This is a genomic window from Marinitoga lauensis (assembly GCF_004135675.1).
Classification (GTDB): Bacteria; Thermotogota; Thermotogae; order Petrotogales; family Petrotogaceae; genus Marinitoga; species Marinitoga lauensis.
In genome coordinates, this window is sequence record NZ_QHLX01000004.1 from 173014 (window position 1) to 230684 (window position 57671).

59 protein-coding genes and 10 pseudogenes (2 of these 69 only partly in view) are annotated in these 57671 nt (G+C 27.0%); 39 read left to right on the top strand and 30 right to left on the bottom strand.

The features are described 5' to 3' along the window. Window positions 1-626, top strand: the 3' portion of a protein-coding gene (locus tag DJ007_RS08155; RefSeq protein WP_206076236.1) for a Na+/H+ antiporter NhaC family protein. It extends 967 nt beyond the left edge of the window; only the last 626 of its 1593 coding nucleotides appear in the window; its start codon lies off the left edge, out of view; it ends in the stop codon at window positions 624-626. Here the strand turns inward: DJ007_RS08155 and DJ007_RS08160 are convergent. From DJ007_RS08160 to DJ007_RS08250, 17 genes and pseudogenes are all read right to left on the bottom strand, one after another. Next, entirely contained in the window at window positions 615-1331 is a 717-nt protein-coding gene (locus DJ007_RS08160) for an ABC-2 family transporter protein (RefSeq protein WP_129409160.1), read from the bottom strand. The two genes, DJ007_RS08155 and DJ007_RS08160, sit on opposite strands and share 12 nt — an antisense overlap. Before the next feature lie 76 nt (window positions 1332-1407). Further along, a complete protein-coding gene (locus DJ007_RS08165) occupies window positions 1408-2148 on the bottom strand; it encodes an ABC-2 family transporter protein (protein ID WP_129409161.1) in 741 nt (246 codons plus the stop codon). Next, the gene (locus tag DJ007_RS08170; protein ID WP_165974081.1) at window positions 2148-2972 is read right to left on the bottom strand and encodes an ATP-binding cassette domain-containing protein; all 825 of its coding nucleotides are present in this window, start codon (window positions 2970-2972) and stop codon (window positions 2148-2150) included. The genes DJ007_RS08165 and DJ007_RS08170 overlap by 1 nt, the downstream gene beginning before the upstream one ends. A 312-nt stretch (window positions 2973-3284) precedes the next feature. Next, window positions 3285-3407: a hypothetical protein gene (locus DJ007_RS19160; RefSeq protein WP_276318714.1), complete on the bottom strand. Its 123-nt coding sequence runs from the start codon at window positions 3405-3407 to the stop codon at window positions 3285-3287. Between the two features lie 16 nt (window positions 3408-3423). Continuing rightward, window positions 3424-4164 carry an ABC transporter permease gene (locus DJ007_RS08175; protein ID WP_129409163.1) on the bottom strand — a complete coding sequence of 247 codons (741 nt, stop codon included), beginning with the start codon at window positions 4162-4164 and terminating at the stop codon, window positions 3424-3426. Continuing rightward, a complete protein-coding gene (locus DJ007_RS08180; protein ID WP_129409164.1) occupies window positions 4145-5035 on the bottom strand; it encodes an ABC transporter ATP-binding protein in 891 nt (296 codons plus the stop codon). The genes DJ007_RS08175 and DJ007_RS08180 overlap by 20 nt, the downstream gene beginning before the upstream one ends. A gap of 745 nt (window positions 5036-5780) precedes the next feature. After that, a pseudogene (locus tag DJ007_RS20190) lies at window positions 5781-7338 on the bottom strand (ATP-binding protein). Window positions 7339-7403: 65 nt separating this feature from the next. After that, window positions 7404-7784, bottom strand: coding sequence for a hypothetical protein (locus DJ007_RS08200; protein ID WP_129409166.1), 381 nt, complete (start codon window positions 7782-7784; stop codon window positions 7404-7406). Window positions 7785-7968: 184 nt separating this feature from the next. Beyond that, a pseudogene (locus tag DJ007_RS21040) lies at window positions 7969-10479 on the bottom strand (adenosylcobalamin-dependent ribonucleoside-diphosphate reductase). Between the two features lie 163 nt (window positions 10480-10642). Beyond that, window positions 10643-11596 carry a thioredoxin-disulfide reductase gene (trxB, locus tag DJ007_RS08210; protein ID WP_129409167.1) on the bottom strand — a complete coding sequence of 318 codons (954 nt, stop codon included), beginning with the start codon at window positions 11594-11596 and terminating at the stop codon, window positions 10643-10645. 2 nt (window positions 11597-11598) lie between these two features. Then, window positions 11599-12276 carry a protein disulfide oxidoreductase gene (pdo, locus tag DJ007_RS08215; protein WP_129409168.1) on the bottom strand — a complete coding sequence of 226 codons (678 nt, stop codon included), beginning with the start codon at window positions 12274-12276 and terminating at the stop codon, window positions 11599-11601. 79 nt (window positions 12277-12355) lie between these two features. Continuing rightward, the gene (locus DJ007_RS08220; protein ID WP_129409169.1) at window positions 12356-12652 is read right to left on the bottom strand and encodes a helix-turn-helix transcriptional regulator; all 297 of its coding nucleotides are present in this window, start codon (window positions 12650-12652) and stop codon (window positions 12356-12358) included. A 157-nt stretch (window positions 12653-12809) separates the two neighbouring features. After that, window positions 12810-15239 (bottom strand): HD domain-containing phosphohydrolase, encoded by a 2430-nt coding sequence (locus DJ007_RS08225; RefSeq protein ID WP_129409170.1) that lies wholly within the window; start codon window positions 15237-15239, stop codon window positions 12810-12812. Between the two features lie 11 nt (window positions 15240-15250). After that, a pseudogene (locus DJ007_RS08235) lies at window positions 15251-15885 on the bottom strand (GGDEF domain-containing protein). Window positions 15886-15914: 29 nt separating this feature from the next. Next, on the bottom strand, window positions 15915-16892 hold the full coding sequence (locus tag DJ007_RS08240; RefSeq protein ID WP_129409172.1) for a hypothetical protein: 978 nt from the start codon (window positions 16890-16892) through the stop codon (window positions 15915-15917). Between the two features lie 25 nt (window positions 16893-16917). After that, window positions 16918-17940, bottom strand: coding sequence for an alpha/beta hydrolase (locus DJ007_RS08245; protein ID WP_129409173.1), 1023 nt, complete (start codon window positions 17938-17940; stop codon window positions 16918-16920). After that, a pseudogene (locus DJ007_RS08250) lies at window positions 17930-18627 on the bottom strand (alpha/beta hydrolase family protein); the annotation flags it as partial. The gene DJ007_RS08245 and the pseudogene DJ007_RS08250, both read right to left, overlap by 11 nt. A 330-nt stretch (window positions 18628-18957) precedes the next feature. Between DJ007_RS08250 and DJ007_RS17625 the strand changes: the two are divergent. The 3 genes and pseudogenes from DJ007_RS17625 (at window position 18958) to pepT (ending at window position 21218) form a co-directional block, all read left to right on the top strand. Then, window positions 18958-19236: a hypothetical protein gene (locus DJ007_RS17625; protein ID WP_240739401.1), complete on the top strand. Its 279-nt coding sequence runs from the start codon at window positions 18958-18960 to the stop codon at window positions 19234-19236. Between the two features lie 8 nt (window positions 19237-19244). Next, on the top strand, window positions 19245-19730 hold the full coding sequence (locus DJ007_RS17630) for a hypothetical protein (protein WP_240739402.1): 486 nt from the start codon (window positions 19245-19247) through the stop codon (window positions 19728-19730). Window positions 19731-19980: 250 nt separating this feature from the next. Then, a pseudogene (pepT, locus tag DJ007_RS20195) lies at window positions 19981-21218 on the top strand (peptidase T). Between the two features lie 16 nt (window positions 21219-21234). On the opposite strand, the gene DJ007_RS08270 reads toward pepT, so the two are convergent. Beyond that, the gene (locus DJ007_RS08270) at window positions 21235-21891 is read right to left on the bottom strand and encodes an HAD family hydrolase (protein ID WP_129409176.1); all 657 of its coding nucleotides are present in this window, start codon (window positions 21889-21891) and stop codon (window positions 21235-21237) included. Window positions 21892-22103: 212 nt separating this feature from the next. On the opposite strand from DJ007_RS08270, the gene DJ007_RS08275 reads away from it, so the two are divergent. The 8 genes from DJ007_RS08275 (at window position 22104) to DJ007_RS08310 (ending at window position 28464) form a co-directional block, all read left to right on the top strand. Next, window positions 22104-23156, top strand: a complete 1053-nt coding sequence (locus DJ007_RS08275) for a hypothetical protein (protein ID WP_129409177.1) — start codon at window positions 22104-22106, stop codon at window positions 23154-23156. A 51-nt stretch (window positions 23157-23207) separates the two neighbouring features. Then, complete coding sequence (locus tag DJ007_RS08280; protein WP_129409178.1) at window positions 23208-24854, top strand: C45 family autoproteolytic acyltransferase/hydrolase; 1647 nt, start codon at window positions 23208-23210, stop codon at window positions 24852-24854. Window positions 24855-24890: 36 nt separating this feature from the next. Continuing rightward, on the top strand, window positions 24891-25154 hold the full coding sequence (locus tag DJ007_RS08285) for a hypothetical protein (RefSeq protein WP_129409179.1): 264 nt from the start codon (window positions 24891-24893) through the stop codon (window positions 25152-25154). 29 nt (window positions 25155-25183) lie between these two features. Beyond that, the gene (locus DJ007_RS08290; protein ID WP_129409180.1) at window positions 25184-25438 is read left to right on the top strand and encodes a hypothetical protein; all 255 of its coding nucleotides are present in this window, start codon (window positions 25184-25186) and stop codon (window positions 25436-25438) included. Window positions 25439-25520: 82 nt separating this feature from the next. Continuing rightward, a complete protein-coding gene (locus DJ007_RS08295; protein ID WP_129409181.1) occupies window positions 25521-26435 on the top strand; it encodes a hypothetical protein in 915 nt (304 codons plus the stop codon). Beyond that, window positions 26435-27436, top strand: a complete 1002-nt coding sequence (locus tag DJ007_RS08300) for a hypothetical protein (RefSeq protein ID WP_129409182.1) — start codon at window positions 26435-26437, stop codon at window positions 27434-27436. The genes DJ007_RS08295 and DJ007_RS08300 overlap by 1 nt, the downstream gene beginning before the upstream one ends. 336 nt (window positions 27437-27772) lie before the next feature. Continuing rightward, on the top strand, window positions 27773-28162 hold the full coding sequence (locus tag DJ007_RS08305) for a nucleotidyltransferase substrate binding protein (RefSeq protein WP_129409183.1): 390 nt from the start codon (window positions 27773-27775) through the stop codon (window positions 28160-28162). Further along, window positions 28159-28464, top strand: coding sequence for a nucleotidyltransferase family protein (locus tag DJ007_RS08310; RefSeq protein ID WP_129409184.1), 306 nt, complete (start codon window positions 28159-28161; stop codon window positions 28462-28464). Before DJ007_RS08305 ends, DJ007_RS08310 begins: the two co-directional genes overlap by 4 nt. A gap of 15 nt (window positions 28465-28479) precedes the next feature. On the opposite strand, the pseudogene DJ007_RS08315 reads toward DJ007_RS08310, so the two are convergent. The 3 genes and pseudogenes from DJ007_RS08315 to DJ007_RS17655 all read right to left on the bottom strand — a co-directional run bounded on the left by DJ007_RS08315 (window position 28480) and on the right by DJ007_RS17655 (window position 30292). After that, a pseudogene (locus tag DJ007_RS08315) lies at window positions 28480-29615 on the bottom strand (DegT/DnrJ/EryC1/StrS family aminotransferase). 3 nt (window positions 29616-29618) lie between these two features. Continuing rightward, window positions 29619-29891 (bottom strand): nucleoside-diphosphate sugar epimerase/dehydratase, encoded by a 273-nt coding sequence (locus tag DJ007_RS17650; protein ID WP_240739406.1) that lies wholly within the window; start codon window positions 29889-29891, stop codon window positions 29619-29621. Beyond that, window positions 29891-30292 carry a winged helix-turn-helix transcriptional regulator gene (locus tag DJ007_RS17655; RefSeq protein WP_240739407.1) on the bottom strand — a complete coding sequence of 134 codons (402 nt, stop codon included), beginning with the start codon at window positions 30290-30292 and terminating at the stop codon, window positions 29891-29893. The genes DJ007_RS17650 and DJ007_RS17655 overlap by 1 nt, the downstream gene beginning before the upstream one ends. A gap of 180 nt (window positions 30293-30472) precedes the next feature. Here DJ007_RS17655 and DJ007_RS08325 point away from each other — a divergent pair, with 180 nt between their 5' ends. From DJ007_RS08325 to DJ007_RS08390, 17 genes and pseudogenes are all read left to right on the top strand, one after another. Then, window positions 30473-30754: a DUF5320 domain-containing protein gene (locus tag DJ007_RS08325; RefSeq protein ID WP_129409185.1), complete on the top strand. Its 282-nt coding sequence runs from the start codon at window positions 30473-30475 to the stop codon at window positions 30752-30754. Next, window positions 30751-31011 carry a DUF5320 domain-containing protein gene (locus tag DJ007_RS08330; RefSeq protein ID WP_206076237.1) on the top strand — a complete coding sequence of 87 codons (261 nt, stop codon included), beginning with the start codon at window positions 30751-30753 and terminating at the stop codon, window positions 31009-31011. Before DJ007_RS08325 ends, DJ007_RS08330 begins: the two co-directional genes overlap by 4 nt. Before the next feature lie 111 nt (window positions 31012-31122). Next, window positions 31123-31236 carry a nucleotide-binding protein gene (locus DJ007_RS15880; protein WP_206076238.1) on the top strand — a complete coding sequence of 38 codons (114 nt, stop codon included), beginning with the start codon at window positions 31123-31125 and terminating at the stop codon, window positions 31234-31236. After that, window positions 31221-31538, top strand: a complete 318-nt coding sequence (locus DJ007_RS15885) for a 4Fe-4S binding protein (RefSeq protein WP_206076239.1) — start codon at window positions 31221-31223, stop codon at window positions 31536-31538. The genes DJ007_RS15880 and DJ007_RS15885 overlap by 16 nt, the downstream gene beginning before the upstream one ends. A gap of 209 nt (window positions 31539-31747) precedes the next feature. After that, window positions 31748-31933, top strand: a complete 186-nt coding sequence (locus DJ007_RS15890) for a hypothetical protein (RefSeq protein WP_206076240.1) — start codon at window positions 31748-31750, stop codon at window positions 31931-31933. Window positions 31934-31964: 31 nt separating this feature from the next. After that, window positions 31965-32834, top strand: a complete 870-nt coding sequence (locus tag DJ007_RS08340; RefSeq protein ID WP_129409186.1) for an ATP-binding protein — start codon at window positions 31965-31967, stop codon at window positions 32832-32834. Window positions 32835-32859: 25 nt separating this feature from the next. After that, on the top strand, window positions 32860-33204 hold the full coding sequence (locus DJ007_RS08345) for a NifB/NifX family molybdenum-iron cluster-binding protein (protein WP_129409187.1): 345 nt from the start codon (window positions 32860-32862) through the stop codon (window positions 33202-33204). A 12-nt stretch (window positions 33205-33216) separates the two neighbouring features. Continuing rightward, the gene (locus tag DJ007_RS08350; RefSeq protein WP_129409188.1) at window positions 33217-33549 is read left to right on the top strand and encodes a NifB/NifX family molybdenum-iron cluster-binding protein; all 333 of its coding nucleotides are present in this window, start codon (window positions 33217-33219) and stop codon (window positions 33547-33549) included. Window positions 33550-33570: 21 nt separating this feature from the next. Next, window positions 33571-33843: a 4Fe-4S binding protein gene (locus tag DJ007_RS08355; protein WP_129409189.1), complete on the top strand. Its 273-nt coding sequence runs from the start codon at window positions 33571-33573 to the stop codon at window positions 33841-33843. Between the two features lie 23 nt (window positions 33844-33866). Continuing rightward, window positions 33867-35732 (top strand): NAD(P)/FAD-dependent oxidoreductase, encoded by a 1866-nt coding sequence (locus DJ007_RS08360; RefSeq protein ID WP_129409190.1) that lies wholly within the window; start codon window positions 33867-33869, stop codon window positions 35730-35732. Window positions 35733-36279: 547 nt separating this feature from the next. Further along, window positions 36280-37479, top strand: coding sequence for an MFS transporter (locus DJ007_RS08365; protein WP_129409191.1), 1200 nt, complete (start codon window positions 36280-36282; stop codon window positions 37477-37479). A 5-nt stretch (window positions 37480-37484) separates the two neighbouring features. Continuing rightward, complete coding sequence (locus DJ007_RS08370) at window positions 37485-38648, top strand: radical SAM/SPASM domain-containing protein (protein WP_206076241.1); 1164 nt, start codon at window positions 37485-37487, stop codon at window positions 38646-38648. After that, window positions 38641-39372, top strand: coding sequence for a radical SAM protein (locus DJ007_RS08375; RefSeq protein ID WP_129409193.1), 732 nt, complete (start codon window positions 38641-38643; stop codon window positions 39370-39372). The genes DJ007_RS08370 and DJ007_RS08375 overlap by 8 nt, the downstream gene beginning before the upstream one ends. A 160-nt stretch (window positions 39373-39532) precedes the next feature. Beyond that, window positions 39533-39790, top strand: a pseudogene (locus DJ007_RS08380) (SPASM domain-containing protein); the annotation flags it as partial. A gap of 25 nt (window positions 39791-39815) precedes the next feature. Continuing rightward, on the top strand, window positions 39816-40091 hold the full coding sequence (locus tag DJ007_RS08385) for a PqqD family peptide modification chaperone (protein ID WP_165974082.1): 276 nt from the start codon (window positions 39816-39818) through the stop codon (window positions 40089-40091). A 355-nt stretch (window positions 40092-40446) separates the two neighbouring features. After that, window positions 40447-40569: a hypothetical protein gene (locus DJ007_RS19185; protein WP_276318716.1), complete on the top strand. Its 123-nt coding sequence runs from the start codon at window positions 40447-40449 to the stop codon at window positions 40567-40569. Further along, complete coding sequence (locus DJ007_RS08390; RefSeq protein WP_129409196.1) at window positions 40566-40889, top strand: hypothetical protein; 324 nt, start codon at window positions 40566-40568, stop codon at window positions 40887-40889. Before DJ007_RS19185 ends, DJ007_RS08390 begins: the two co-directional genes overlap by 4 nt. Before the next feature lie 454 nt (window positions 40890-41343). On the opposite strand, the pseudogene DJ007_RS08395 reads toward DJ007_RS08390, so the two are convergent. The 9 genes and pseudogenes from DJ007_RS08395 to nth form a co-directional block, all read right to left on the bottom strand. After that, window positions 41344-42434 (bottom strand): annotated as a pseudogene (locus DJ007_RS08395) (4Fe-4S binding protein). Window positions 42435-42444: 10 nt separating this feature from the next. After that, complete coding sequence (locus DJ007_RS15895) at window positions 42445-43071, bottom strand: amidohydrolase family protein (protein WP_206076268.1); 627 nt, start codon at window positions 43069-43071, stop codon at window positions 42445-42447. Next, complete coding sequence (locus DJ007_RS15900; RefSeq protein ID WP_206076243.1) at window positions 43044-43190, bottom strand: hypothetical protein; 147 nt, start codon at window positions 43188-43190, stop codon at window positions 43044-43046. The genes DJ007_RS15895 and DJ007_RS15900 overlap by 28 nt, the downstream gene beginning before the upstream one ends. 47 nt (window positions 43191-43237) lie before the next feature. Continuing rightward, the gene (locus DJ007_RS15905) at window positions 43238-43519 is read right to left on the bottom strand and encodes a hypothetical protein (protein WP_206076244.1); all 282 of its coding nucleotides are present in this window, start codon (window positions 43517-43519) and stop codon (window positions 43238-43240) included. Then, complete coding sequence (locus DJ007_RS15910; protein WP_206076245.1) at window positions 43516-43731, bottom strand: hypothetical protein; 216 nt, start codon at window positions 43729-43731, stop codon at window positions 43516-43518. Before DJ007_RS15910 ends, DJ007_RS15905 begins: the two co-directional genes overlap by 4 nt. Then, window positions 43725-45044 (bottom strand): dihydroorotase, encoded by a 1320-nt coding sequence (locus tag DJ007_RS08405; protein ID WP_129409197.1) that lies wholly within the window; start codon window positions 45042-45044, stop codon window positions 43725-43727. The genes DJ007_RS15910 and DJ007_RS08405 overlap by 7 nt, the downstream gene beginning before the upstream one ends. A gap of 14 nt (window positions 45045-45058) precedes the next feature. Beyond that, a pseudogene (locus DJ007_RS08410) lies at window positions 45059-46052 on the bottom strand (ornithine carbamoyltransferase). A gap of 24 nt (window positions 46053-46076) precedes the next feature. Further along, window positions 46077-47218, bottom strand: a pseudogene (locus DJ007_RS08415) (YgeY family selenium metabolism-linked hydrolase). A gap of 261 nt (window positions 47219-47479) precedes the next feature. Continuing rightward, window positions 47480-48127, bottom strand: coding sequence for an endonuclease III (nth, locus tag DJ007_RS08420; protein WP_129409198.1), 648 nt, complete (start codon window positions 48125-48127; stop codon window positions 47480-47482). 76 nt (window positions 48128-48203) lie between these two features. Here nth and DJ007_RS08425 point away from each other — a divergent pair, with 76 nt between their 5' ends. The 10 genes from DJ007_RS08425 to DJ007_RS08465 form a co-directional block, all read left to right on the top strand. Then, window positions 48204-48935, top strand: a complete 732-nt coding sequence (locus DJ007_RS08425) for a tetratricopeptide repeat protein (protein ID WP_129409199.1) — start codon at window positions 48204-48206, stop codon at window positions 48933-48935. Continuing rightward, window positions 48905-50665 carry a glycosyltransferase gene (locus DJ007_RS08430; protein ID WP_129409200.1) on the top strand — a complete coding sequence of 587 codons (1761 nt, stop codon included), beginning with the start codon at window positions 48905-48907 and terminating at the stop codon, window positions 50663-50665. Before DJ007_RS08425 ends, DJ007_RS08430 begins: the two co-directional genes overlap by 31 nt. Beyond that, the gene (locus tag DJ007_RS14750) at window positions 50611-50823 is read left to right on the top strand and encodes a hypothetical protein (RefSeq protein WP_165974083.1); all 213 of its coding nucleotides are present in this window, start codon (window positions 50611-50613) and stop codon (window positions 50821-50823) included. Before DJ007_RS08430 ends, DJ007_RS14750 begins: the two co-directional genes overlap by 55 nt. Continuing rightward, on the top strand, window positions 50820-51590 hold the full coding sequence (rfbF, locus tag DJ007_RS08435) for a glucose-1-phosphate cytidylyltransferase (protein WP_129409201.1): 771 nt from the start codon (window positions 50820-50822) through the stop codon (window positions 51588-51590). Before DJ007_RS14750 ends, rfbF begins: the two co-directional genes overlap by 4 nt. 12 nt (window positions 51591-51602) lie before the next feature. After that, window positions 51603-53120, top strand: a complete 1518-nt coding sequence (locus DJ007_RS08440) for an N-acetylneuraminate synthase family protein (RefSeq protein ID WP_129409202.1) — start codon at window positions 51603-51605, stop codon at window positions 53118-53120. A 608-nt stretch (window positions 53121-53728) separates the two neighbouring features. Then, entirely contained in the window at window positions 53729-54262 is a 534-nt protein-coding gene (locus tag DJ007_RS08445) for an FkbM family methyltransferase (protein WP_165974084.1), read from the top strand. Window positions 54263-54266: 4 nt separating this feature from the next. Next, complete coding sequence (locus tag DJ007_RS08450) at window positions 54267-54521, top strand: nucleoside-diphosphate sugar epimerase/dehydratase (protein WP_129409204.1); 255 nt, start codon at window positions 54267-54269, stop codon at window positions 54519-54521. Beyond that, window positions 54521-55537 (top strand): radical SAM protein, encoded by a 1017-nt coding sequence (locus DJ007_RS08455; protein WP_129409205.1) that lies wholly within the window; start codon window positions 54521-54523, stop codon window positions 55535-55537. The genes DJ007_RS08450 and DJ007_RS08455 overlap by 1 nt, the downstream gene beginning before the upstream one ends. Then, the gene (locus DJ007_RS08460; RefSeq protein ID WP_129409206.1) at window positions 55530-56693 is read left to right on the top strand and encodes an iron-containing alcohol dehydrogenase; all 1164 of its coding nucleotides are present in this window, start codon (window positions 55530-55532) and stop codon (window positions 56691-56693) included. The genes DJ007_RS08455 and DJ007_RS08460 overlap by 8 nt, the downstream gene beginning before the upstream one ends. A gap of 14 nt (window positions 56694-56707) precedes the next feature. Further along, on the top strand, window positions 56708-57671 hold the 5' portion of the coding sequence (locus DJ007_RS08465) for a radical SAM protein (RefSeq protein WP_129409207.1). Its footprint extends 359 nt past the window's final position; only the first 964 of its 1323 coding nucleotides appear in the window; the start codon lies at window positions 56708-56710; its stop codon lies beyond the right edge, outside the window.

The following is a 57671-nucleotide window of genomic DNA, read 5'->3' on the forward strand; positions in this document are numbered from 1 at the left end:
TTGCTGTTGTTATGGCGGTATCTCAAGGAATAATGACATTGAGAAAAGCTCTTGAAGCATGGGTTGAAGGTGCAAAATCATTGGTTATCACTACAATTATTTTGATTTTGGCATGGTCTATAGGTTCAATAGCTTCTGATCTTGGAACTGCTGAATACTTGGTGCAGGTTGTATCCTCATCATTACCTGGTTGGTCAATTCCTGTATTAGTATTTGTTATGTCTTCTATTGTTGCTTTCGCAACAGGCACATCATGGGGTACAATGGCTATTATGTTACCTTTAGCTGTTCCTCTTGCAGCAGCATATACAAATAATGAACCTTCAACATTGGTATTTGCAACCTTGGGTGCTGTTTTAACAGGTTCAACATTTGGTGATCACTGTTCTCCAATTTCAGATACAACTATTATGTCATCAATGGCATCATCTGCAGACCACATTGATCACGTTAAAACACAATTACCATATGCACTTACTGCTGCATTAATTGCCGCAATTGTTGGTTATATTCCAGTTGGTTTAGGATTACCTGTATGGATTTCATTAATCTTAGGTTTTGCATCAATCTGGGCAGTTTTAAGATTCTACGGAAAATCAACAGATCCAAAAGACTTAAAAGCTTAATAACAATAAAAAAGGAATGGCTTCAGCCATTCCTTTTTTATTATCATCCCCAACACTAATATACCTTTCCAATGATTTTTTGAAAATTATATTTGCTAATAAAAATAATAAAATAGCAAATATAAAATATTTTATCATAAATACTTTTTTTATTAAGCTTTCTACTGGAACATTTGCGAAAAGACTTACCGGAATTACTATAAAAACATATTTCCAGAAAGACGTATAAATATTTTTAGGTAAATATGCATATGAAAAAAGGGTATTAATAGTATCTTCAAGTAATTTTACATTTACAAAAATAAAATTCAACGAAGTAATTATTAATTGAAAAGAATATCTTATCAGAACCATGATAATGATGTTTAAAATATATATTATAAAATCTGATATATGCCAATTATAAACATTTAATATAATATATAAATTAGGTATTAGGGTAATTAAATATAAAGAGTCCATATTTATTATAGATAAAATCCATCCAACATTCCTGGGCATTAAAATATAATTATCTAATTTTCCCTCTATGATTAAATTACTTAAATTGAGAAGCGATGAGCCAAAAAAAGTATAATATATTGTTTCTACAATAAAAGCAGTTCCGATTAATAATAACATTTTTTCATTTGATATATTAATATTGAAATTACTCTTTATTACTGAAAAGAACATTATTGTTATTAATAATTCATAAATCCCCATAAAATCATTAATATAGTATCTTTTAAAAATAACATTCTAATTTTTATCCCATTAATAAAACTTTGTACAAACATTATCAACCACCTGCTGTTTCATATTTTGAGATTGCATAATTGTAAACCATATTTGAGATAATAAATATTATTAATATCCAGAATAATAATTTTAAAAAATTGCCAATATCTATTACACCATTTGCAAATGCCTCACCAGGAAAATTCACTATATAATTAAATGGTAAAAATTCCAAAACCATTTTAATTTTATTCGGAAAAAATTTAATAGGAATTATACCGCCAGAAATTATTCTAAATAAACTATATGACCAGAACGAAAGAGAATCTCCTTTTTTTAACCAAAAAGCACTTAAACTAAATAAAATTGAAATTAAAGAAGATAGAATAAGAGAAAATGGAAAAATTACTAATAAAACCACTAAATTTTTAAGAGGTATATTGAAAATAATCGAAAATATAAAAATAAAAGGCAAAGTTAAAAATATGTTGTATAATGGGTATACAATTTCTACAATGGAAAAATAGAGAATTTTATTTATAGGCATTAGAATTAAATTATCAAATTCACCATTTCTAATCAAATTAAAAAAACCGGGCTTTATTACCGGAATTATATGAGATAAGAAAAATGAAAGAGAAAAATAATATCTGATTATCCTATCCTTCTCTCCTATTCCGGATTGTAAAAAGAGATATAAAAAGAAGAAATTAATGATATTTTGAAAAATATATAAATACCAATTAAGTTTGTATGCTTTTAATTTTTTCATCAATAATCTACTATATTCTAAATATTCCATTATACTAACTCCCTTAATATATCTTCAATTGTAATATCATTTATTTGAATTGATTTTATATTTTTTAAAGAAATATCTGGAACTTTGAATTTATTTATTATTTCTGATTTTGTTGTTCCATCAGAAAATACATAATCAACTTTTTTTAGTTCTTTAAAGTGTTCTATTTCACTTTCCTTGAACCTTCTCAAAATTTTACCTTTATCAAATATTATTAATTCATCTACAATCTCAGATAATATATTTATTTCATGGGTTACTATAAAAATAGTTTTTCTCTCTTTCTTCTGCATTTTTAGAAATTCTATTAATTTATTTTTTGAATCAACATCTATTCCAATAAAAGGTTCATCTAAAATAATTAATTTTGGAGAATGAATTAATTTAGCCAGAACTTCGCATTTTACCCTTTCACCAAAAGATAATAATCTAACAGGTTGATGAATTTTGTCTTTAATATCTAACATTTTTCCAAAATATTCGACTTTATTCATAAAATCCTTTTTATTTATTTTATAAACCTTCGCTAAAAATTTATAGAAATCAATAGCGGGTAAAGAATAATCAAGAATTCCTTTTTGAGGATTAACAAAAGAAATTTGTTTTAAGAATTCTTTGTTTTTTTTATGAGGAATATAGTTAAATACTTTTACTTTTCCATTTGTTGGTTTTATAATTCCAGCCATCACTTTTAGGAAAGAGCTTTTACCAGAACCATTTTTCCCAACAATACCTATTGTTTTGTTATCAGGTATAGATAGATTAATCTCTGACAAGATGGTTTTATCTTTTATCTTCAAAGTAACCTCAGAAAACTCAATCAATATTCATCACTCCTACAGATTTAACCTTTTTCATTTTTTAAGAGGCATAAATTTTTCTTTTTATAAATGTTGAATATTGAGATTTTAATATTTTTTCAAGACTATCATTAAAAATGATATCAAAATTTTCTCACTTTTTCAATTTTAATTTCAATTCTCAAAATAATTTAATTTATTTACATGAAAGATACAGTAACTGAAATCTCATTTTTTTAATATTTTTATATCGATTTTATACTATAAAGGCCATCTGCTTGGATTAGAGCAGATGGCCTTTAGTAATTATTACACATTGTTTATAAAAAATAAATTTTAAGGTACTAAATTAATTTTTCCACCAATTGGACTATAAAATTTACAGAATTTACAGAAATTAGGCTCTTCGATATCGTAGCAACCAATTTCTAATATTCTTATTTTTCTTTTCTTTTTCATAGTCTTGCCTCCTTATTCAAAGTATTTTTTCTAAAATATACATACTTTTTAATTTTTTATTTATATAAAATATCAATAAAAATGAAAGAACTATAATTAAACTATAAGATTGCCATAAAGGAAAAATCATATATCTTTTATTTAGTTCTGTTCTTATTATATTTAATATATGAACAATTGGATTTATGTATAATAAACTTTTTATTATTATATTGTTGCTTTTTATTTGATAATAAACAGGGGATATTATCATTAAAATATAACTAACAAGTGGCATCAACCCCATTAATGCATAATAATTTCTTACCTTTAAACCTATTGCAATTGATATTAAAATAACCAAAAAATTTCCTAGCAACAGAGGCACTAATGTTTTGAAAATTATTTCCATTATATTATCTGCTATAAATAAATATGATATAAAAAATATTGGCATTGTTAATAAAAAATAGGTTATTCCCAGTGAAAATATTATTATTGTTTTTGAAACTGAAAAAGTTGTATATAATTCAATAACTTCAGCTTGCATTAAATTTGAGACTCTTAAAGACAATATTCCAAAATATGCACCTATCATCATTGAGATCATAAATCCGCTAACCAAATAATCCATATTTGTGCTTTTATTCAATAAAACAATTATTAAATAGGAAAATGGAATTAAAAACATACTTACAAATATTTGAAATTTAAACATTCTCATTCCTTTAAATTCTAATTCTACTCCTGTTTTTATTTTATTCCATATTTTTAACAAGTTCATACACTCCTTTTTCAAAGGATGGATATTCAATATTTAAATATTGAATATCATTATATTCTTTTATTTTTTCAATAATACTCAAAGCTTCTGATAATTCGGAAAAAAACAATGAATAATTGTTCCCTTTGGACATGTGAATAATATTTTTATCTTTTATTATTTTTTCTAACTTTTTTGGATTTACTACTGATATATTTAATTCAACAGGAGTTTTGACTTTTCTATTTATTTCCTCAATTTTTCCATTATATATAATTTCACCATTTGTAATTATAATTACTTTATCAGCCAAAATTTTTATTTCATTCATATCATGGCTAGATAATAATATACCTTTATTCTTCTTATATTTCTTTATTAAATTCCAGATCCTTTCTTTATTTATTATATCAACCATTGATGTTGGCTCATCTAATATTACTATATCAGGATCTTGAGAAAATGCTAATGCTATCATTATTAATTTTTTTTGTCCTCCTGAAAGAGTATAATTATATTGTTTTCTTATACTTGTTAATCCTGTTTCTTGAAGGATGTTTTCTGTCTTATTATTAATATCTTTTGAATTTAATCCTTCAAATTTCAAAGGAATCTTTATACTTTCTTCAACAGTAAGAGAAGGAAAAAAAACAGGCATTTGCGGAACATAAGAAATTTTCTTCACTTTATCATTTATAATAATATTTCCAGACGTTGGTTTTAATAATTTTAAAATCTGTCTTATTAATGTTGTTTTTCCTGCACCATTTGGACCAACCAATCCAATAATTTCATTTACATTTAATTTAAAACTTATATTTTTATTTGCTTTCACTCCATTAGGATAAGTTTTACATATATTTTCTATTTTTAATAATTCTTTCATTTATTTTACCTCCATGGAGTAATTACTTATAACATACGCTTTTATTAATTTTTGTATATTCTTATTTAAATATTCTAAAAACTCTTTTGCTTCATTTATATTATTATCATTTATATTCATTCTAAGAGTTATTTCTCTTTTTTGATAATATTTTCTGGTACCAGAAAAAGTCTGCTAGCAGCCAAATAGAAAATTTTGATTTAAATAATAGAAAAAGTATGATTAATATTACGGTTTATAAAATGTGAATTTTATAACTTTTATATTCAAAAAATCTCAATAGATTAAATTTCATTTATTCACAACAAAATTCGTTTTAATTTTTAATTCACAAGAATTTTATCAAAAAAAACATTGATGTAAATTTAGAGTGAATTTTATTTTTCGTAAATTTAATAAATTTACTCTTTTATTATATCACTTGATATATTTTTTATTGTTAATTTTTTGTTATATAAATATTAGTTGTATGTTTAAACTACTGAAATCAGTTTATTTTATATAACAAAAAAGCTCATCACTGAGCTTTTTAAAAAAGAAAAAATTTTAAAGTAAAATTAAAAATTTTGCAATTAAATATGGTCTTGGTCAAAAACACGTTACTTTAGGATATTACTCTTTTGAAGATGATGAAAGAGCTTTTCTTGACTCTATTATTGAAAAATTTTGAGACCATAAAAATTATTTATGGTCTCTTTTTGCAAAGCAAAAATTATTTTTTCTATTTTTTATATAATAATTATTCCTAAAACCCTTCGCGTAGCGAAGTGGCTTTTTCAATAATATAATCCTCAATATTTCTTTTTTCTGAATTTATGTTTATTCCTATAAGATATATTTCTTTTCCTCTGTATTTTTCATAGTATTTCTTTTCTTTTATCTGATTTATCGCTTCTTCTGCGCTTTTGTCTAATTTCGCTTCGATTATATATACTCTTTCATTGAATTCTAATACTACATCACTTCTTCCAAGATTTGTCATTTCTTCTGCTCTTACGTTCAATCCTGCTATTGCCAGTATTGCAAATATCAATGAGTGATAATATCTTTCTTCTTTTTCATGTAGATTATACGGTATTGCACTTATTACTTTCTTCATTTCTTCTATTAATCCTTCTATATCATTGTCATATATCTTTTCATATATTATATTTTCTGCTTCATCTAATCCTTTTAATCCATAGTTTGCTTCTAATATTAATCTTGAGAAACTGCTTTTTACTTCTATGTTTGGATAGTCAAGTATATATTTCTTTTTTAATCCTAATTTTTTTATTCCTTTAAATGTTAGATATCCTGCCTGTGTGAAGAATATATTTGCATTTGCATCTTCTATTTCTCTTGTTGAGAAATCCATTGCACTTACTGTTTCTTTTACTAAGTCTTCATATGTTATCTTTCTGTTTTTTATGTATTCGTATAAGAATGATGGGGATCCACTTTCAAACCAGTAATTTTTAAATTCTTTTTCTTCAAAGAATTTTAATATTGAGAATGGATTATATACATAATGTTCTCCATCAAATGAAAAGCCATTATAATATTCTTTTAATCCTTTTAATAATTCTTCTTCACTTATTCCCATTTCTTCTGATGTTTCTTTTATATGGTCGCTAAAATACGTTTCCAATTCTTCCTGTGTATATCCTAACATCTGTGAGTATTTTTTGTTTAATGATATATCGTTTAAATTGTTTAATGCAGAGAATACTCCTGTTTTTGTGAATTTCGTTATTCCTGTTAAGAATACAAACTTTATATATTCGTCTTTTGTTTTTATTTTTTATAAAACTCCCTTAGAAATCTTCTTACTTTCTCTGCTTCTTCTTTATTGTTTAGAGGTTCTAATATTGGCGCTTCATATTCATCTATTAATATTACCACTCTTTCTTTATGTTTTTTGCTTAATCCAGTTATTAAGTTTCCAAACATCGTTGGTAAATCATCTGTTGTTGGTTCTATTTCCTGTTCTTTATATAATTCATTAATTTTATCATATAATGATTTAATAAATTCTTCATATGAGCTCAGATTATTATCAGACATATCCAGTTTTATTATAGGATACTCTTTAAATTCCCATCTATCATATATATATGTATCCTTAAATAATTCTTTTTCTCCTTTGAATATATAATATAATGTTGATACTGTTAAGCTCTTTCCAAATCTTCTTGGCGTGATAGAAAATAAAATTTTCCACTTGTCATTAAATCATACAGATATTTTGTTTTGTCTACATATATATAATTTTCGGTTATTAACTCTTTATAATCCTGTACCCCTATTGGCAATTTTTTCATCGTTTCCACCTCCTCCTGCCACAATTATATCATAACAAAAATGGAGTTCATTGAACTCCATTTTGTTAGAATATCTTTAATCTGAAACTTTGAATATCCTCATCTGTACTTTCATATTCTTCTTCATCAACTTTTTTATATTCCCAATCAAACAGGGTTAAGAATATTTTCCCTTCTCTGCATTCTGTAAATAATGATGGAACTGTATCTTCTTCATTATCAACACTCATTGCTTCAACTATAAACGAATATGCTTTTGCCTCTGTAATATCTGCTACTTCTTTTAATAAAACTTCAGCATCTTCAAATTCTTTTTCACTTCCAAAAGAAAATGGAAATGGAATTGGAATATCTTCCACATCATTATCATATTCTCCCAGCATTTCTTTTAAATCATCTGCGTAGTCTGCATCATATTCTGCCACTTTTTCTACTAACTTTTTCATTTTTTCATCATTTAATGATGCCATATCATTACAGTTGGATGGATGTGGTCACCATGAAAAATACCATCATTAGCTCCCTCAATAGCTGCTTCATGATAATTTCTACATTCTGCCATGTTTCTCACCTCAAATGTTATTTATATAATTGATTATATAATAAATTATTTAAATTTAATATATTTTATTATGAACATTTTGACCAGCCACATGTTTTACAGGAAATACATCCTTCTATCATTAATAGTGAGTTTTTACTTAAACAGGTGGGACAATATGTATTTCCTTCATTATCAATATAATATCCTTTTGTATATTCTAATTTATTGGCATGAACAAACTTTTCAACCTCTTCCTTACTTAAAGGTTTTCCTACGTGAAATACCTCTATATCTTTTTCTTCCATAAATCTTTAAAATCTTCAAGAGCACTTTTGATTTCTTTCGATATACCCTTACAATATGAACCTTTTACTTTGGATAATTGTTCCAAGATTTCATCTACTGAAACACCTGATCTTAATGCAATAGATGATAATCTACCAATTATTTCCGCCGTTTCTGTTCCATCTGATAAGAAGATTTCTATGGCTTCTCCATTATCATCAAATGATACTGTAATATAAACAGTTCCTTCAGGAATTTTAAATTTTCTGGTTACGCTTTTTAAAGTTTCTTTTCTTGGCCTTGCCCTTAATTTATGTTTTTCGTCTAATACAAAGAATGTAACCTTTTTATCTTCTTTTTTAGCTTTTGTTAGTACCTGAGTTTCTAACGATCCATCTCTGTAAATGGTGATACCTTTTAGATTTAATTCCATAGCTTTTTTATATATTCCTTTTATATCTTCAACTGTAGCTTCTTTAGGTAAATTTATTGTTTTAGAGCATGAAGCATCTAAATAACTCTGGATAACATTTTGAGCTAAAAGATGATCCATTCCAGATATATCCATTGCAGTTACAAAAACCTCTTTAATTTCTTCTGAAATACCTTCAATGGTTTGAATCGAGCCTTTTTCAATAATTTCTGCTTCTAATTCACTATTTAAAGAACCATCTAATTTTTCTTTTAAAATATTATTTATATATGTTAATGGTACTCTATTACCTTCTTTATCAGTCATATATCTAATGTATGCAAGCATAAAGTTTGGTTCAATACCACTTGACGTATCAGCAATATTTGAAATAGAACCAGTTGGAGCTACAGTATTTACCTGAACATTTCTTTTATATTCTTTTGCTTCACCAAAAAAATGTTCTTTTATTAATTGATTCCATTTTTTTATGTTTTCTGAATAATCGTCTTCTAACATTGGAAATGGGATAAATCCATCTTTATATCTGGATTTCGTAAATAATGGGAAATTACCTCTTTCTTTTGCAAACTCTGTGCTGGCAAGATGAGAATAATATGCAAATTGTGCCATTGTTTCTGCCATAAATCGTCTACCTTCTTCAGAGTTATATGGCAGGCCTTTTTTATACAATGCATCAGCTAACCCCATAACTCCAAGACCTATAAACCGTTGTTCTTTTGAAACTTTATCTATTTTTTCTAATGGATAAACGTTAATATCAATAACATCATCCAAAATCTTGCAGTCCAATATATTAATTCTTTAAATAATTCATTTGTTTCTGAATCTGGATTTCCCAATTCTATGAAATCATTTACTTTTGATAAGTCAATAGAGCCCAAATTACAACTTCCATACGGCGGCAAAGGTTCTTCCGCACAGGGATTAGTAGCACTGACTGGTGTTTCATCACCCAAGGCATAATATTTATTATGCCTTCCAAGAAAAAGCATTCCAGGATCTCCTGATTTCCATGCATTATTAGCCATTAAATCAAATAATTCTCTTGCCTTTATTGTTTTTTTTATATTTGAATTTGGATGAGATAATTCTATTTCCTCATCATTTTCTAATTTTTGCAAAAACTCCTCAGGATTATCAAAATTAACTGATATATTGAAATAATTTAAAACAGATTTCCCATCATTATCTTTTTTAGAATTAATAAAATCTATTATATCAGGATGATCATATCTCAAAACAGCCATTTGAGCTCCACGTCTTGCCCCACCCTGTTCTATTGTAGAAGCGGTAGTATTAAAAACATGCATAAAACTAATTGGCCCTGATGATTTTCCACCTGTTCCTGCAATAGAACTTTCTTTTGGCCTTAATACAGAAAAATCATATCCTACTCCCCACCATATTTTTGTATTAAGGCAGCATCTTTAACTGCATCAAAAATACCTTCCATTGAATCTTCAAGCGGAACAACAAAACAGGCGGAAAGCATATTATGTCTTGACCTTGAATTGTATATATTTTTATAATCTTCAAAAGTCATATCTTCAAGATTTTTTTTGAAGATTTCCTGGTCTAATGTTTTTCCAGCATTAAATAATGTGGGACTATTAGGGAGAAAGACACGACTTTTTAATAATTTAAAATAAATATTTTCCACTTTTCGGATTTTTTCTATATCTTCTGTATAAAGTGTTTCTGCACTTGCAATATATCTTGATACCCTTCTTGCAATATCTTCCCATGTGTGTTCTAAATAATTTCCTTCACCATCCTTTAATAAATATCTGTCTCTTAAAATTCTTTCGGCATTATCTGAAGGTTTAATATCAGAAAAAAAATCTAAAAAATCTTCAAGATTATACAATTTTTCCACAACCGTACCCCCTTAATTTCATTTCCCATGTACCATTATACCACAACATATAGTACCTTAACGAATTATTTACACTATAATTTGTGAAAATTTTTAATATTCATAAAATAAAGCAAGAGTCGGTAAAAATACCGACTCTTGTTTTATTTATTTAATTAATTAATTAATTAAAATATTCTCTCACTGCAAAGGATGCTGCGATTGCTCCATCAGCAGCTGCAGTTATAATCTGCCTTAATTCTTTTTGTATTACATCACCTGCAGCAAATACCCCTTTTACATTTGTTTCTCTATGTTCATCAGTAATTATATACCCATAATCATCTAAAGCGATTTTATCTTTAAATAATTGAGTTACTGGTAATAATCCAACAAAAACAAAAACTCCATCAACGTCAAAATTAGTAACTTCACCAGTTTCTCTATTTTCAAGCACTAATTGTTGAACTTTTTTATCTCCTTTTATTTCTTTAACTACAGAATTCCATATAAATTTAATATTTTCTGTATTGAATGCTTTATCCTGATAAATTTTATCTGCTCTGAGTTTATCTCTTCTGTGGATTATATACACTTCTTTTGCAATTTTAGAAAGATATAATGCTTCTTCTACTGCAGTATTTCCTCCACCTATTACAGCAACCTTTTGATTTTTAAAGAAATGCCCATCACAGGTTGCACAATAAGAAACACCCCTGCCAGCAAATTCTTTTTCGCCAGGTACACCTAATTTTCGTGGTGTTGCTCCTGTTGCTATAAGTACAGTTTTAGATTTTACAATGCTTCCATCATCCAATGATATTATTTTTTCATCTTTAGAAAAATCTACATTAATAACTTCTCCGTAATGAAATTCTACACCAAACTCTTTAGCATGTTCTCCCATTTTTTCTGCTAATTCTTCACCACTAATAGATTTAAAACCTGGATAATTTTCAACGTATTCAGTAAGGTTTATTTGACCACCATCTAAATCTTTTTCTATTATTAGAGGCTTAATTCCACCTTGTACTGCATATATACCTGCAGCAACACCAGCAGGGCCACCACCAATAATTACCATATCATAATATTCTTTCAATTGCTTTTTTTTAGATGATCCAAGATCAAAAAACATTATTATCCCTCCACAGCTTTTAATACTTCTTCAACAAAGTTTGGCTCTGGATAAGCACCAATGAATTCACCTTTTACTACCCATTCTCCATTTTCAAATACTTCAATTACTGTATGAGGAACAGAACTTACATTATGTTTCATTGAAATTTCATAAAATTCATTTGCTTCAACCATTTCACCATTGATATTTTCATTAATCATAGCTGCTTGATGTGCTGATAAAACAGCTCTTGGACAGTATGGGCATGTTGGTGTAACGAATACTCTTAATCTCATTTTTTTGTTTATAGTTTTTAATTTATTTACTGTATCTTCTGACAATTCAACTTCACCATTTTTAGATAATAAAATTAAATCCTGTAACAACGTGCTGAATTCATGTCCAGAAGGAATACCATAGAATCTAACTCCTAAGTCTGAGCCGTTTGAAGCTAAGATTACAGTTGCTGGAGCTAATGTCTTGTCTATATTATATTCTTCAGCTATTGGTGAGTCAATATGATGTACATCTAAATCTATATTTTCTACGCCTTCTTTTAATTCTGTGTATAATTGTTTTGTAACATCACAATATTCACAATTTTCTTTTTCAAATAATATGATTCTAACTCTACCTTTCATTTCTCCTAATAAATCTCTCACTTGTTCTAATGTTTTTTCATCTAATAATTTTTCCACAAAAAACACCTCCGGTTTTATATATTTTCTTTTGCCTTCATAATAAAGTTTTTTAATATTACAATTTGCTCTTCCATCTCTATAATAAAATTTTTAATTCTTTCATGCCCTTTCTTTGTAACTTTATAAATTTTTCTTGGGGACTGGAAGTTGTATCCCAATCAAATATTATCTCAGCTCTTTTTTCCAATTCAGATAAAGCTCTATATACCCTACCTTTTTGCCCAATTCCCTCAGGAATTGTTATCCCCATTTCACAAAGCCTGTTGGATAATTCATAACCATAACTGGGTTTTTCAGCAATCAAAATAAGCAGAAGGTCACATATTAATTTTCCGCTTTTATTAAATACCTTACATTTATTAGTCGACTCCATATTCAGACCTCCAAAATACAACAAAAAAAGTCAAGTTTTTTATCCACATTCATATTATATACAAAATGTATATATTTGTCAACTAATAAAGGTGAAGACTTTGTTTTTATTATATTAAAATTAAGTATAAAATTAAAAGCCTCCGATAACGGGGCTTTTAATCGGAAAAAGCATTGTAAATGTCTTTAATATCAGCGGAATATTTTTTTAAAATTTCCAGTAATTTCGGATTAAAGTTTTCTGGTGAAGTTCTATCGTCACCATTTAGAATTATTTTCAATGTTTTTTCGTGTGAAAAGGCATCTTTATAAGGTCTTTTTGAGCGTAATGCATCATATACATCAACAATTGATACAATCTGTGCTTCTATAGGAATTTCGTCTCCTTTTAAATTAAAAGGATAACCTCCTCCATTATATTTTTCATGATGGTATAAAGCAATTTTTAAAGCTGTTTCAAAGTACGGATCATTACCCAGAAGCCTTTTTGCATAAATTGTGTGTTTTTTCATAATTTCAAATTCTTCATCTGTTAAACGTGTTTTTTTATTTAAAATTTCTAATGGAATAAAAATTTTCCCTATATCATGTAAAGGAGCAAATTCTCGAATTTCTAATATTTTTTCATCTGATAAACCTAACTTTTTCGCAACAAATGAAGCTAATTCTCCAACTCTGTATATATGCTGTCCTGTGATGTCATCATGAGCTTCAGCTACTAAAGCTAATTTATTTGCAAAGTTTAAATAGGCATTTTTGATCTTATCAATATTTAATTTTTTTGAGAGAATAGATTTTGCCAGATTAATAAAAGATTGGAATATTTTTTTATCTTCATCGTCAAAACTTTCATTACTGTTTTCCGCTATATCCAGAGAAAAATTCAAAATTATATTTTTATCTATATATGCTGTTGCAAGCATAATTTCCTTAACATTTTTTACGGCTCGCGAAAATTTTTTTAGAGTGTTTTCGTCAAAAATAGATTCATTAAATTTTCTTAATTCATTACTTTTAAAAATTTGGATTTTTTCTTGTGTTTGTATCATATATTTTCTCTTTAATTCCAGGGATTTCAATATATTAATATCATATCCAGCTACTGAGAGAAATTGCCATCTTTCTCCTTTTCCGATAGAAATGCTTCCATAATTGGCTTTTTTTATAATTTTCAAAGCATTTTTAAGTAAATAATCAAAATACATTTCCAAGTTTATATTTTTTTCTTCTAGATTATATATAAGATTAATGACTTCCTCTAACTTTTTATTTGCATCAAGTAATTCTTTGTTTTTTTGTTCCAATTTTTTTTGAGATTTTATAATTTCAGTAATATCAACCCAGAGAACCAATAATCCTTTTTCATTATTATTTAATGGAATTGATGTTTTATAATCTTTAAAATACAAAATTTTATCTTTTATAACTAATTTAAAATTATCAACATATCCTTTTTTTTCATCAGATATTATTTCAATATCTTCAATAACAGAATCTTCTAATAGCTTTTTATTATTATTATCAAATATTTCTAACAAATTTTTTCCAATTAAATCACTCTTTTTCATTTCGAGAAGATTGGCTAAAGCATTATTAGCAAAAATGATTTTTTGCTCTATATTTTTTATATATATTGGATTTGGCGAAAGATTAACAATTTCTTCTATAAGTTTTTTTGAATTATTCAGTTCTGTTATTTTCGCTTCTAATTCCAAAAGTGCATTTTTAAGACTTTTTGTCCTTTTGTCAACTTTTCTTTTTAATAGTTTTGAATAAAAATAGAATAAAGCAATAATTATGGAAACAGTAATAATTCCGAATACTATACTAATTTTTAACCATACCGGAATTTTTTCTCGTATAACTGGTTCAAAATATTTATCAAATGTCTTATAATAAAAAGACGTATTGTTTTCTTTTAGTTTTACTATATTTTTATCAAAAATATCAAAAATTTTTTTAAGGTTATCATCTTTTTTATACATGATAAATCCGCCAACTGGTTTGAAAATAATAGATGTTTTATTTACTTTATAATTTTTTTCCTGATCAAGACCAAAAAATCTCGGCACAACTCCAGCATCAATCTTTTTTTGATTTAAATTTTCGAAAATATCTTTATATGAGTCAAATTCAATAAAATCTGCCTTAATTTTAAAACTATTCAAAATATCTTTTATTCCAGCATTGCCTTCATAAAAGATATCTGTTTTCATAACTCCAATTTTTAAGCCTTTTAAATCAAGTAACGAATTAAGATGTAAATTATTTCTTGTGTATACAACAGCCCACTCAAAAAATACAGGATCTTTATTGAAGTAAAAATTTGCAGCCCTTTCTTTCGTATACCCTAAAGGTGCAACAGCATCAATTTTTCCTTCTTTTAATTTTTCAATTAAATCTTCCTGTGAGTCTATAATAATATTTAAAGGTATATTATTCTTTTTTGCAATGTAATTTAATATTTCATTTAAAAATCCAGTATTTTCATCAATAACAATAGGTGGGGCTTTATACAAGCCAATCGTTATTGAAAGAGAAAGTATGGGAATTATTATAATGATTAAGAAAATAAAAATTTTTTTCATGCTATCCCTTCTTAATATATTATTTTATTTTTACCTTTATTTTTTGCAGTATAAGCTTTTTTATCTGCTTTTTTTATTAAAATGTCGATATTTGTTTTACTACTATCTTCAATTCCTACACTAAATTTTAAACCCGTACTGGCAAGATTCTTTTTTATCCTCTTTATGATATTTCTGGCTCTGAATTTATTAATATTTTCAAAAATTATTACGAACTCATCTCCCCATATCTATATGCTTTATCATTCGAGCGAATTGAATTTTTTAATATATCCGAAAAATCTTTTAATAGTAAATCTCCTTTTAAATGCCCATATCTATCATTTATTTTTTTAAAGTTATCCAGATCAATAAATGCCACAGAGATCAGTTTTTTTTCTCTTTCATACATTTGAAGGTCTTTATTCAATTTTGATGAATTATATAATCCGGTTAAATAATCTGTTTCACTCAATTTTTTAATTTCTTTAAAATGTTCTCCATGAACAAGTATCATAGAAATAATTTTTCCTAAAACAGACAATATTTGCATATCTTCTGTTGTTGGTCTTAATCCATCTTTAGGGCTATCACAGGATATATAACCAATGAGCTCATTGTTTTTATTTTTTAAGGCAATAGCAAGAAGATCGTTTTTATTCCACATATAATCCTTGCTATTTATATTATTTGCGTTTATATTTTGTTCAAATAAAAATAATCATTTTTATCCAATCTTTCAGCTATATTTGGAATAAAATAAACTTCACCATATCTATAGTTATCTTTAAAAACTTCATTTATAATTTCTGAAGCTTTTACTTTTCTAGCTTTTAGTTTTTTGAATTCTTCACTTGAGAAACCTGAATAAGAAACTCTTTTAATTAAATCTTTTTCATAATCAAATTCTGATATTAGAATGTATTTATATCCAAATTTTTCATTAAGAAATTTTGCAGCTTCTTTTAAGATAAATTCTTTTGACGCTTTTATTGAATATGAGTATAATAAATTTGAAAATTCAAGCATTATAGCATTGAAACGGTTTAGCCTTTTATTTTTTATTTCTTCTTCTTCTTTTTCATATATGTATTTGGTTATAAAATAATAAATTCCAAGAAATAATAAATTTTGAAATAAAAAATAATATTTTACTATTATATTTTGACTCAATAAATATAAGTATATACTTGGTAATGAAGCTATAAAAAAGATGTATTCAATAATAAATAATTTTATACCGAAAGTTTTAATATCCACCATCAAAGAATTTATAATTTTTGATAATGATATATATAAAAACAGTTTCGTATAGATATTTAAATCGAAAAAGTTAACTATTACATATGAACTATAATACATGAAAAAATAAACAAGAAACTTTCGAATCCTTCTTAAAGAGTTTATTTCATTTAATCGAAATAAGGTTATTAAAGATGCTGCAAAAATATATTGTGGCCCATATAAATAAGCAATTAAAAATCCTGGCACATTGGATACAAGGCGATTGTGGTTTTTCCACTTTACATCTATATTATCTGAAATAAATGTTATTAAAAAAACTATTATTAAATTTGAGATTTTAAAATTAAAATGAAATGGAAAATAAACAAACAGCAAAATACCAATCAAACTATCAAAAATAATTTTTTTTATGTAACTACGGTTATGCATTTTTAAAAATCCCCCCATTAAAAAATCACTTTTTAATAACTTCATCATCAAGAGCTTCTTCTATTTCATCAAATCCGTATAATCTGGTTTTTATTTTTAAATCTTCTATATTTAATATTTTTATAACATTCTTTGCCAATAAGAACTCAAAAGGTAACCAGGTAACATGACCAGTAGGAATAATATAACGCTTAGCTCCATGAAATTCATTAAAAAGCATTTTTCTGCTTTTTTTAGATAAAGTTTTATCGAAAAATGCTTCAACAAAGGTTACTTTTTTAGGATTTATTAAATGTGCATAAGATAAAGGATCTATTTTAAATAATGGGTGAATACTTTCAGAATTCATTAACTCATCCAATGACATTTTTCGAACCTTTTCAAATTGCGCATTATATATATCGAAGATCTTATCAGGATTGTGAAGATCATAATCATCTTTAAATCCTTTTTCTATTAATCGCTTCACAAATTTTGTGGCAGGAGAATTATATAATATTTCTGGCAAATGCCCTCCTGTAGTCATTAATAAAAAGTGTTTCAATTGCGGTTCTAATGCTTCAACAATAGTTCCAACCATTCCTCCCAAACAATATCCTAATAAAATATGATCTTTTTTCCATAATCCTTCTTGTTTTAAAAAATCTATAGTTGTTAAAGTATCTATTACCCCATGTTCCCAGAATCTGTACATTACTTTTAAATCAGGCCATAAATAGCTTCTACCACTAACAGATTTTTTATCAACCCTTGTATAGTTTCCAGGTAATATTAATATAGTTGTATTTATTCCTACACTGGCAAGTCTTCTGGCCATCCATATCATATATTTAACATTTGCACTTCCAAGACCATGCAAAATTAAAGCAGAAGCATATGTTTTATCCTTTGGCATAAAATTATATAACTCAACAGTTTCAGTTCCTTCTGCAGGATTTCTATATAATGTTTTAAATCGAACATAATTACATCTATAATGCTTTCCTTTGAATATAAAACCGGAAATATAATCAATCTTTTTCTTTTCATATGAAAAATCAATCTTCATTGTTCACCAAACTCCTCATAAATTTTACAGTTTCATTTAAAATCTTGATAGTCTGTATATCATTATTTTCAAATTCGAAAGCATGATCTCCATTATTATGAACAAGTATTTTTACTTGAATACCCTTTTCTTTTAATTTTTTAAATAATTCCACAGAAGAAGAAAAAGGAACTGTTTTATCTTTCTTTCCGTGTACTAATAACACTGGTTTCATATTTTCGTTAATCCAGAAAATAGGTGAATAATATAAATATTCTCCTTCTTTAGTCGGGGTTGGTAATCCCTTTAATGTTGCAGCAGTAGCAACCTTAGCAAAGACGGATTTCACATTTTTATCAAATAAATGTTTTAGATTAGCAGGCGTATAATAAGATACAACACCTTTAATTCCTTCAACATTTTTTTCATTCTTTACAAAGGTATTATAAGCATAGTATAATAATGTAAGATGACCTCCTGCTGATAATCCCATTAATATGATATTATTTTTATCCAATTTTAATCTATAGCAATTTTTTTAATATAATTTAATGCATCTGTGTAATCTGAAAGTATTTCATTCATTGTATGTGATATTCCGAGTCTATAATCTATTGAAACAACAGCAAATCCTTTTGATGCAAGAAATCTACACCATGACACGTTATTTTTTTGATTTCTAAAACCAGAAACCCATCCGCCACCGTGTGTAAAAAAGACAATAGGAAATTTTTGTTTTTTGATTTCGGAAAGTATATATCCAGCTTTAACTCTTTATTTTCGATTTTTTTATAGGTATATGTATATGGACCGTCAAAATCTGATGCTTCTATGGAAGTTTCCTTAAAAGTAAATTCAATATATATAACCCAAACCAAATAATAAAACCATATATTAATGCAATTGAACCCACAAAAGAGATAATAATATAATAATTAAAGCATAAAACTTTTTAAACTTTTCTTTATTCATATAACCTATCACCAAATTTCTGTTTTGTTATATTATACCTCAAAATAATAAAAGGAGCAAATAAGTATGAGTTTTGGAAAAATTTTAAAAATAATAGAAGAAAAAGATTTTATTGAACACAGCAAAAATATCAGAAAAGAGGTTTTAAGAATTAATAAGTGGTTATTAAAACCGAGAGAATTAAATATGAGAAAAATGTTATCAGTTTTTAGATTTTTAAGCAAAAACGCAGAAAGAAAAATTTTAAATAAGCATTTAAATGATTTACAATTTCTTCTTATTCATATTGTCGAAAAACCAAAAGAAAATAGAATAAAGGATTTAAAAAATATTATGGTTTATTAGACAAAGATGTGGAAATGATAAAATTTTTAATGTACCCTAAAGATTTTCCTCCAGGAGGATATGAGGAAAAATTAAAAAAATATGGAATAGAATTATATACACCTAAAGTAATCTTTAAAAAATTGCCATTTAAAGATTATATTGATCTATATGCTTTAATGACATATGTTCCTCTTGATGAAAAGAATCCGTTTATACAAAATTTATTAGATGAAATACTAAAAATAGATCCATTGGAAGATAAAAAATCATATTTCAAAAAGATATTGGATATATATAAAAGTTTAAATGAGTTCGAAAAACATTTGTTGAATATACAATTGAGAAACTTTTCATATTATCATTATAAATTACTCAATACTGATTCTATAAAAGGATTGGTTATAGATGGCAGTAATGTAATAAGATATGAAAATAAAAATTCATTACAATTTTTAGTGGATATATTAGATAATATGTTTTTGGCAAAACAACCTTTTTTCCTATACATATAGTTTTTGATAACAATATAGAATATTTTTTAAATGAAGAAGATAAAAAGGTTTTAAAAGCATTATCTGAGAAAAAAAGAGTATACTTTAATTCACCTGCCGATGAAATGATAATCTATATTTCAAATAAATTTGACTATTATATATTATCAAACGATAAGTTTAAAGAATATGATGTAGATACAAATAAATTACTGAAAATAGAGGATTTTAAATTTGACAATTAATATATCAAGTGATATATTAATTATAAATTACAAAAAGAAAGGAGAAACTTTATGAAAAAGTGCATGAAAGATTTATTGAATACACAAAATTTTACACAACTTCAAATGAAGAATCAGAAACATGCCCATCAACTCCGGAACAATTAATCTTTGCAAAATTTTTAAAAGAAGAATTAGAAAGCATAGGAATGAAAGATGTAGAATTAGATGAGAATGGTTATGTATATGCAACACTTCCTGCAAATATAGACAAAGATATTCCTACTATTGGTTTTATTGCACATATGGATACTGCTCCTGCATTAACAGGAAAAGATGTAAAAGCAAAGATAATAAAATATGAGGGTGGAGATATCATATTAAATAAAGAAAAAAATATTGTTTTAAGCCATGATGAATTTCCAACATTAAAGAATTATATAGGACAGGATATTATCGTAACAGATGGAAATACATTACTAGGTGCCGATGACAAAGCAGGCATAGCAGAAATCATTACTGCAATGGAATACTTAATAGAACATCCAGAAATCAAACATGGAACTATAAAAATCGGATTTACGCCAGATGAAGAAATTGGTAGAGGGCTGATAAATTCAATGTAGAAAAATTTGGATCTGATTTCGCTTATACCGTAGACGGTGGAGAAATAGGAGAATTAGAAGCTGAAAACTTTAATGCTGCTACAGCAACTTATACTATTCATGGTAAAAGCATCCATCCTGGCACTGCAAAAAATAAAATGATTAATGCTGCATTAATAGCCGCAGAATTAGCCATGATGTTTCCTGAAGCTCAAACACCACAACATACAGAAAAATATGAGGATTCTTTCATGTAGTTCATATTTCAGGCGATTGTGATAGTGCAAAATTAGTGATAATCGTAAGAGATCACGATAAGGTATTATTTGAAAATAAAAATGGTTATGCGAAAAAAATGCAGAATTATTAAACAAAAATATGGTGAAGGTACAGTAGAACTTGATTTAAAAGATAGTTATTATAATATGAAGGAAAAAATTGATCCAGAAATTATAGAAATAGCCAAGCAGGCCATGGAAAATGTCGGAATTAAACCAATTATAAAAGCCATCAGAGGCGGAACTGATGGCGCAAGATTATCATATATGGGCCTACCATGTCCAAATATTTTTACCGGCGGTCATAATTTTCATGGAAGATATGAATATATTCCAATTCCATCTATGGAAAAAGCAGTAAAAACGATTATTGAAATAATAAAAATTGTATCAGAAAAATAATGTGGCATATGCCACATTATTTTTCTATTATTCGCCAATTCCTTTTTTTTGCAATTCTTTTTAATCTAAAATCCGGTGAAACACAAACGGGATTCCCAACTTTTTCCAATAAAGGTAAATCAGATATAGAGTCGCTATAAAAATAAGCATCATCTAAATTAAAGTTATGTTCCTTGCATAATTTTTCAGCTTCTTTAACCTTATTCTCTTCATACATATAAGTTCCCATTTCGCCAGTAATAATACCTTTTTTTATAATAGTTCTGGTACAAATAGCATCATCAAAACTTAAATATTCTGCTACTGGCATAACAATAGAATCTGGCGATGCGGAAATAATAACGAGATAAGCATTGTTTTTTCTATGAATTTCAATTTCTTTTTTCATACTCTCTCTTATATGAAACTTTCCATTTTCTTCAAACCACTGTCTGGCAAAACCAAAGGCTTCTTCTGCACTTTGACCAGCATATTGAGCAGCTGTATCCCTCATCATCTTTTCCATATCTTTTATTTCAATACCAAGTTTATAGAATAAAGTAAATAAACCCATTCGGTAATATTTCCACCATGTGAATTTACCGTGTTTTATTTCATATTTATAATAAAGCTGTGGGCTATATTTATCAAGTAATGTTCTATCTAAATCAAAAAAAGCTACGTATTTTTTCATATGTCCCTCCTGCAAAAATATATAGTTATTATATCATATTTTATAGTTAATAACAATTCTTTTATAAAGGATATTATCTAATTAAAATTGAAATATTTACTATATTTTAATATTTTATTTACTAAAATTATCACATATTTTATTATAATATATTTAAAAAAACTCACAAAAGATATTTTTCGCAAATATGCGATAACAGGGAGGATGGGAATATGAAAAAAAGATTAGTTGTTGTGATTATTCTTTTGGTTGCATTTTTTGTCACGGTTTTTTCTATTTTTTCCAGTAAAGGAACTAATGCAATTAAGTATAAGAAAATTGAGTATAACAGTCTTACCTATTATGATGAAAATACTCATATAGTTTATTTAAACAAAGGAAATTTTACAGTAGATGATAATGGAATCTTATATTATGTTGTCCCTGCTTTCAACATTACAAAAAACAAACATCAAATTCTTGTTTCAAAATTAAATGTATTGTCAAAGAAAATAACCTATGACTTTTTAAACGAAAAAATTTTTGAAAAAACAAATGATTATGGAATTGTATCAGGAGCGCTAACTATTGACAATGGAATATTATACTATAAAGGAATTAAGGGAATATGGAGTATAAAAAATGAAAAGATTAATTTTTATCCCTTTTCCGAAAACATATTAATTAATTATGCCAATGGAGATTTTGTTCATACAGATGATGGTTTCTGGATTATAAGTGAAGTTGTGTATAGAGTAGGGAGTAAATATAATTTATATAAATACAGTAAAGAAAATGGAAAATTAGTAGTGAAAAACAAGATAGAAACGGAAGAAAATATATTAAATATAACTAAATATAATAATGAAGTTTATATTTTTTGCCATAATGCCGATAACGGAAAGTTTAATTTGTATAAAATAAAAAACGATTCTTTAGAAAAGGTATATACTATTTACGGCAATAGATTTCAGAGTACTGGTTATTATACTATTGCAAATTCCAGCAAAAAATATTATTTTTATAGTGTAAAATTTATATCCATCATAGACAATAAAATTTATTTGAAAGGTATGCTAAAAAATTCAGATGAATATAATTTAATTGAAATAAATTTAAATACAGGTAAAGAAAATTATTATGATCTATATCCAAACTACCAACTTGATTATGCAGCAGATATTCAATATACCATGAAAAAAATCAAAGGAAAATATTACTTATTCATAAAATCTAAAGATGATGATCCTGATAATTTAAAAATATTTTCTATAATTAAAAGATAAAAAAGTCTAAATTTTATATACTATAACAAAACATTTGAAAAGGTGAGATAAATGAAGAAATTTGTCTATTCATTATTAATAATTTTATTAATTCCAATATTATATATATTTTATTTATTTATACCATTGCATTACGGCATAGATAATATAAATAATAAAAATTTTAAAATAGAAAAAGTTGGTAATCTCAAAATATTATATCTCTCGGGAACACACTCGGAAATTGGTTATCAGCATGGATTAGCTTTAAAAGAAGAAATCAGTAAAATGAGAAATCTTTTATCTAAAGAACTCGAAAACAAAAACTTTTTTGAAAAAATTGTTATTAGATACACTATGAAAAATTATTTTAGAAGTATTCCTTCAGAATACAAAAAAGAAATGTCAGCTATAGCAAAGGCCAGTGGAGCTTCACTTGATACTATCCTTTTATTAAATATTTATGATGAATTATTTAACTTGTATGGATGTACCAATGTTTCTGTCTGGGGTAAAAAAAGTGTTGATGGTAACATAATCCACGGAAGAAATCTGGACTATTTTCTTTCTGATAAACTATGGAATCTAAATGTTTTATTTGTCTATAATGCAACTGATGGAAATAATTTTATTTCATTAACATGGCCCGGACTTATTGGAGTTCTCACAGGAATGAATAATAAGGGAATTTCTCTGGGTTCCATGACATCAGTTTCTATTAATCAACAAACAAATGGTATCCCAACAGGAATATTATATAGAATAATCATGGAAAACGCTAAAAATATATCAGATGTTGAAAATATATTGAAAGCAAACAAAAGAACAATAGGGAATAACCTTATGATTTCAAGCAAAAACGATAAGAAAACTGTTGTATTCGAATTTGATTCAAAAAATCTTGAAAGAGTTGAAAGTAAAGAATGGATTGTTTCAACAAATCATTTTACTACCTTGAAAAATAAAGAGGAAGATTATTCAGGTTCAATATCAAGAAAAATAATTGCAGAAGAATATTTAGAGAACAAACAAAATATTACTTTAAGCAATATTGTAGAAACTATGAGAAATCTGGATACGGGCAATATTGGTAATCAATCAATATGTAGATCAGATACAGTTCATAGTGCAATTTTTTTACCAATAACAGGAGAAGTATATATCGCTGCAAATGACGGTATATATGCCTCATTGGGAAGATATTTCCACTTTTTATTTAAGCAGGGAAAATTAAAATATATTGATTATATAGATTATTCAGATGAATATTTTAGTTTCTTAAACAACTTTTTTTATTATAAATATCAAGTAGAAGAAATGGATAATAAAGAAATCATGCATTATATAGAATCATTTACAAAAAACAGGAAATTTGATGATATGGACATAATTAAGATTATTCAGTTTTATAAAAATATCGATTTAAAGGAAAAAATATATGAATATATTGAGAGATTAAAAAGACATTTTGAAAGCTATCAACAAAAAATAAAAAAGATGAATAAAGATATTGATCCAGTTGATAGATTTCTACTTCTCAATCATTATGATGCCAGTTTGTTTTTTCTCGTTGAAGGATATAAAATAATTGGTGATATGGAAAACTTAAAAAAATACTGTGAAATAGGTATAAATGATGGTATTGATGGAGAATCAAATGCATGGTATGAAATGAAATTTAAAGAATACTATAAAAAATATTTTTCACACGAAACATAATGAAAGTATTTTAATAATTTAAGGAGTCGATATATAATGTTTAATTATTGGTATTATTGGAAAAATGTTGATTTTAGATTTAGATTAATAATATTTATAATATTATTAATAATTTTATATTTCCCATCAAAATTAATATACAACTTATACTTTAATCCTTTATATTTACTTGAAAAATATTACGATGCAATGAGAGTAGCAACGTATCAGTATAATAGTTATCTTGAATATGCGTTTGATGTTGATAATGAAATATTGAAAAAAAATTTAAATGAAATGATTGAAAAAAGAAAAAAATAATATTAAATCCAGAAAAAGTTGAAAATTTAATGAGAAAATATTATATTGATTTAGAAAAAGATGAAGCGCCTATACTTGATATTTTATCTTCTTTAAAATTTGGAGTTTATCGCAAAAATATAAAAATAACAAGATATGGATATGAGGTATATATATTAAATCCACTTGAAGAAAAAATAAAATATCCAGAAAATTCTGAGATTACATTTTATATTGTAAGGACATTGAAAGGATTAAAAATTGATTGGATAAAATCTGTTTATAATTATCAAAAACACAAATGAAAAAGTGCAATAACTCTCAGGTATATAAAATGAGTACATTAGTAGATAAATAGAAAATACAAAAAGAGGGATGGTGGTAAATATGAGAAAGAGAGTTTTAGTAGTATTTATTATTGTTGTATCTTTTATTTTAACCTTTGCAGATTATGACGTTTTAATTCCTTCTGCTAATAATTTTATTAAAACCATGGAAGTAGAAAATTATAAAATTAAGTTTTTATACTCAAAAGAAATTGAAAAATATATAAGCATCGATAAGTTTACATTTAGCAAAAATGGAAACATTGTATTGTTTGATAATACGGGTAGAAACAATCTATATATATCCAATTTAGAAAATTTAGTCAAATGGAATGTTATTACATTAGATAAATTTCCAATACCTTCATATGACTCCACTTTTCATTTTGTAACAAATGGCAATTCTGTAGTATTTTTTTATAATAATCATAAAAATAATAACTTAGAAATTTATCAATATTCTTTATCTGAGAAAAAATGGAAGTTAATAAAATCTTATTTGAATTCATCATATTTTGATATGTATCCATCAAAAATCAATGATAATTTTTTATCTTTTGTTATACAAAATAATAAAAATGAGATAGAACTTCATCTTTTAAATATAACCGATAAAGAAGACATTATGATAAAAAATAATATTACTGGTGAATATAAACTGGATGTAAATACAAAAGGAGATGTTGTTCTTATAGATAATATAAAAATTGAATACTTTAATAATGAAACAAAAGCAATAAAAGAAATAGATTTAAATAATAATTATCCAGAAATAATAACAAATCCACCATATTTTGTAACCTTTATAAGTGACAGTGATATTGCTATATACAGTAATAATAAATTAATAATATTTAATACTGAAAGCTGGAAAATAAAAGATGTTATATATGAAATTCCAGAAAATATCGTTGGTTTAACTGGATTAAATGATGGTAGTATTTTAATAACCCTTTATGAGTATAAAGGAGAATAATGTTTAATACATACAAAATTGCTATAGTAAGAATCATAAATGATGAGTTATATATATCTTATGGATTAAAGAAAATAAAAATGGTTACGATGGGGTATGGCATTAAGGAGGATGGGAATATGAAAAAATACATTATAAGTATTTTCATAGTATTTTTAAGTATTACACTATATAGTCAGACGACAGTTTTATTTAAAACTATTAATATCAATAATATCGACATAGGCAAATATAAAAATAAAAAATATTTATTTGATAAAAAACTGGTATTGATAAAGGGTATAGTCGATGAAATTGGAGATATATATGCTATAGTTGAGGATCAAAATCCATCATTAAATTATAAAAAAGCATATTTCTTAAAAACAAACATATTTTTTGAAAAATTAGAATCTTTCTCAGAAATTAAAGAAAAACTGGATACAAATAATCTTGAAATGATAGTTGAAAAAGAAAATATATATTTTAAAACTTCAGATGGAATATATGTGTATGACAAAAAAGGAAAACTAATAGAAAAAATGACGTATGATTCTAATAAAGAAAATACAGCAAATGAGAAATTTATAAAAATCAATAAAAATGAATTTATTAGTATAAATTTTCCTGTTTATAATAGACCAGAGTATTATATATATAGATTAAATTATAATGGAGAAAAACTGGAAAGCACTATATTAGTAAAAACTCATGAAACAATACGCAATTTATTTAAAGATAATGATAATATATATGTTTTCACACATGACACAAAAAAGGATATTTACAATATATATCTTTTAAAAGATAAAGAACTTAAAAAATTACACTCCTTACCAGGATATAAATTTAAAACAAGTGGAAAATTTAAACCAAATAATAGTGATTATGAAGTTTCGTTTCATAGTATAAAATCAATAGGAATAATCGATAAAAAACTGTATTTCATAGTTCAATTAAAAAATTCAAAAAACAAAAATTTATTGTTATTTGATTTGAAAAACAAAAAGAAAAATACCTAAAATATAATATAGATGAAGAAGATTATCCAAAAAATTTGATAAAAATTAATAACGCAAAATATTTTATTTATAATGGAAAGATATATGATGGTTACGATTTTAAAATATACAAATTAAAATGAAATTATTAATACAGGATATTTTTTCAACTAATTAGACTATATAAATAGGAGAAATTATTATGTATGGTATGAAAAATCCTAAAAATTGATTGGATAAAGTCTGTTTATAATTACTCTAAAAATATAACCGAATAATATAACCAACTTATTGTTTTTCTGATATAATAGAAATAAAGCATAATACACAAGGAGTTGTTACTATGTATAATAAAAAATTCGCTGGAAACAAAGATTTCAAAATTTTGAGAAATCTTATAATCTACTAAAAAAATATATTAATATGGAAAATATGGATGAATTAGATAGAGCAGGAATTATACAATTTTTTGAAATGGCTTTTGAATTATCATGGAAAGTCCTGAAAGATTTTCTGGAATATAACGGATATATTGTAAAAAGTCCAAGAGAGGCAATAAAATTATCTTTTCAGCTTGAACTAATAAATAATGGTGAATTATGGCTAAAAGCTTTAGAAGATAGAAATTTAACTGTTCATACTTATGATGAAAATACTGCAATAGAAATAACAAAAAGAATTAAAGATGTTTATTTACCGGAATTAGATAAGTTTTATGAAAATATGTTAAAGGAGTTAAATGAATGAAATTTGGACTAAATGAAAAAGAGCTAAAAATTATAATAGATTTTATAAAACAAATTCCAGAAATAGAAGAAGTTTTGATTTTTGGAAGTAGAGCTATGGGAAACTACAAAAAAGGATCTGATGTTGACCTTGCAATTAAAGGCAAAAATCTTACACGAGATTTATTATTAAAAATTAGTTATTATTTAAATGAAGAAACATTTTTACCTTACTTTTTTGACATACTTGATTACAATAAAATAGATAATCAGGATTTAAAAAAACATATAGATATTTATGGAATTACCATTTATAAAAAATAGACAGCCAGAAGCTGTCTATTTTTTATAATATTCCTTTATTGATTTTACAATATATTCTTGCTCCTCATAGGTTAATTCAGGAAATATTGGCAATGCCAGTGTTGTTTTCGTTGCTCTTTCGGTAACCGGAAAATCTCCTTCTTTATATCCAAGATATTCAAAACATTTTTGCTGATGAAGTCCTTTTGGATAATAAATTGATGTCCCTATTCCCTTTTCTGTTAAAAACTCCCTTAATTCATCTCTATTTTTTTCTTTTAGAGTAATAACATATTGATGATATACATGTGACTTATCTTCAAAAACTTCAGGATATTCCAGAACATCGACCAGATTATATCCTTTAAATAATTCATCGTAATTCTTTGCAATATTTATTCTCTTTTCTATATATTCATCAAGATGTTTCAACTTTATTCTCAAAATAGCAGCCTGAACTTCATCAAGTCTGGAATTAAATCCTACTTCATCATGATAATATTTTTTGCTGCTCCATGAACTCTTAGTTTTCTTACCCTATTAGCAAGTTTTTCATCATTTGTAAATACCATTCCTCCATCGCCATATCCACCAAGATTTTTTGTTGGAAAGAATGATGTAATACTCAAATCACCTACAGAAAAACCTTTCTTATCTTTCCATTTTGATCCTATTGATTGAGCACCATCTTCAATTATATAAACACCATATTTTTCCTTAAAATATTTCAATCTATTTAAATCTATAGTTTTACCAAACAAATGGACAGGTATAATAGCCTTTATTTTTTCCTTTTCTGGATGATTTTTCAATATTTCTTCTACCTTATCAAGATCCATATTATAATACTTTTCTTCAACATCTACAAAAATAGGCTTTGCACCATTTCTTGTAATACAACTTGCAGTTGCAAAGAATGTATATGGCGTTGTAATCACATAATCTCCTTTTTTTATATCTAATGCTTTAACAGATAAAAACAATGCATCTGAACCATTTGCTACGCCTACAGCATATTTTGTTCCGGTGTATTTTGCTAATTCATTTTCAAGTGATTTTACATGAGGGCCTAATATAACCTTTCCTGTTTTAAATATCTCATCTAATGTACTTAATACTTCATTTCTGATTGTTTCATATTGTCTTGTCATATCAAATAAAGGTATTTTCATTCTTCATTCCCCTTTCTCAAGAGATACATTTCCATTTTCATCAATATTGAAAATATAAATATTTGATAATTGATTTTCTCTTGCATTTTTTAATATATCCTCTGAATGTCTGAATGAAGCTATTATAATCATATCGTAATTCATATTCTTCACTTCTTCTGGAGAATATATATTAATACCATGAATCTTATCTCCCTGCTTTGAAATCGAATCATCTATAAATCCTATAACATTGATATTTTCACCTGTTAAAACCTTTAAAACAATACCACCCACTACCCGGCACCATACAATAAAATATTCTGATATCCCATATCTTCAATCTTATCCAATACCTTATTAAATGACTTTTTTGTCTCTGAATAAATTTTTGACACTTCATTTATAAAAGAAACAGTTAGAAATTGCAATCTTTTTTTACCTTCATATGTAATTTCATAGTTCATATTTCTTCTATTTCCACCGGTTTTTATTATATACTTTTTATCCTCAAAATCCTTTAAATATCTATTAACCATAGAAGGTACTATTCCAACACTTTTTGCTATCATTTCCTGAGAAACTCTTTCATTTTGCGATATTATCTGCAAAATCATTAATTCTCTAAAATTTGGAGATGGATTAAAAAATGTGTAGTCTTCAAAGTTAAACATATTTTTCACCTCTTTTTCATTCACTGAGTGAATTATATCATTATCTTTATCCAAAGTCAACAAAATCAAAATAAGAATTTTATATTAGATAATTTTTCTCTGTTTTTTAACATTAAATTCAACAAAAATAGTTGACATATATATGTATAAGATATATAATTAGATTGAAAGGTATATATATAATACATATAGGAGGTGAGTGAAATGGCATATTACGACGATTATGGCTACGGTAGAGGCTATGGAAGAGGTTTCGGAAGAGGCATGGGTAGAGGATTCGGTGCAGGTTTCGGAAGAGGTATAGGACGTGGCTATGGAAGAGGTTTCGGATATGGTGCAGGTAATTATGATGATTATTATAGACCCTCAATTGAAGAAGAAAGAGCTATGTTATTGGATTATAAAAGATATTTAGAAGAAGAATTGCATTTCATAGAAGAAAGATTAAGGGAGCTTGATAGACATTCTCAAGGAGGTGACAGATGATGCCAGGATTTGACGGAACAGGACCAATGGGAACAGGACCAGTTGGTAGAAGATTGGGACCATGTTCAAATCCAGGATATGTTGCACCAACTACTCCAAGATATGGTTGGTTTAGACCATTTGAAAATTTTTTCTATGGTTTCAGAAGAGGATTTGGAAGAGGTTATTTTGGGGGTTATGGCAGAGGTTTCGGTCGTGGCTATGGTAGAGGATTTGGAGCAGGTTATGGAAGAGGCTTCGGTAGAGGCTGGTGGTAAATAATCTTATTTGAGGGTTGCCGAAAGACAACCCTCATTAAATATTATATATATTTTATGTATATATAGTGGTATAATATATATCGAAAGATAAAGACAGGAGGAAGGAAAATGCGAATAACAATATTAAGTGGTAAAGGTGGAACTGGTAAAACAACGGTATCCACAAATTTAGCTTATACCCTTTCAAAAGATATAGAGTTCAATTGTTGGATGTTGATGTAGAAGAACCAAATGATCATTTATTTTTTGATATAAATTTCGAAAAAGAGGAAAGTGTAGATATTTTACTTCCAGTTGTTGATAATAATGCCTGTATAAAATGTGGAGAATGTGCTAAAGCGTGTCAATTTGGAGCTATTTCTGTTTTCCCAACAGGAACAATGGTTTTTGAAAGCTTATGTCATGGTTGTGGTGCATGCGCTATGGTCTGTCCGGTAAATGCTATTAAAGAAGAACCAAAAAGTATAGGTAAAATTCAATTAGGCAGAATAAATGAGAATCTAAAATTTGGTATGGGCTTTTAAATATAGGAGAACCTTCTGGTGTAAGAATAATTAGACAGTTAAAAAAATATATAGATGAATCTGCTGATGTTGTTTTAATTGATTCACAACCTGGTACTTCATGTCCTGTAGTTGAAAGTTTAAGAAATACAGATTTTGCTATTTTAGTAACAGAACCAACAACATTTGGATTACACGATCTATCATTAGCTGTTGATCTTGTAAAAGAAATGGGAATACCAGCAGGTATTGTAATAAACAGAGATACAGGAAAAACTAATATGATAGACGAATATGCAGAAAAAGAAAATATACCTGTTATATTAAAAATACCATTTGATAGAAATATAGCAAAATTGTATTCTGAAGGAAAGATTTTTGCCCAACATTTACCAGAATGGAAGAAAAGTTTTTAGACGTTTTTGAAACAATAAAGGGGATGGTAAAATGAAGCAATTAGCTATAGTTAGTGGAAAAGGTGGAACCGGTAAAACAACATTGAGTTCCTCTTTTGGTGCATTATTAAATAACGCTGTGCTTGCAGATTGTGATGTTGATGCAGCAAACTTAAACCTTATGTTTAATGGTGAAATAAAAGAAAAATACGATTATTATGGCGGTAAAAAAGCAATTATTGATCAAAATAAATGCGATAAATGCGGAATTTGTAAAAACATATGTAGATTTGAAGCAATAACCTTTGAAAACGGAATATATGATGTTGATCCATATGCATGTGAAGGGTGTAATGCATGTGTTATTGCATGTCCTCAGAATGCTATTAGATTGGAAACAGCATTATCTGGAGAATATTATTATTCATCAGTAAACGATGAAAAAGATATAGTTCATGCAAATCTAAATCCTGGTGAAGAAACCTCTGGTGGATTAGTAGCAGAAGTTAGAAAATTAGCAATGAACAAAGCACAGGAAAAGGGTAAAGAAATTGTGTTAATTGATGGCGCTCCTGGCATTGGATGTCCTGCTACATCATCTATAACCGCCACTGATTATGTTGTTATAGTAACAGAACCAACATCATCAGGTTTGCACGATTTAAAAAGAATAGTAGAAACAGTAAGACATTTCAGAAGAAGATTTGGCGTTGTAATTAATAAGTATGATCTTAATCCTGTTGTAAGTAAAGAAATAATAAACTATTGTATAAGCGATGGAATTGAGGTACTTGGAGAAATTCCTTTTGATGAAACAGTGGAAAAATCAAATCTTGAAATAAATCCTGTTGTAAATTATGAAAATAGTCCTGCAGCAAAAGCCATAAAAGAAATATTTGAAAAAGTAATGGAAAAATTATAATATAAAATATATTGGAGGTGTTAGTATGAAAATGGCAATACCATCACAGGGAAAAACATTAGATTCATTGAGTAATGACAGATTTGCAAGAGCTGAACTTTTTGTTATTTATGATTTGGATAAAAATGAAATTGCAGAAATTGTGGAAAATACTGCTAATGATGCCCATGGAATGGGGCCAAAGGTTTCTCAAATGTTAGCAGAAAAAGGAGTTAATGTATTAGTATTAGAAAGTGTCGGAAAAAATGCTTTTGATGTTTTAAAAGCTGCAGGTATCGAGGTATACTTAACAAAAAAAGATACATTAGCAAACATAATTGAAAACTATAGAAACGGAAAATTAGAAAAAGTAGAAAATGCAACACATTGAGGAGTTGAGATAATGAAGATAGCATTTGGAACAAAAGATGGAATACATATAAATGATGAACATTTCGGGCATTCATATTTATATGTTGTATATGAATATGATGGTGAAAACTTTAAAAAAGTTGAAGAAATAAAAAATCCATATTACGACACACATATGCATGCAAAGGCTGAAGAAATAAAAGAATTTTTAGGTCATTGTAAGGTTTGGGTTGGTAACTCTATGGGAAAAGGTTCTATGATAAAACTCGATAAATGGGGTTATAAACCATTAATAGTTGAGGCAAAAACGGTAGAAGATGCACTAGAAGAAATTAGATTTATGTTAGCTGGGGAAGTTGAATAACTTTCCTTGGAGGTGATAGAAATGCCATGGGTAAAAGAAAGTGAATGTATAAAATGTAAGATTTGTGTGAATGTATGTCCTGTAGAAGGTGCAATTACATTAAAAGATGATGGTTTCCCATATATAGATAATAATATTTGTACAAGATGTGGTTTATGTATGGAAAAGTGTCCTAAAGATGCAATAAGGCCTAACTCTGAAAATCCAGCAATGAGAGGAATGGGTAGAGGTCATGGAATGGGACGCGGTCTCGGCAGAGGAATGGGTAGAGGTTTAGGTAAAAGGGGATATTAAAAAATAAAAAGGGGTGATTTTTCTTGAAATTTGGCAAATTTGAAACGAAAAATCATATTTTTATGGCACCGATAAAAACCGCTTTAGCTACACCAAAAACAGGATTTATCACAGATGAACAGATAAAATACTATGAAAGAAAAGCAAAGGGTGGAGTAGGAACTATAGTTTTAGAACCAATTTCAGTTTCACCTTCTGGAAAAGAACATCCAAAACAAACTATGTTAAATACAGACGAACATATAGAAGGTCTAAAAAAGTTAGTGGATACATTACACAAATACGATACAAAATTGGTTGTTCATTTAAACCATGCAGGAAGAGCGGCTAATCCTAAAGCTTCAGGTGAAGTATTAGCTCCTTCACCAGTTAAATGTCCATCTACAGGGCAAACACCAAAAGAATTAACTAACTATCAAATTGAACAATTAATTTATGCTTTTAAAGAAAATGCCTTAAGAGCTCAAAAAGCAGGTGCAGATGCTGTTGAAATTCAATTTGGTCACGGATATATCGTTCATCAATTCTATTCAGAAAGATTAAACAAAAGAACAGATGAATATGGAAAAGATAAATTTAGATTTGCTAAAGAATTATTATCTGAAGTAACAAAAGAACTTGAAATTCCTTTATTCCTTAGAATTTCCGGAAGCGAATTTGTGGAAAACGGTATAACAAATGAAGATTTATCAAAAATTTTTGCATTAGCTGAAGAATTTGGTGTCTCTGTTATTCATGTGGGATGGGGAAACGCATGTGACTCTGCACCATGGTATTACAATCATATGTCATTACCTTTAGATGTGATGGATAATAAACTAAGAGAAATAAGAGAGTTAACCTCATTACCAATTATAGCTGTTGGTAGAATGCATAAAGATGAAAGATATAAAAAATTAATTGATGAAAAAATCATAGATGGTGTGGTTTTCGGAAGACAAATGATTATAGATCCTGATTTCCCTGAAAAAATATTATCCGGCTCAGATGAATATATTAGATGTGGAAGCTGTTTACAGGGATGTTTGGGAAATGTCAAAGCCGGAAAACCTATCGGTTGTATTGCAAATCCTGAAATTCATAAAGAATTTGTAGTTGAAACTAACTCCAGGAAAAAAGTTGCTATTGTTGGTGGAGGACCAGCAGGATTATTTACAGGATTATATTTAAAGAAAAAGGGTTATGATGTAACAGTATTTGAAAAGAATTCCTATTTAGGTGGTCAATGGGTATTAGCTTATAGATCACCAGGAAAATTATCGATGAAGGATACATTAGATGATTTAATAAAAAAGGCCGAAAAAGAATTAGAAATAAGATTAAATACAGAGGTTTCAACAGAAACATTTAAAGAAAATAAATTCGATTCTATTATTGTGGCTACTGGAGCTTACCCATTTGTTCCTCCTATAAAAGGTTTGGAAGAGTATATTACGGGTTTTGATTTCTTTGATGGCAAAAAAGCCAACGGGGAGAGGGTATTAATTATTGGTGGAGGCTTAATAGGTTTAGAGGTTGCAGAAGAACTGGTAAAAGAAAACAAAAAAGTTACAGTGGTTGAAGCATTAGACCAGGTAGGAAGAGGAATGGAAATAGTAGCAAGTAAGTTATTCCAGAAAAATTATGCACCAAAGATCAGCATTTATACAAACACATTGGTAAATGAAATAAAAGGTAAGGAAGTATTTGTTAAAACAAAAGATGGAGAAGAAATTTCTTTAGGTGAGTTTGATGATATTGTAGTAACTGCAGGCACAAAATCAGAAAACAAATTATATGAAGAATTATCAAAAGAATTTGATAATGTTTATTTAGTTGGAGATGCTGCAAAAGTCGGTCAAATAATAGATGCAACACAAGACGCTCTTGAATTAGCAGAAAAAATATAATAAAAACGGCTGCTCTGTTAGCAGCCGTTTTTTATATCACATGATATATTAATTATTAATTTAATTTTTGAAAAAATAAAGTAAATATTTGATTTTGTGTTGACTTTTTTTTTTTTTTTTTTGATAAAATCATTGCGAATTGGAAACTAAAATAATTTTTGTTCTAGTATAAATGAAATTCATTCTGTTGGAAATTTTACTAATATTAAAGTTAAAAAAATCACATTTATCATACTTTTTCTATCTTCCAATATATTATATACTGACTATTATTATTCATCAACAAATTAAAAATAAATTTCTACAGTATTCGTCCATTCTTTTTTATTTTTATATATTATTTTATTTTTAATTGTTGGTGACTATTGTTTAAGTTAAACCAAAAGAAAGGAGGGATGAGATGAATAAAAAAATTAAAATTATTTTCAAAAAAGTGGACAAAAAAGAATATTCATCAAGTGGTGCAATAGTGTCAAAATCTCATGGACACTAATTTTAATCGCCCGAACCAAAAATATTGGTTCGGGATTTATAAAGAGGTGTATATATGTTAGAAAAAATAATAAATAAAAGAAACTATTTTATGTATATAAATAAAATTACCATTTCTATAAATATGCTTTTCTTTTTTTATTTTATGATTCATGATAGTTTAGAGATTACGATGCCATTGTTTTTTGAAAAATATAAAATAAACATAGTTTATTTAGGAATATTAATATCAATTAGTAAAATATTGAGATCTATTATTATTATACCAATTTCAAATATAAGAATGGATAAAAAGATAAAAATATTATATTTTGTATTATTTACCAATATTTTATTAAATGTTTTCTCAATCATATTAAAGAATGTGTATCTTATCCTCTTTTATTTTTTATTTTTTCTTATTTCTACAAGTGTTTTTAATGTAATTATAAATCCTATCCTGGCAATAAATACACCAGAAGATAAATTAGGAATCACTTTTGGTATAAGGGACGTGTTTTTATATATTGGGTGTTTCACAGGATTATTAATTACAGGAAAAATTATTGATATAAGCAGTAATTATAATAATCTTTCTTTTATGTATATTATTCTATTTGTTTTCTTAATATTGAATTTAAAGAGTATACAAAAATTAAATGGAGTTAATTTATCATATTCGGAGAATAAAAAGAATAAACACTCAGCAAATAAATTAGTAAATATATTTAAGATCGAAAAAAGATTTCTTTATTATATTGTTGTTAGTACAATAATAATTCTTGGAACAAGTAGCCTGACATACATGCCATTAATTGGAAAAGAATATGGAATAAGTGATAGTGGAATATATTATATATTTTCATCTTCAATATTTTTTTCTGCTTTTATGTCTTTAATAGGTGGAATAATAATAGATAAATTTAATAAGAAAAAAATATATATAATAAACACATTTTTATATTTAATAGTATTATATTTATTTAGTATAAATAGCAAAATTCTGTTTGTTATAGGTATTTTAATTACTTCAATTCAAATGGCATTTGCAAATATCAATAGCACATATCTTTTTGAAACGTTTTCAAATGAAAAAATTGAAAAATATTGGGGAATAATAAGTGTAGTTTCTTTAATCTCTTCAAGTATGGGAATATTTTTATCTGGATATTTATGGGAAATAAATCCATCGATTATGTTATTATTTTCTTTTCTAACAACTTTTTTAGGATTTATTTTAACGTTTAAATTACCAGTAAAAAATGATAGGATGTGATTTTGTTGGTTGATTTAAAATTTCATGATTATATGAATATTATAAAAAATTATCATCTAACAAAAGAAAGTTATACAGATAGGAATGTTGAAAAAATCTTCATTGATACATATTTATTCGAACTAATAGAAAAATATAAAGTTTTTCCAAAAAAACCATTATGGATAGGATGGAAAACAACTCCAAAATGCAATCTTAATTGTATCCATTGTTGGGCTTTAACTAAGGGAGAAGAGAGAAATACAGAAGATATGTTAAAAGTCATAGATAAATTTCATAAAATGCAAGTTATTCATGTTACATTGAGTGGTGGGGAACCGTTTTTGAGAAAAGATATTTTTGAAATATTAAAATATTTGAAGAAAAAAAGAATTTATATTGAAATTTTTACAAATGGAATATTGCTTAATGAAGAAAAAATTGAAAAATTAAATAATATTTTAGATAAAAATACCGATACAATTCAAATAAGTTTAGATGCAGCAACAGAAACAACTTTTTTTTATCAAAGAAAAACAAAAAAATTCAACATAGTTGTTGATAATATAAACTTATTAAAAAAACATAATTTTATTGTGAGAACTAATTTTACAGCTACACATATCAATGTTAATGAAATTTTTGATGCATATGTTTTAGCTAATAAATTAGGAGTAGATACTTTTAGTGTAAGCCATGTTTATGAATTAAATCGAGGAGAAAATTTATATAATAAAGTTGAATTAAACAGATTTATAAACGAAATAAAGAAATGTTTAAGATATAGAGAAGTAGCCAGAACAAAACTACGTTTATTTTTACCTATTGAGTTTTATTCAGAAATTGCACAAAAAATAGAATCTAAAAATAAGAATTCTGTTATCATAGATAAAGAAAGTTTAGGGAAATGGTTTATAAATGCAAATGGTGATATTTACCCAGAAGTAACTTTGGAACTCAATGAATTAAAATTTGGAAATATATATGATGATTCTATAGATGCAATTCTAGAAAAAGCATATGTAGTAACAAAAGAATTGTATTTAAGAAATCTTGAAAAACAAAAATGCAGTTATTGCAATATGCTATCCTTATGTCAAGGTGGTGAAATTGGAAGAGTATACAAAAAATATAAATCCTCAAATTATCCTGATCCAAAATGTACATTCCAGGAGGCTAAAAATGATTAATATAGAATTACTATCAAAATTTTATCAAGAAGAATATAAAATAGTAAAAGAAAACAATGAAATAAATTTTGATGCATTTATTAATAATGAGATAAAACGGTATAAATTAAAAAAATTAAGTTTTCCAACTTTAATTGGTATAAAAATAACCAATAGATGTAATTTTAATTGTCCGTTTTGCTTTAGTTCTAAAAAAAATCCAAAAGATCTTTCAGAAAAAGAACTATTACACATAATCAAACAATTAAAAATATATAAACCTCATTCTATATATATAACTGGAGGAGAGCCATTTTTAAACTCAAATATTTTCTATTTATTAAATGAATTAAAAAAGTTAAACATAAAATTATCAATTCATTCTAACGGTTCATTGATAGATGAATATATAGCAAAAAAATTATCAGAATTGCTTGATGAAAAAGATAGTATTCAAATTAGTTTAGATGGATACGATAATGAAACATTTAAAATTACAAGAAATAGTAATTTATTTAAAAAAGTAATTAATGGAATCAATCTCCTTGTGAAAGAAAATATATATGTAAAAATAAACACGGTTGTAACAAATTTAAATGTTAATTATCTTGATAAAATTTATGAATTAAGCTCAGATCTTGGAGTAAATGAAATTTCCTTTTCTCCATTGTTAAATATTAAAAAATCCGAAAAAATATATTTACCTTCAGATGATTTGCTTTTAAAAATTTTTCAAATGTATTAGAAAAATATTATTCTACAGAAAAGAAATTAATAATATCTCAAGATCCAATAGCGGTTCCATGGGGAAATGAAATAATAAAAAAATTTAATAAAAATAGTAATTTAGTTTGTCCTGCAGGGAAGACGGCTTTAGAAATAGATAACTACGGAATGTTTTCCCATGTCCATATTTGTATAAAACAGAATTTTATACAGGTAATATTTTTCTTGAAAATTTATTAGATATTTGGAATTCCAAAAAATGGGAGATATTTAGAAAATTAGAATGGTCAAATAACAATGAATGTAAAAAATGCGAATTTTATAATAATTGTAAAGGTGGTTGTATTGCGGCAGCATATATAAATAATAGAAATTATGATCCAAGATGCAATAAAATGAAAGTTAATAATAATTATTACTATATAGAGAATAATTAAAAATATTTCTTTGAAGGGTGAAAAAGTGTATATAATAAACAAAAATATATATTATAGATATGAATCAGAAATAGATGATGGAATAATATATATATATAATTATGAATCTAAAGAAATTATTAAGTCAAATTATATAACATATTTAATATTACAGGCTATTGATGAAAATAAAGATGAAGATGAAATTATTAAAAAGTTAAAAAAAGAATATAACGATTATACTTGGACAGAAATCAAAAACTATTTTGATACAATTATTAAATATCTTTTAGAAAATAATATTATAAGAGTATATGTATAACTTCAGGTTGTTCTTAAGATATTGGAGAAGAAATATGTTTTTTGAATAATTCCGCTTTTTAGAATTTTGTTGATAATAATAGAGTCAAAGTCAGGATAATAAAACAAGCCATAGCAAATACTGTGGCTGTTTTTATACACATGGACTGTTCGATACTTTTTATATATATCCTATATCTGAAATTAGTTTATTTTACATGCCAAGAAAAGCTCATCATTGAATTTTTAAAAATGTGAAAAAATTTAAAGATTTTATTCTATTTATTTTATATAAATGGAATCAGATATTTTTCAAAAGATATTGAATTTAAGAAATTACTATATAATTTAAAGTAATTTTACAGGGAGGTGGCTTTATGGGTATTAGAATGGATGCTATTTATGAAGGAAATGTTAGTGGTTATGGACAGGTTAATCACAGGAGCACCAATTTCTGGTGCAATATCCACAAATGTAGCATCATGGGTGAAATAAAATGAGCAAAAGAAATCAATATGGATTATTAAAATCTATTCTTGTTGTAATATCATGGGCAACACTTATAAAATTTTTAGATTCAAAATTTTTAAAAAATTTGATATCTATAAAGGAACTTATAGGAGTTACTATATTATTTATTGCTACATTAATTATAATGTTTGATTTGAAAGAGAAATATTCTATAGAGAATAAATTATTGGGAAAACGTTTAATTATATTATTTATTATATATAACATTTATATACTATGGGGTTCATTTAATTTACTAATTCCAGTTGTAACGGTATCCATTTTAGCATTTTTTGAAAAGATCAAATAACATATTATTTTTAATCCTTAAAAAAAATAATAATGAGCAATTGGAGTTGATGTTGTAAAATGGTAAAAAAAATAATTATTGCATTAGCGATGGGAGCTTATCCTTATATATTTTTATTATTATCCAATATGTCACATAATTTTATTATGCGACAAAAAAGTATACAAAATTACTTAATATCTTCTATATTATTAGTTTTTTCTTATATTCTATATTCTTTAATAAAAAGTAAAAATACTCAACAAAATAAAAAGATAGATTTTTCTTATTTTATTATTTTTTTCAGCATTACATATTTTCTTATCTGGAAACATTTTATAGTGGTGTTCATTTTTATTACTGAACTAATAAGGCTATTTATAAAACACAAAAATTCTCATTAGGAATTATAGAGAATAAATTACCAATGAAACAGTAATCTAAAAAAAACGGCTGCTCTGTTAGCAGCCGTTTTTTATATTACACCACTAATAGCTTTTACAGGACACCTACTCTGACACAAACTACATCCAAAACATTTATCTTCATCTACTATTACCTGTTTATTTTCCTTATCCACTGTAATAGCCCAATATGGACATACCATTTCACAAAGCTTACAGAAAGTACATTTATTAAGATCTATTTGTGGATATTTTGGTTCAAATACTACTTCTTTTTTCTTTAAACCTGTCTTTTTAACCTCATCTATACTATTAAATCCATATTTTTCAAGAGCTTTTGGAAGTTGATCAACTATTGTTTTATATAATTGTTTCCCTCTAATTAGTGCTGCTGATAGCATTTGAACTGCATCGGCTCCTGCTAATAAATATTCTATAACATCATCGGCTGAGGCTATTCCACCAACTCCAATAACTGTAATTTCTGGAACCGCTTCTTTTATTGTATTTACCAATGCTAATCCAAGATTCTTTATAACAGGACCTGAAATCCATACCTGGCCTTTATCATTACCAATTAAATTGGTTCTGTTTTCTATATCTATTAACATAGTTGGTCCTAAAGAATTAATAGCTACAACACCTGTTCCACCATTTTTTAAAACCATTCTTGCAAATTCTACTGGATCAGGAATATGCGGACTCATTTTCATAAAGATTGGTTTGTCTGTATTTGCCCTTATAGTTCTTACTGTTTCTGCAATAGTATCTAAATTCTTTCCTACATAATGTGTTGAGATTTCGAATGCATCTGCAAATTTATCCAATTGAGGAATCAAAATTTCCATATCTTCTTTTGTATACCCTGCGCTAACAATTAATGGTATATCAAGTTCTTTTTTTAGATTTGGTAATATTTCATTTATCCATTTTTCTGGTGGCAATTCAGACCATAATTCTGCATTAACTATATAATTATTTGTACCATATATACATGGCCTTGGAACTTCTGCAGCCTTTGTAGAAATGGTTTTTGTAACCATTCCACCAACACCTAATCTTGCTATATATAACATCTTTTCATCATCACCAACAAGCGGTCCGATGCTGGCATTAAAGGATTTTTCAACTTTATTCCTGCAAATTTTGTACTTAAATCCATACTTTCCCCCTCAAAGTCTATCCCACAATTTAGCAGCAACCTTTTTTGCTTCATTATAAATTCTTTCAACTTCAAATTCTACTTTTCGGTCTTTCATTAAAAACTTACCATCAACAATGGTATCTATTACATCTAACTTATCCCAGATACCAAAAAACACATGTCCAAAAATATTACTTTCACTTAATGGCGTAAATGGAATGTAGTTATATGAAATCATATCGGCTTTATACCCTTCTTTTATCCTTCCAATTTTTATATTTAATAAATCTCCGGCAAGATAATATACATTATCAATATTATTTTTTAAATCATCAAAGTTAAAAAATGTTGGATCTTTATATCTATATTTTTGAGTAAAATAGAGATTTAAATATTCCCTTGTTATATTAAAACCAAGACCATCATTACCTATTATTGTTTTTATTCCTTTTTCCTTTAATAATTTATAATTTGGCAATCCCACTGCGTTATTCATATTTGATGTTGGATTTAACGCTACAAATATATCATGTTCTGATATAATATTTGCTTCTTCTTCATCTATATGAACACAGTGAGAAAGAATAGAGTTTTTTGTTAATAAATCAAACTCTTTTAATCTCTCAACTACTCTTTTCCATAATTTTTTATAGATTCTTCCTCATCTTCCAGGCTCTCTGCTATATGTATATGTATAGGTGCTCCATTTAAATTTTCTGATACTTTCTTCAATGTATCATCGGATAATGAAAGGGATGCATGAAGCCCAAACATCCCAGCATACTTTTCAGAACGTTCTTTTAAAAATTCAACATTTTCTTCTATACATTCATTAACATTAAATCTGTCACTGGTTTCAAAACAGAATATCCCCTTAAACCTATTTCATCACATGTTCCTTTTTTTAATTCATCTAATGTTCCTCTTATAGCTGTTCCACTGGCATGGTGATCTATAAATGTTGTAATTCCATTTTTAATGAATTCAATACCACTAACAAGACCACTATAATACGTCGTTTCTAAGTCTATCTTTGAATCCATTCTCCACCATAATTGTTTTAATATATCTGAAAAGGATTCAGGATTGAATTCAACGCTCATTCCCGAGCAAAAGTAGAATATATATGTGTGTGACCATTAACAAAACCCGGCATAACCAATTTCCCTTTAAAATCAATAATCTCTTCATTATTTCTTTTTTTAAAATCATCCATACTTCCTACTTCAAGGATTTTATCATCAAACCTTATATATTGATTTTCTTTGTAATTTTCATAATCAAAGATATTACAATTTATTATGGTTTTTACCATATTATTTCTCCCCTTTTAATATATGAACCTTTAACCCTTTTGTTTAGAACTCCATCTTTTACAATAAACTTCCCTCTTGATATTGTCGAAATAATCTTTCCTTTCACTCTGAAATCCTTATACGGTATATAATCTGATTTTGAATGATGTTCTTTTATTATCCATTCTTTCTCTGGATCAAATACAACAAGATCGGCATCATATGTTGGCAATATTTCTCCTTTATTTTTTAATCCATAATACTTAGCAACATTTTTTGTAAATTTGTCTATTATCTTTTTTCCAAACATTGAATACATTAATACAAATGAAAATTCAACTCCACCTATACCCATAGGCATACCATTCACTATATCTTTTTTCTTTTCTTCTACATTAAAAGGACAATGATCTGTTCCTATTGTGTTTATATAATTTATGTTTTCTATGAGCAACTCTTTTTCTTTCTTACTCCTCAATGGTGGAGTCATTGTATATAAGTAACCTTTTTCTGTATTATATATATCTTCAGTAAAATAAAAATAATGTGGGCAGCTTTCAATAACGAGATTTTTCCCCAGAATATGATTAAACTTTTTCTTTAACTCATCTAATGTTTTCCCACTGGTAAGATGCACTATATATAATTGTGCATTATAATACTCTGCCATTTCTGCTAATTTTATTACTTCTGATAATTCAGTAATAGTTGGTCTATACTTTGAATGGTCTTTAACCTTAATTTCCTCATTTTCATATTTTTTTATAATCTCATCATTTTCTGCATGAACAGATATTACTATTCCATAATGCTTTGATTTTTCCAACAATTCTGCTATATATCCATCATATGTTCTTCTATTTGAAGAAGAATATGTGGTAAATAATTTAATACTTGATAATCCCAATTGTCTTGCTTTTTTTAATATTTTTTCTGGTTCATCTGTTGGATTTGCTATTGTAGCATGAAAAGCATAATCTGTTAAACTACTCTTAGCAAGATTTAATCTATCTTCAAAAGCCCTTTCTAATTCTTCTGCTGTTCTTACAGGATCTAAAAAATCTATATATGATGTAATTCCACCGTATGCAGCAGAAATAGACCCTGAATAAAAATCATCAGCAGAAATATAATTTCCTAAATCAAGGTGAAAATGTACATGTGGATCTATAAAACCGGGAAGTAAATACTTCCCGGAAATATCATAATATTTTTTAGCTTCCAGTCGCGATCTGCTAATATCACAAATCTTTCCGCTTTTTATATAAACATTAGCTTTTAAAAACTTCCCTGATATATATACCGCACCATTTAATATTCCAAGATCAAACATAAAATCACACCTTATTATCTTCCACCCATTAATAATGTCATAACTGCTTTTGCTGTATGCAATCTATTTTCTGCTTCATCAAATATTATTGAGTGTGGTCCATCAATAACAGAATCCACAACTTCCTTTCCTCTATCTGCAGGTAAAGCATGCATATAAACAGAATCTGGTCTTGTTAATTTCATTTTTTCTTCATCACAAATCCAGTCTTTATGTTTTGCGGTTTCTGCTTTAATTTCCTCAGGATCATCAGAAACAAAGAAGCCGCCCCAGTTTTTAGGAATAACAACATGCGCATCAACAAATGCATCTTCCATTTTATGTGAAATATTCAATTTTCCACCATATTTTTCTGCATTTTCCTGAGCTTGTTTAACGATATCTGGCATTAAATCAAATTTTTCAGGATATGCAAGGGTTACATCCATACCCAATCTTGTAAATAATAATATTTGTGATTGTGGAACGGATAATGGTTTTAAATGACTTTCTGCATATGCCCAACTAATACCAACCTTTAATCCTTTTAAATTCTTTCCAAATCTTTCCTGTATTGTCATAACATCAGCTAATACCTGGAATGGATGATAAACATCATCCTGCAAATTCATAACAGGAACCTGTGAAACAGAAGCCATTCCTCTTAAGTATTTATTTCCCTTTCCAAATTCACATGCTCTAACTGCAATTCCATGCCCATTCTTGCTAAAACTCTTGCCGTATCTTCTGGGTTTCGCCATGAGATAATTGCATAGTGCTTGGATTTAAGAAATTAGCATGACCTCCAAGTTGAGCTATACCTGCTTCCATTGAATTTCTTGTTCTTGTTGATTGATCAAAAAATATTAAGAATAATGTTTTATATAATAAATATGGTGTTGGAACGTTAGAAGCCATTTTGATTTTTAAGTCTCTTGCTAAATCTAACATCATTTCTATTTCTTCATTTGTAAAGTCCTGTGTTGTTATAAAATGTCTACTTTTTTCTGTTTTAAAGAATGCTGACATACCTATCTCCCCTTATTTAAAATATTATTTAAGTTTTTCTACTAATGTTTTTGGAAAATTAGCATAAAATGCTGCTGCCTTTACCAGATGTTCTATTTTTACTTTTTCATTAGGTGCATGTGCATATTTCTCATCACCAGGGCCAAAACCTACCGTAGGAATACCATATACACCTGCTGTTGCTATACCATTAGTACTGAATGTCCATTTATCAATTAATGGTTCATTACCAAATGTTTTAATATATGTTTTTTTAGCTGCTTGAACAACATCTGAATCTTCTTCAACTACCCATGTTGGGAAATATTTTTCAACAGGATATTCAATACCGGTATATGCAGGTTTTGAATATGTTAACTCAACAATTTCTGCATCTATGCCTGTTTTTTTGAATATTTCTCTTATTTCTTCAAATGCACTTTCTTTTGTTTCTCCTGCTGTTAATCTTCTATCAATATGAATTACACATTCATCTGGAACTGCGTTATGCGAAGGTGATTTAAAGAATATTTGCGAAACAACTATTGTTCCTTTGCCTAAAAATGGATCATAATGTAAATTCTCATTTAACTTTTCTATTTCATTTATAATCTTTGCCATTTTATATATCGCATTATCTCCTCGTTCAGGAGCACTGGCATGAGCAGATAATCCCACTGTTTTTATTCTGAATTCTATTCTTCCTCTATGCCCTCTATATACATTTAAACTTGTTGGCTCAGTTATAACTACAAAATCTGGTTTTAATTTATCTTCTTCTACTATATATCTCCAACATAATCCATCACAGTCTTCTTCCATAACAGTACCTGTTACATAAACAGTAAAATCATCAAGAAGATTTAATTCTTTTAATATTTTCATACCATATACCATGGAACACATACCTGCTTTCTGATCCGATGCACCTCTTCCATATACCCATTCTTCATCCCAATCACCACTAAATGGGTCTTTATCCATAGGTCTGGATTTCCTACTTCAACAGTATCAATATGAGCATCCATGGCAATAATATGTTTTCCATTGCCTATTCTTCCAAGAACATTTCCCAGACCATCTATTTTCACTTCATCAAACCCTACTTTTTCCATTTCTTCCTTGATTACCTGGATAACTTCTTTTTCCTGACCGGAATAACTCTGTGCTTTTATTAATTTGCTCATAAACTTTACAATATCTTCTCGATATTTTTCTGCTAATTCTAATGTTGTCAATCCTATCCCTCCCTATTCAAACTTTATAAAATTATATAACTTTTACTTTAAAATTAAAAACCCTTACAACTTTCGTTAACACTATTTTAGCAATTAGAATTTCAAATAATGCCAAATATCTCTTTTATTTATAAGATTTCTTATTAATTTTACTTTGAATTTTATAAATAATCAGATATATAAAAAACTGGTCAGATTATCTGACCAGTTTTATACTTTTGTATTTTTATAATAATCACAATATTCCTTAATAGGACATTCTTCACATTTTGGATTTCTTGCTTTACAGGTATTTCTACCATGAAAAATCAACCAATGATGTGCCTTACCCCACATTTCTTTAGGTATAACTTTCATCAAATCCTCTTCTGTCTCTTTTACATCTTTACTATTTGCTAAACCAATTCTATTTGAAACTCTAAAAACATGCGTATCAACTGCAATAGCATCTTCACCAAATGCTACACTCAAGATCACATTCGCTGTTTTTCTTCCTACCCCTGGTAATTTCATTAATTCTTCCCTTGTTTTTGGGATATTTCCATTATACTCTTCTACCAATATTTTACAGGTCTTTATTATATTTTTACTCTTTGTTTTATACAAACCCACACCCTTTATGTATTTTTCTAATTCTTCAGGCGTAATATCAGCAAAATCCTTCGGTGTTTTAAATTTTTCAAATAAAATAGGTGTTACCTTATTAACCTGGTTATCCGTGGTTTGTGCAGAAAGCATTACAGCTATTAATAATTCAAAATTATTATTGTATTTTAATACCGTTTGTGGGTTCGGATATGATTTTGATAGAATATCCAATATTTCTTTTACTTCTTTTTTCGATTTTAATTTTTTCATTTTTTTAGCTCCTTTAAATATTATGATATAATAAAAGTAACAATGTTAATAAAATTTATATTAAAGGGGTTTTTTTATGAAACTTATTAATTCCGCTATAAAATTAATAGAAAAGGGTGAATATGATAAAGCAGAAGAACTATTATTAAAAGCACAGGATAATAGCAAAAAATATAACCTTCTTGGGTTAATACAATTTAATAAAAATAACTTTGAAGAAACCGAAAAACTTTTTAAAAAGTCCCTCAAATTAAACCCTATTGATGATGATACGCTCTTTAATTATGGATATTTATTAAACCTGAAAAATAATTATTTAGATGCATGGCGATATTTAATGCGTATTCATCAAAAAGACTGGGCTGTTTATGATATTCTTGGTGATATTGAAACAAATAATAGAAGCAAATCACTTGGATTAAAATATTATACCATAGCTTCTTCTCTTGCTCCTAACCCTTCTATGTCTGAAAAATTAGAAATGGCTAAAAAAACATTTTATAAAAATATAAAAATAGCCTTTTTATGCTTACCTTCATTAGAAACGTTTATAAAACCTATATATGAAAATTTATCATATATCTATGATACCAGATTAATTATCTCAAATAACGGTGAAGAATTAAAAAAAGCCGCAGAATGGGCGGATATTATATGGCTTGAATGGGGCAATGAAGTTGCAAATTTTGTAACCAATAATGTTGATTTGAAAAATAAAAAGGTCATATGTAGAATACACGGTTATGAGGTATTCACCGATATTCCAAAACAAATTAAATGGATGTTGTTGATCATGTTTTCTTTGTAGCAGAACATAAAAAAGAATTATTTTATAAAAGATTTGGAAATATAATTGACTCCAAAAAAGTAAGCATATTGAGAAATGGAATTGATTTAAATAAATTCAATTATTATCCTAAAAAAACACATGGCAAAAATCTTGTTATAATAGGCAATATTAATTATAGAAAAGGATTTGAGATATTATTAATGACCTTTAATGAATTAATAAAAAAAGATGCAGACTATAAGCTTTATGTTCGTGGAAAATTTCAGGATTTAAGGTATAAAATGGCTATTGAAACTATGATAAAGGAAATGAATCTGGAAAAACATATTACCTTTGTTCCACGTGTTGAAAACCTTGGAAAATGGTTAAAGGATATGGACTTTATTCTGTCTACTTCCATAGAAGAGTCTTTTCATTATACTGTTGGTGAAGCGATGGCAATAGGTTTAAAACCAATTATTCACGCATGGAAAGAAAGTCGAAAAATATGGCCTGAAGAAAATATTTTTAATGATGTTGAGGGATTTTTAAATTTAGTTTTAAATAGCGAATATCACTCTGAAAAATATAGAAGATTTATAGAAGATAATTATCCTGTTGAAAAGCAAATGGCACAAATAGAAAATATACTTGAAATTCTGGAAAAAGATATAAAAAAAGAAAATTATATTTTTGAGGAAAAGAAAATATTGAGATTTTCTTTTTCAAGTTCATCTGAAAAGAAATATATATGGTATGTTATGAATGAATTTGCAAGATTTCAATATGGTGGTGGAGAAAGAGTTATAGCCTCTTTTTCAAGAGAAGCGAAAAAATATGGATATAAGCTTATCTTTATTTCCAATAATTATTCAAAAAAATCACTTGATATTATGAAAGATCTTGATTTTAAAGGAGAAATATTAATTATAAATACACCTCTTTCAGAATATCCGGAAGATGTAAGAAAAATTAGGAATTTTGAGAAAGAATTAAACGATATAAAAAAGATATTCCCACCAGATCTTGTAATAGGTCATCCTGTTACAACGAGTATATGGCTCGAAAAAATACGAAATAAATTAAATTTAAACATCAAACATTATTTAACCACTATAGTAAACTTTTTCATTGGAAATACCGATAAAAATATTGAATTTTATAAAGGAAATATTGATAATATTTTATTCATTGATGCTCTCACAAAAGAATATCTGGAATTAAGATTAGGAATTAAAAACTATAAGCCAGATAATTATTATCATTATGTTGGGGTTCCTTATTTTAGTATAAACAAATTAAAAAATATAAAATTGAATAATAATTTTGATAATAACATAAGGATAATAGCCTATCCTCGTCTTGTATATACAAAATCCTTTGTTTTAAATGCTGTTGAAGATATGGCTAAACTATTAAATAACGGATATAAATTTTATGTAAATATCGTTGGCAAAGGTGGATTTAGTAATATAATCAAGGAAATTATTAAATTTCACAGAGTGGAAAAATATATGAAATTAATACCAATGGAAAAAATAGATTTTAGATTTGTTTCTATTCATGATTTAGCAATCAATACCGGAGTTTCTGCAAGCGAAACATCCTATCTCGGTATTCCAACAATTTTTGCAGATACCACGCCATGGTTTAATTTTATAAATGGATATACTGGGTATATAAATCCAAGGGTATTCTTGGAAAAGATTTTAAATTGGAAGACCCTACTTTTGATTTTTATAAATATAATACATATTTTGATATTATAAAAAATATTCTTGATAATGATAATCCAAAGAAATATTTGCAAAATATTGGAAAAGAACTAAAAGAATATACAATTAAGGCTCTTAATTTCTACGATGAAAAAGAAGTATTTAAAAGTATATTAAAACATTCAAATCTATTGAAAGGGGAATTGTTATGAAGGTCGTTATTCTTGCAGGTGGTTACGGTACCCGTTTAGAAGAAGAAACCACGAGAATTCCAAAACCAATGATTCAGATAGGAAGAAAACCCATTTTATGGCATATTATGAAAATTTATTCTTATTATGGATATAATGATTTTATAATCTGTCTTGGTTATAAAGGATACATTATAAAAGAATACTTTATGAACTATCATAAACACATGAGTGACATGACCATTGATCTTTCCAACGGAAATATTGAAATACATAATTCTTATACTGAAAATTGGAAAGTTACACTTGTAGATACTGGGCTCGACACAATGACAGGTGGAAGAATTAAAAAAGTAAGAAAATACATCGGTAATGAAACCTTTATGCTTACATATGGTGATGGTGTTGGTGATGTAAATATTAAAAAGCTAGTGGAATTTCACCGTAGTCACGGAAGATTGGCTACTATAACTGTCACTCAACCTATTGGAAGATTTGGCGTTTTAGATATTGAAGAGAATAATGTGGTAAAGTCCTTTATAGAAAAACCAAAAAGCGATAAATCAAAAATAAATGCAGGTTTTTTTGTTCTTGAACCAGAAGTTATTGATTATATAGACGATGAATATACTGCATGGGAAAATGGTCCTCTTGAAAGATTAGCTAAAGAAAAAAATCTAATGGCATATCAACACGAAGGTTTCTGGAAACCTATGGACACATTAAGAGATAAGCATGAACTGGAAAATCTATGGAATTTCGGAAAAGCTCCATGGAAAATATGGTAAGGAGGCTATAATATGCTTTTTGAAAAACCGTTATTTGTTTTTGAAATGGCTAATAATCATCAGGGTAGTGTGGAACATGGAAAAAGAATTATTCTTGAAATGAAAAAAGTTATAAAAGAATTTGAAGATATTTTTGACTTTGCATTTAAGTTTCAATATAGAGATTTAGATACATTTATTCATCCAGACCATAAAGATGATTTTTCTTATAAATATATAAAACGATTTACAGAAACACGTCTTTCTGAAGAAGAATTCCTTGAATTGAAGAAAACCGTTGAAGATAATGGTTTTATATCAATGTGTACTCCTTTTGACGAAAAATCCGTTGAAAGGATTATAGATCATAATTACGATATTATAAAAATTGCCAGTGCTTCATTTACGGATTGGCCATTACTGGAAAAAATTGCACAATATGATAAGCCAATAATAGCATCAACTGCCGGGGCTTCATTAAACGATATAAAAAATGTTGTTTATTTTTTCAAGCATCGAAATAAAAAGATAAACATTATGCATTGTGTTGCCGCTTATCCTACACCTAAAGATAAACTGGAACTAAATCAGATTGACCTATTAAAAAATGAGTTTCCTGAGATCAATGTGGGATTTTCCACTCATGAAAACCCTGATAATTTTGATGCAATAAAGATGGCAATTGCTAAAGGTGCATGGATATTTGAAAAACATGTCGGTGTGGAAACAGAAAATATAAAATTAAACGCCTATTCGGCCAGGCCAGACCAGGTTTATAAATGGTTACTATCTGCTAAAGATGCGTTTATTATGAATGGTGTAAAGGGAGAAAGATATAAATTTCCAAAAGCAGAACTTGAAGCATTACATAATCTAAGACGGGGAATTTATGCAATAAGAAATATAAAAAAAGGGGAAAATATTACATTAAATGATGTATTTTTTGCAATTCCTCGAAAGGAAGAACAATATGCTGCAAATGATATGTCAAAATACAAAAATTTTGTTGCAACTGAAGATATAAAGAGAAATGCCCCTGTAACAAAAAACAATGTAGAGATAAAAGATCTATATCCAGAGATAAAAAAATATGTAAAATCCATACTTGACATTGTGAAAAAAAGTAATGTTGTAATACCTGAAAATAGTTTATGCGAACTTTCTCATCACTATGGTATAGATAAATTCAATGAATATGGAGCAACCATAATTGAAATAATTAATAGAGAATATTGCAAAAAGATAATAATATTATTGCCAGGTCAAAAACACCCTACACATCATCATAAACAAAAAGAAGAAACATTTAATGTTTTATATGGTGATTTCACAATAAAAATAGATAATGACGAAAAAACGTATAAACCTGGAGATGTTATTGTCGTAGAAAGAAATAAAAAACATTCTTTTTATAGTAAGAATGGAGCAGTTATTGAAGAGATCTCCACAACACATTATAAGGATGATTCCTTTTACGATGATGAAAAAATCCAGAATAACAAGCATAGAAAAACAAGAATATATTTAACAGAAGATATATTATCTTATTAATGGTGATATGATGTATAAGAAAGAGCTAGAAAAACTCTTTATAAAAGAAAATATACCCAATAATAAGAAATACGCTTTTCATGAAATCATAAAAAATAAAAATTAATTCTATATGGATGTGGAAGTGGATGTATAACCTTTTTTACTATCGTTATAAATAGATATAAAAATATAAAAGTTGATAGGATTATAGATATAAATCCTTCAAAAAAAGAATACAATAATATTCCTGTAATTATTCCAGAAGAATTATATATAGATAATCCAGATAATTATGTAGTTATTATTACTGTCGGAAAAGAAGAATACTATAAGGATATATTCAATACATTAAAAAATTTAAAATTAAATAATATAATTCTTGCAAATGATATTTATGAATATCATTTGCATTTTGCAAGCTATGAAATAGAAAAAAGTGGTTTTGATTTTTATCTAAAAAATAAAGAAAAAATATTAAAAGTATTCGACTATCTAGAAGACGATTTGAGTAAAGAAATATATATAAAATACCTTAAAACACATATATATAAAATCCACAAAAATTACCCTATGACACTGTTGAAAATCAATATTTCCCTCACGATATAAAATTAAATTATAACCGATTGGTAAATTGTGGTGCTTATACAGGTGATACTATAAAACAATTAAATCAAAAAGTTGGCAAGGTGAAATCTATCGCCTGTTTTGAACCGGATAAGAATAATTATTCAAATTTAATTAATTATCTCCATGCTAATAAGGAAAATATAGCAGAATATATAATAACCTTTCCATGTGGTGTGTATTCTAAAAATGAAATACGTTATTTCTCTGAAGGAGATAATACAAATAGCCGTATAAGTGAAAATGGAAATACCGCTATACAGGTAATAAAACTCGATGATGCTTTATTAAATTATAAACCAACACTTATACAAATGGATATAGAAGGGTCTGAATTAGAAGCCTTACATGGTGCGGAAAAAATCATCAAAGAAAATTATCCTGATCTTGCAATATGCGTTTATCATTCTCCAGAACATATATGGGAAATACCTTTATTTATAAAATCATTAAACAAAAACTATCAATTATATTTAAGAAATTATACAGGATATATCAGTGAAACAGTATTATACGCTGTAAAAGGAGATTAATTTTATGTTTAAACCATTACAAACAAATAAAGGGTTAGACATTAATTCATTAATAAAAATAGTAAAAAATAAAGATATATATATATGGGGAACCGGACAACTTGGAAGAGCTTTAAAACGCATGTTAGAAAAAAATAATATAGAAGTTTCTGGCTTTTGTGATTCCAATAAAAATATGAGTAATAAAATAATCGATAATTCAAAAGTATATTTTATTGAAGATATAATAAAAAAAGTACAGAAAAAAAGGCTTTTTTAATGCTTGCCGCTGCACAGCATAGACATGAAATGGAAAAAGTGTGTATAGATAACAATCTAACCAAAAATGATGATTTTATTCCCTATATAAAATTGCAGAGACCTGAAGCAGTGGTTGAAATATCGGGTAATTGCAATTTAAATTGCGATTTTTGCCCTCAAGGTAATTTAAAAGTAAAAAAAGGCTTTATGCGTTTTAATACCTATAAAAAGGTTTTATCAAAATTAATTTCAGATATCCCAAATCTATTTAATGTCCAACTCTCTTTATGGGGCGAACCTTTATTAAATCCAGAAATTGATAAAATCATTATCTTATCAGAAAAATATGTTCCTGTATCTATACAAACTAATCTACAATATACAGAAAATATAGAAAAATTAATTAAAGCCAACCCAACACAGATAATAATTTCCGTTAGCGGATTTGAAGAAAATTATCCGAAATATTATGGAAATGCTTCATGGGCTATCTTTAAAAATAACATTGAACTTTTATATAAGCTAATAAATATTTATAAACCTAAAACACAAATCTCATTCTTATTTCACTTATACAGGGATAATAGAAATGATTTAGAAAAAATAAAAGAATACCTAAAAAGATATAACTTTAAAGTATCCCCATCATGGGCATATTTAAATCCTTATAATCATCTGCTTTATTATCTTGAATATAATATAATAAACCATAAAATCAAAAGTGTTCTGGATAGTCTGGCATGGGATTTTGAAAAAATAATCCCAATTATAAAAAGTGAAATCGGAAAACCATGTTTATGTCAAAGATTATTTCCAATAATAAACTGGGATTTATCTGTATTTCAATGTCATTTATATTATAATAAGATACATAATAATTATCTTGATATTTCATATAATAAATTATTAGAATTAAGACATAATCAACAAATTTGCAAAAAATGTCAGAAATATGGATTGCACAGATTAGATATCGATATTTTACTAAGAAAATATTCAGAAGAAATAATACTCAGGAGGTTAGATAATGAATAATTTTATATTCCAAAATCCAACAAAGATAATATTCGGGAAGGATACAATTGAAAAAATTGGAGAAGAGTTAAAGAAAAACAATATGAAAAAAATATTAATCCATTATGGTGGAGGGTCAATAAAGAAAAATGGTGTCTATGATAGAGTAATATCATCATTAAAAGAAAATGATATAGATTTTGTGGAAGTTTCTGGAGTAAAGCCTAATCCAAGACTTTCAAAAGTGTTGGAAGGTATAGCAGTGGCAAAGAAAAACGATATAGACGGTATTCTCGCTATTGGTGGTGGAAGTGTTATTGATTCTGCAAAAGCTATTGCAGGCGGTTTTTATTATGAAGATGATATCTGGAATGCCTTTGCTACAAAAAATAGATTCAAAAAGGCTTTACCATTATTTGTAATTCTAACGCTTTCCGCAACAGGATCTGAAATGAATGGAAATGCAGTAATAACAAATGAAAAAACAAAACAAAAATGGACTACTTCAGGCCTTGTATTATATCCTAAAGTAACGATTATTGATCCCACGGTACAATTTTCATTACCTGAAAAACAAACTATAAATGGTGCCGTCGACACAATAAGTCATGCAATGGAATATTACTTTGATGGCACAGAAAATAATGAAATACAATTGCAATTAGCGGAAGGCATAATAAGAACAGTAATAAATAGCACTGAAATACTTCTCAAAGATCCTGAAAACTATGAAGCCAGAGCAAACCTTGCATGGAGTGCTACTTTAGCATTAAACGGACTTCTTTCAACTGGAACAAAAGGAGGAGACTGGGCAAGCCATGAACTTGAACATTCTCTTTCTGCGCTTTTTGATGTTGCTCATGGAGAGGGATTGGCTATTATATTCCCGGCATGGTTAAAATATAATTATAATCAACATATAGAAAGATTTGATAGATTTGCATTAAAGATATTCAATATAGATACTGGTAATCATGCAATTGATGCTAAACTTGGTATAGAAGCTTTAATAGAATGGTATAAAAAAATTGGACAGCCTACAACCTTAAGTGAAATAGGTGTTACCGAAAAGGATATAGAAAATCTCGTAAAAAATGCAACACAAAAAGAATATATTGGAAGATTAAAACGATTAACCGAAGAAGATGTAAGAAGTATATATAAACTAGCCTTATAGATTGGGGGAAAATCATGTCAGAGTATCGTTCAAAGGTTCACGTAAATTATCACATATATACAGTTAAAGATGCAAAGGAAATGTTTAAAGATAGAGACCTTTATATCTGGGGTGCGGGACAAAAAGGTAGAGGTTTTTTAAAGGCTTTACAAAGAAATGGTTTTAAAATTAAAGCTTTTCTGGATAGTTCTCCTTTGCTTATTGGTACAACATACGAAAATATACCTATACTAAATCCAATGGATATTCTGGAAAATAAAAAGTTATTAAATAATGCATTTATACTTACCGCCAGTGTTGATAAAAAAAATAAAGAAATGTTTAAAATCTGTGAAAATTATGGCTTAAAAAAAGGTAAGGATTTCATAAACATTCAAAAGTTTACTCCATATTATCCGGTAATAGAAATTTCCGGAATATGTAATCTAAGATGTATTAGTTGCCCACGCGGAGATTTCAGAAATAGATTTAAAAAAAGCGGATTTATGAGTGTTGATGATTATAAAAAAGTAATAGAAAAATTAATAAAAGAAATGCCTTTTTTATACCTTGTTGATTTATATGTATGGGGAGACCCTCTATTACATCCTGAATTGGATAAAATAATAACAATTAACAATGAATATGGTATCGCCAGCGGAATTTCAACAAATTTGAATTATGGAAAATATCTTGAAAACATAATAAAAGCCAGACCACCCCAAATAAGAGTCTCTGTCTCTGGATATGGGCCAGAACATTATGAAATAACCCATACTGGAGGAAAATGGGAAACTTTTTATAACAACCTTTTGAAATTACATAAATATATAGAAGAATATAAAACAAATACAATAGTAGAAGTATATTTTCATGTAAATAAAATAAATATTGATGAATACTATAAAGTGAAAGAGCTATGTGATAGACTTGGATTTAGACTAAATTCAACTATATCAATGGTATTTCCTGATTATGCATTAGAATATGTTGAAACAG

Excerpts from the sequence above, each read along its gene's own strand:
- DJ007_RS08160 (WP_129409160.1), bottom strand. The coding sequence starts at position 1,331 with ATGGGGATTTATGAATTATTAATAACAATAATGTTCTTTTCAGTAATA.
- DJ007_RS08165 (WP_129409161.1), bottom strand. The coding sequence starts at position 2,148 with ATGGAATATTTAGAATATAGTAGATTATTGATGAAAAAATTAAAAGCA.
- DJ007_RS19160 (WP_276318714.1), bottom strand. The coding sequence starts at position 3,407 with ATGAAAAAGAAAAGAAAAATAAGAATATTAGAAATTGGTTGCTACGAT.
- DJ007_RS08180 (WP_129409164.1), bottom strand. The coding sequence starts at position 5,035 with ATGAAAGAATTATTAAAAATAGAAAATATATGTAAAACTTATCCTAAT.
- DJ007_RS08200 (WP_129409166.1), bottom strand. The coding sequence starts at position 7,784 with ATGAAAAAGTTAGTAGAAAAAGTGGCAGAATATGATGCAGACTACGCA.
- trxB (WP_129409167.1), bottom strand. The coding sequence starts at position 11,596 with ATGTTTTTTGATCTTGGATCATCTAAAAAAAAGCAATTGAAAGAATAT.
- DJ007_RS08220 (WP_129409169.1), bottom strand. The coding sequence starts at position 12,652 with ATGGAGTCGACTAATAAATGTAAGGTATTTAATAAAAGCGGAAAATTA.
- DJ007_RS08225 (WP_129409170.1), bottom strand. The coding sequence starts at position 15,239 with ATGAAAAAAATTTTTATTTTCTTAATCATTATAATAATTCCCATACTT.
- DJ007_RS08240 (WP_129409172.1), bottom strand. The coding sequence starts at position 16,892 with ATGCATAACCGTAGTTACATAAAAAAAATTATTTTTGATAGTTTGATT.
- DJ007_RS08245 (WP_129409173.1), bottom strand. The coding sequence starts at position 17,940 with ATGAAGATTGATTTTTCATATGAAAAGAAAAAGATTGATTATATTTCC.
- DJ007_RS17625 (WP_240739401.1), top strand. The coding sequence starts at position 18,958 with ATGAGTTTTGGAAAAATTTTAAAAATAATAGAAGAAAAAGATTTTATT.
- DJ007_RS08270 (WP_129409176.1), bottom strand. The coding sequence starts at position 21,891 with ATGAAAAAATACGTAGCTTTTTTTGATTTAGATAGAACATTACTTGAT.
- DJ007_RS08275 (WP_129409177.1), top strand. The coding sequence starts at position 22,104 with ATGAAAAAAAGATTAGTTGTTGTGATTATTCTTTTGGTTGCATTTTTT.
- DJ007_RS08280 (WP_129409178.1), top strand. The coding sequence starts at position 23,208 with ATGAAGAAATTTGTCTATTCATTATTAATAATTTTATTAATTCCAATA.
- DJ007_RS08285 (WP_129409179.1), top strand. The coding sequence starts at position 24,891 with ATGTTTAATTATTGGTATTATTGGAAAAATGTTGATTTTAGATTTAGA.
- DJ007_RS08290 (WP_129409180.1), top strand. The coding sequence starts at position 25,184 with ATGAGAAAATATTATATTGATTTAGAAAAAGATGAAGCGCCTATACTT.
- DJ007_RS08295 (WP_129409181.1), top strand. The coding sequence starts at position 25,521 with ATGAGAAAGAGAGTTTTAGTAGTATTTATTATTGTTGTATCTTTTATT.
- DJ007_RS08300 (WP_129409182.1), top strand. The coding sequence starts at position 26,435 with ATGTTTAATACATACAAAATTGCTATAGTAAGAATCATAAATGATGAG.
- DJ007_RS08310 (WP_129409184.1), top strand. The coding sequence starts at position 28,159 with ATGAAATTTGGACTAAATGAAAAAGAGCTAAAAATTATAATAGATTTT.
- DJ007_RS08325 (WP_129409185.1), top strand. The coding sequence starts at position 30,473 with ATGGCATATTACGACGATTATGGCTACGGTAGAGGCTATGGAAGAGGT.
- DJ007_RS08330 (WP_206076237.1), top strand. The coding sequence starts at position 30,751 with ATGATGCCAGGATTTGACGGAACAGGACCAATGGGAACAGGACCAGTT.
- DJ007_RS15880 (WP_206076238.1), top strand. The coding sequence starts at position 31,123 with ATGCGAATAACAATATTAAGTGGTAAAGGTGGAACTGGTAAAACAACG.
- DJ007_RS15890 (WP_206076240.1), top strand. The coding sequence starts at position 31,748 with ATGGGAATACCAGCAGGTATTGTAATAAACAGAGATACAGGAAAAACT.
- DJ007_RS08340 (WP_129409186.1), top strand. The coding sequence starts at position 31,965 with ATGAAGCAATTAGCTATAGTTAGTGGAAAAGGTGGAACCGGTAAAACA.
- DJ007_RS08345 (WP_129409187.1), top strand. The coding sequence starts at position 32,860 with ATGAAAATGGCAATACCATCACAGGGAAAAACATTAGATTCATTGAGT.
- DJ007_RS08350 (WP_129409188.1), top strand. The coding sequence starts at position 33,217 with ATGAAGATAGCATTTGGAACAAAAGATGGAATACATATAAATGATGAA.
- DJ007_RS08355 (WP_129409189.1), top strand. The coding sequence starts at position 33,571 with ATGCCATGGGTAAAAGAAAGTGAATGTATAAAATGTAAGATTTGTGTG.
- DJ007_RS08365 (WP_129409191.1), top strand. The coding sequence starts at position 36,280 with ATGTTAGAAAAAATAATAAATAAAAGAAACTATTTTATGTATATAAAT.
- DJ007_RS08375 (WP_129409193.1), top strand. The coding sequence starts at position 38,641 with ATGATTAATATAGAATTACTATCAAAATTTTATCAAGAAGAATATAAA.
- DJ007_RS19185 (WP_276318716.1), top strand. The coding sequence starts at position 40,447 with ATGGGTATTAGAATGGATGCTATTTATGAAGGAAATGTTAGTGGTTAT.
- DJ007_RS08390 (WP_129409196.1), top strand. The coding sequence starts at position 40,566 with ATGAGCAAAAGAAATCAATATGGATTATTAAAATCTATTCTTGTTGTA.
- DJ007_RS15900 (WP_206076243.1), bottom strand. The coding sequence starts at position 43,190 with ATGTTTGGGCTTCATGCATCCCTTTCATTATCCGATGATACATTGAAG.
- DJ007_RS15905 (WP_206076244.1), bottom strand. The coding sequence starts at position 43,519 with ATGAGCGTTGAATTCAATCCTGAATCCTTTTCAGATATATTAAAACAA.
- DJ007_RS15910 (WP_206076245.1), bottom strand. The coding sequence starts at position 43,731 with ATGGTAAAAACCATAATAAATTGTAATATCTTTGATTATGAAAATTAC.
- DJ007_RS08405 (WP_129409197.1), bottom strand. The coding sequence starts at position 45,044 with ATGTTTGATCTTGGAATATTAAATGGTGCGGTATATATATCAGGGAAG.
- nth (WP_129409198.1), bottom strand. The coding sequence starts at position 48,127 with ATGAAAAAATTAAAATCGAAAAAAGAAGTAAAAGAAATATTGGATATT.
- DJ007_RS08425 (WP_129409199.1), top strand. The coding sequence starts at position 48,204 with ATGAAACTTATTAATTCCGCTATAAAATTAATAGAAAAGGGTGAATAT.
- DJ007_RS08430 (WP_129409200.1), top strand. The coding sequence starts at position 48,905 with ATGGATGTTGTTGATCATGTTTTCTTTGTAGCAGAACATAAAAAAGAA.
- rfbF (WP_129409201.1), top strand. The coding sequence starts at position 50,820 with ATGAAGGTCGTTATTCTTGCAGGTGGTTACGGTACCCGTTTAGAAGAA.
- DJ007_RS08440 (WP_129409202.1), top strand. The coding sequence starts at position 51,603 with ATGCTTTTTGAAAAACCGTTATTTGTTTTTGAAATGGCTAATAATCAT.
- DJ007_RS08450 (WP_129409204.1), top strand. The coding sequence starts at position 54,267 with ATGTTTAAACCATTACAAACAAATAAAGGGTTAGACATTAATTCATTA.
- DJ007_RS08455 (WP_129409205.1), top strand. The coding sequence starts at position 54,521 with ATGCTTGCCGCTGCACAGCATAGACATGAAATGGAAAAAGTGTGTATA.
- DJ007_RS08460 (WP_129409206.1), top strand. The coding sequence starts at position 55,530 with ATGAATAATTTTATATTCCAAAATCCAACAAAGATAATATTCGGGAAG.